Origin of the sequence: Psychrobacter sp. NPDC077938 (assembly GCF_044542635.1) — a bacterium.
In the GTDB taxonomy this organism is placed as follows: Bacteria; Pseudomonadota; Gammaproteobacteria; order Pseudomonadales; family Moraxellaceae; genus Psychrobacter.
This window is the reverse complement of record NZ_JBITUW010000008.1, coordinates 1-57,671: the sequence shown is the minus strand read 5'-3', so window position 1 is coordinate 57,671 and position 57,671 is coordinate 1. Positions and strand designations below refer to the sequence as shown.

At 43.2% G+C, this 57,671-nt stretch carries 49 protein-coding genes (1 of these 49 running past the window's edge); 22 read left to right on the top strand and 27 right to left on the bottom strand.

Going from position 1 to position 57,671, the window contains the following annotated elements:
• Positions 1-161, bottom strand: the beginning of a protein-coding gene (locus tag ACIGBM_RS12665) for a NarK family nitrate/nitrite MFS transporter (protein WP_397477987.1). 1,348 nt of this gene lie to the left of the window's left edge; only the first 161 of its 1,509 coding nucleotides appear in the window; it begins with the start codon at positions 159-161; the stop codon falls past the left edge of the window.
• Positions 162-800: 639 nt separating this feature from the next.
• Here ACIGBM_RS12665 and nirB point away from each other — a divergent pair.
• Both nirB and nirD read left to right on the top strand, forming a co-directional pair.
• Entirely contained in the window at positions 801-3,401 is a 2,601-nt protein-coding gene (gene nirB / locus ACIGBM_RS12660; RefSeq protein WP_397477986.1) for a nitrite reductase large subunit NirB, read from the top strand.
• A 137-nt stretch (positions 3,402-3,538) separates the two neighbouring features.
• Entirely contained in the window at positions 3,539-3,889 is a 351-nt protein-coding gene (gene nirD / locus ACIGBM_RS12655; protein WP_101204537.1) for a nitrite reductase small subunit NirD, read from the top strand.
• Positions 3,890-4,207: 318 nt separating this feature from the next.
• Here the strand turns inward: nirD and ACIGBM_RS12650 are convergent, their stop codons facing one another.
• The 3 genes from ACIGBM_RS12650 to ACIGBM_RS12640 form a co-directional block, all read right to left on the bottom strand.
• On the bottom strand, positions 4,208-5,716 hold the full coding sequence (locus tag ACIGBM_RS12650; RefSeq protein WP_397477985.1) for a carboxylesterase/lipase family protein: 1,509 nt from the start codon (positions 5,714-5,716) through the stop codon (positions 4,208-4,210).
• A gap of 273 nt (positions 5,717-5,989) precedes the next feature.
• Positions 5,990-6,817: a DODA-type extradiol aromatic ring-opening family dioxygenase gene (locus tag ACIGBM_RS12645; protein ID WP_397477984.1), complete on the bottom strand. Its 828-nt coding sequence runs from the start codon at positions 6,815-6,817 to the stop codon at positions 5,990-5,992.
• Positions 6,818-6,905: 88 nt separating this feature from the next.
• Entirely contained in the window at positions 6,906-7,352 is a 447-nt protein-coding gene (locus ACIGBM_RS12640; protein ID WP_397477983.1) for a DoxX family protein, read from the bottom strand.
• Positions 7,353-7,513: 161 nt separating this feature from the next.
• Between ACIGBM_RS12640 and ACIGBM_RS12635 the strand changes: the two genes are divergently transcribed.
• Complete coding sequence (locus ACIGBM_RS12635) at positions 7,514-8,422, top strand: LysR substrate-binding domain-containing protein (protein ID WP_397477982.1); 909 nt, start codon at positions 7,514-7,516, stop codon at positions 8,420-8,422.
• A gap of 87 nt (positions 8,423-8,509) precedes the next feature.
• Here the strand turns inward: ACIGBM_RS12635 and ACIGBM_RS12630 are convergent, their stop codons facing one another.
• On the bottom strand, positions 8,510-9,223 hold the full coding sequence (locus ACIGBM_RS12630; RefSeq protein ID WP_397477981.1) for a DUF6977 family protein: 714 nt from the start codon (positions 9,221-9,223) through the stop codon (positions 8,510-8,512).
• 433 nt (positions 9,224-9,656) lie between these two features.
• Here ACIGBM_RS12630 and ACIGBM_RS12625 point away from each other — a divergent pair, with 433 nt between their 5' ends.
• Both ACIGBM_RS12625 and cueR read left to right on the top strand, forming a co-directional pair.
• The gene (locus ACIGBM_RS12625; RefSeq protein ID WP_397477980.1) at positions 9,657-12,119 is read left to right on the top strand and encodes a heavy metal translocating P-type ATPase; all 2,463 of its coding nucleotides are present in this window, start codon (positions 9,657-9,659) and stop codon (positions 12,117-12,119) included.
• A 106-nt stretch (positions 12,120-12,225) separates the two neighbouring features.
• Complete coding sequence (gene cueR / locus ACIGBM_RS12620) at positions 12,226-12,618, top strand: Cu(I)-responsive transcriptional regulator (RefSeq protein WP_397477979.1); 393 nt, start codon at positions 12,226-12,228, stop codon at positions 12,616-12,618.
• 173 nt (positions 12,619-12,791) lie between these two features.
• Here cueR and ACIGBM_RS12615 read toward each other — a convergent pair whose 3' ends face one another.
• The 11 genes from ACIGBM_RS12615 to ACIGBM_RS12565 all read right to left on the bottom strand — a co-directional run bounded on the left by ACIGBM_RS12615 (position 12,792) and on the right by ACIGBM_RS12565 (position 22,074).
• Positions 12,792-13,106 carry a hypothetical protein gene (locus ACIGBM_RS12615; RefSeq protein ID WP_397477978.1) on the bottom strand — a complete coding sequence of 105 codons (315 nt, stop codon included), beginning with the start codon at positions 13,104-13,106 and terminating at the stop codon, positions 12,792-12,794.
• Between the two features lie 2 nt (positions 13,107-13,108).
• On the bottom strand, positions 13,109-13,519 hold the full coding sequence (locus ACIGBM_RS12610) for a hypothetical protein (RefSeq protein WP_397477977.1): 411 nt from the start codon (positions 13,517-13,519) through the stop codon (positions 13,109-13,111).
• Complete coding sequence (locus ACIGBM_RS12605) at positions 13,506-14,219, bottom strand: HNH endonuclease (protein ID WP_397477976.1); 714 nt, start codon at positions 14,217-14,219, stop codon at positions 13,506-13,508. Before ACIGBM_RS12605 ends, ACIGBM_RS12610 begins: the two co-directional genes overlap by 14 nt.
• A 521-nt stretch (positions 14,220-14,740) precedes the next feature.
• Positions 14,741-15,163 (bottom strand): acetyl-CoA carboxylase biotin carboxyl carrier protein, encoded by a 423-nt coding sequence (locus ACIGBM_RS12600; protein WP_397477975.1) that lies wholly within the window; start codon positions 15,161-15,163, stop codon positions 14,741-14,743.
• Positions 15,164-15,186: 23 nt separating this feature from the next.
• Positions 15,187-16,374 carry an NRAMP family divalent metal transporter gene (locus ACIGBM_RS12595; protein ID WP_201572342.1) on the bottom strand — a complete coding sequence of 396 codons (1,188 nt, stop codon included), beginning with the start codon at positions 16,372-16,374 and terminating at the stop codon, positions 15,187-15,189.
• 226 nt (positions 16,375-16,600) lie between these two features.
• Positions 16,601-17,338, bottom strand: coding sequence for a 5-oxoprolinase subunit PxpA (pxpA, locus tag ACIGBM_RS12590; RefSeq protein WP_397477974.1), 738 nt, complete (start codon positions 17,336-17,338; stop codon positions 16,601-16,603).
• Positions 17,328-18,251 carry a biotin-dependent carboxyltransferase family protein gene (locus ACIGBM_RS12585; RefSeq protein ID WP_397477973.1) on the bottom strand — a complete coding sequence of 308 codons (924 nt, stop codon included), beginning with the start codon at positions 18,249-18,251 and terminating at the stop codon, positions 17,328-17,330. The genes pxpA and ACIGBM_RS12585 overlap by 11 nt, the downstream gene beginning before the upstream one ends.
• A gap of 53 nt (positions 18,252-18,304) precedes the next feature.
• Entirely contained in the window at positions 18,305-18,958 is a 654-nt protein-coding gene (gene pxpB / locus ACIGBM_RS12580; protein WP_397477972.1) for a 5-oxoprolinase subunit PxpB, read from the bottom strand.
• A gap of 203 nt (positions 18,959-19,161) precedes the next feature.
• Positions 19,162-20,508: an acetyl-CoA carboxylase biotin carboxylase subunit gene (gene accC / locus ACIGBM_RS12575; RefSeq protein WP_397477971.1), complete on the bottom strand. Its 1,347-nt coding sequence runs from the start codon at positions 20,506-20,508 to the stop codon at positions 19,162-19,164.
• A gap of 79 nt (positions 20,509-20,587) precedes the next feature.
• Positions 20,588-21,100 carry an acetyl-CoA carboxylase biotin carboxyl carrier protein gene (accB, locus tag ACIGBM_RS12570; protein ID WP_397477970.1) on the bottom strand — a complete coding sequence of 171 codons (513 nt, stop codon included), beginning with the start codon at positions 21,098-21,100 and terminating at the stop codon, positions 20,588-20,590.
• 182 nt (positions 21,101-21,282) lie between these two features.
• Positions 21,283-22,074 (bottom strand): putative hydro-lyase, encoded by a 792-nt coding sequence (locus ACIGBM_RS12565; protein WP_296210462.1) that lies wholly within the window; start codon positions 22,072-22,074, stop codon positions 21,283-21,285.
• A 223-nt stretch (positions 22,075-22,297) separates the two neighbouring features.
• Between ACIGBM_RS12565 and ACIGBM_RS12560 the strand changes: the two genes are divergently transcribed.
• Complete coding sequence (locus ACIGBM_RS12560) at positions 22,298-23,071, top strand: IclR family transcriptional regulator (protein ID WP_057760000.1); 774 nt, start codon at positions 22,298-22,300, stop codon at positions 23,069-23,071.
• Positions 23,072-23,170: 99 nt separating this feature from the next.
• Here ACIGBM_RS12560 and ACIGBM_RS12555 read toward each other — a convergent pair whose 3' ends face one another.
• Positions 23,171-24,082, bottom strand: coding sequence for a LysR family transcriptional regulator (locus ACIGBM_RS12555; RefSeq protein ID WP_397477969.1), 912 nt, complete (start codon positions 24,080-24,082; stop codon positions 23,171-23,173).
• A 464-nt stretch (positions 24,083-24,546) separates the two neighbouring features.
• Between ACIGBM_RS12555 and ACIGBM_RS12550 the strand changes: the two genes are divergently transcribed.
• From ACIGBM_RS12550 to ACIGBM_RS12530, 5 genes are all read left to right on the top strand, one after another.
• Positions 24,547-25,224 carry a glutathione S-transferase family protein gene (locus tag ACIGBM_RS12550; protein WP_397477968.1) on the top strand — a complete coding sequence of 226 codons (678 nt, stop codon included), beginning with the start codon at positions 24,547-24,549 and terminating at the stop codon, positions 25,222-25,224.
• A gap of 128 nt (positions 25,225-25,352) precedes the next feature.
• Positions 25,353-26,480, top strand: a complete 1,128-nt coding sequence (locus ACIGBM_RS12545; RefSeq protein ID WP_397477967.1) for a zinc-binding dehydrogenase — start codon at positions 25,353-25,355, stop codon at positions 26,478-26,480.
• Between the two features lie 331 nt (positions 26,481-26,811).
• On the top strand, positions 26,812-27,312 hold the full coding sequence (locus ACIGBM_RS12540; protein ID WP_397477966.1) for an META domain-containing protein: 501 nt from the start codon (positions 26,812-26,814) through the stop codon (positions 27,310-27,312).
• Positions 27,313-27,496: 184 nt separating this feature from the next.
• The gene (locus tag ACIGBM_RS12535; RefSeq protein WP_397477965.1) at positions 27,497-28,168 is read left to right on the top strand and encodes a DUF4377 domain-containing protein; all 672 of its coding nucleotides are present in this window, start codon (positions 27,497-27,499) and stop codon (positions 28,166-28,168) included.
• Positions 28,169-28,352: 184 nt separating this feature from the next.
• Positions 28,353-29,273: a homocysteine S-methyltransferase family protein gene (locus ACIGBM_RS12530; protein WP_397477964.1), complete on the top strand. Its 921-nt coding sequence runs from the start codon at positions 28,353-28,355 to the stop codon at positions 29,271-29,273.
• Positions 29,274-29,498: 225 nt separating this feature from the next.
• Here ACIGBM_RS12530 and ACIGBM_RS12525 read toward each other — a convergent pair whose 3' ends face one another.
• Both ACIGBM_RS12525 and ACIGBM_RS12520 read right to left on the bottom strand, forming a co-directional pair.
• A complete protein-coding gene (locus ACIGBM_RS12525; protein ID WP_397477963.1) occupies positions 29,499-30,377 on the bottom strand; it encodes a DMT family transporter in 879 nt (292 codons plus the stop codon).
• Between the two features lie 129 nt (positions 30,378-30,506).
• The gene (locus tag ACIGBM_RS12520) at positions 30,507-31,223 is read right to left on the bottom strand and encodes an SDR family oxidoreductase (RefSeq protein WP_397477962.1); all 717 of its coding nucleotides are present in this window, start codon (positions 31,221-31,223) and stop codon (positions 30,507-30,509) included.
• Between the two features lie 112 nt (positions 31,224-31,335).
• Here ACIGBM_RS12520 and ACIGBM_RS12515 point away from each other — a divergent pair, with 112 nt between their 5' ends.
• The 5 genes from ACIGBM_RS12515 (at position 31,336) to ACIGBM_RS12495 (ending at position 38,059) form a co-directional block, all read left to right on the top strand.
• Positions 31,336-32,211 (top strand): LysR substrate-binding domain-containing protein, encoded by an 876-nt coding sequence (locus tag ACIGBM_RS12515; protein ID WP_298810911.1) that lies wholly within the window; start codon positions 31,336-31,338, stop codon positions 32,209-32,211.
• A 480-nt stretch (positions 32,212-32,691) separates the two neighbouring features.
• Positions 32,692-34,203 (top strand): glycosyltransferase family 2 protein, encoded by a 1,512-nt coding sequence (locus ACIGBM_RS12510; protein ID WP_397477961.1) that lies wholly within the window; start codon positions 32,692-32,694, stop codon positions 34,201-34,203.
• Positions 34,204-34,393: 190 nt separating this feature from the next.
• Positions 34,394-35,698 carry a glycosyltransferase gene (locus ACIGBM_RS12505; RefSeq protein ID WP_397477960.1) on the top strand — a complete coding sequence of 435 codons (1,305 nt, stop codon included), beginning with the start codon at positions 34,394-34,396 and terminating at the stop codon, positions 35,696-35,698.
• Complete coding sequence (locus ACIGBM_RS12500) at positions 35,698-37,017, top strand: hypothetical protein (RefSeq protein WP_397477959.1); 1,320 nt, start codon at positions 35,698-35,700, stop codon at positions 37,015-37,017. The genes ACIGBM_RS12505 and ACIGBM_RS12500 overlap by 1 nt, the downstream gene beginning before the upstream one ends.
• Before the next feature lie 46 nt (positions 37,018-37,063).
• Positions 37,064-38,059, top strand: coding sequence for a glycosyltransferase family 2 protein (locus tag ACIGBM_RS12495; protein ID WP_397477958.1), 996 nt, complete (start codon positions 37,064-37,066; stop codon positions 38,057-38,059).
• Between the two features lie 47 nt (positions 38,060-38,106).
• On the opposite strand, the gene ACIGBM_RS12490 is transcribed toward ACIGBM_RS12495, so the two are convergent.
• A complete protein-coding gene (locus tag ACIGBM_RS12490) occupies positions 38,107-38,934 on the bottom strand; it encodes a hypothetical protein (RefSeq protein ID WP_397477957.1) in 828 nt (275 codons plus the stop codon).
• A gap of 646 nt (positions 38,935-39,580) precedes the next feature.
• Between ACIGBM_RS12490 and ACIGBM_RS12485 the strand changes: the two genes are divergently transcribed.
• On the top strand, positions 39,581-39,880 hold the full coding sequence (locus ACIGBM_RS12485) for a hypothetical protein (RefSeq protein WP_290179020.1): 300 nt from the start codon (positions 39,581-39,583) through the stop codon (positions 39,878-39,880).
• Positions 39,881-39,927: 47 nt separating this feature from the next.
• Here the strand turns inward: ACIGBM_RS12485 and ACIGBM_RS12480 are convergent, their stop codons facing one another.
• A complete protein-coding gene (locus ACIGBM_RS12480) occupies positions 39,928-40,575 on the bottom strand; it encodes a glutathione S-transferase (RefSeq protein ID WP_397477956.1) in 648 nt (215 codons plus the stop codon).
• A 104-nt stretch (positions 40,576-40,679) separates the two neighbouring features.
• On the bottom strand, positions 40,680-42,212 hold the full coding sequence (locus ACIGBM_RS12475; protein WP_397477955.1) for a phosphatase PAP2 family protein: 1,533 nt from the start codon (positions 42,210-42,212) through the stop codon (positions 40,680-40,682).
• A 256-nt stretch (positions 42,213-42,468) separates the two neighbouring features.
• On the opposite strand from ACIGBM_RS12475, the gene ACIGBM_RS12470 reads away from it, so the two are divergent.
• The gene (locus ACIGBM_RS12470) at positions 42,469-43,485 is read left to right on the top strand and encodes a bile acid:sodium symporter family protein (RefSeq protein ID WP_397477954.1); all 1,017 of its coding nucleotides are present in this window, start codon (positions 42,469-42,471) and stop codon (positions 43,483-43,485) included.
• Positions 43,486-43,749: 264 nt separating this feature from the next.
• Here ACIGBM_RS12470 and ACIGBM_RS12465 read toward each other — a convergent pair whose 3' ends face one another.
• The 4 genes from ACIGBM_RS12465 to ACIGBM_RS12450 are packed head-to-tail and all read right to left on the bottom strand — an operon-like array spanning position 43,750 to position 47,744.
• On the bottom strand, positions 43,750-44,562 hold the full coding sequence (locus tag ACIGBM_RS12465; protein ID WP_397477953.1) for an SDR family oxidoreductase: 813 nt from the start codon (positions 44,560-44,562) through the stop codon (positions 43,750-43,752).
• 23 nt (positions 44,563-44,585) lie between these two features.
• Positions 44,586-45,551, bottom strand: coding sequence for an SDR family oxidoreductase (locus ACIGBM_RS12460; protein WP_397477952.1), 966 nt, complete (start codon positions 45,549-45,551; stop codon positions 44,586-44,588).
• Positions 45,544-46,431, bottom strand: a complete 888-nt coding sequence (locus ACIGBM_RS12455; protein ID WP_397477951.1) for a bile acid:sodium symporter family protein — start codon at positions 46,429-46,431, stop codon at positions 45,544-45,546. The genes ACIGBM_RS12460 and ACIGBM_RS12455 overlap by 8 nt, the downstream gene beginning before the upstream one ends.
• Positions 46,428-47,744: a flavin-containing monooxygenase gene (locus ACIGBM_RS12450; protein WP_397477950.1), complete on the bottom strand. Its 1,317-nt coding sequence runs from the start codon at positions 47,742-47,744 to the stop codon at positions 46,428-46,430. Before ACIGBM_RS12450 ends, ACIGBM_RS12455 begins: the two co-directional genes overlap by 4 nt.
• A gap of 396 nt (positions 47,745-48,140) precedes the next feature.
• Here ACIGBM_RS12450 and ACIGBM_RS12445 point away from each other — a divergent pair, with 396 nt between their 5' ends.
• Together ACIGBM_RS12445 and ACIGBM_RS12440 are read left to right on the top strand one after the other, a co-directional pair.
• Complete coding sequence (locus ACIGBM_RS12445) at positions 48,141-50,450, top strand: TonB-dependent receptor (protein ID WP_397477949.1); 2,310 nt, start codon at positions 48,141-48,143, stop codon at positions 50,448-50,450.
• Between the two features lie 96 nt (positions 50,451-50,546).
• Positions 50,547-52,310 carry a multidrug ABC transporter permease/ATP-binding protein gene (locus ACIGBM_RS12440; RefSeq protein WP_397477948.1) on the top strand — a complete coding sequence of 588 codons (1,764 nt, stop codon included), beginning with the start codon at positions 50,547-50,549 and terminating at the stop codon, positions 52,308-52,310.
• Between the two features lie 201 nt (positions 52,311-52,511).
• Here the strand turns inward: ACIGBM_RS12440 and ACIGBM_RS12435 are convergent, their stop codons facing one another.
• On the bottom strand, positions 52,512-54,017 hold the full coding sequence (locus ACIGBM_RS12435) for a PepSY-associated TM helix domain-containing protein (RefSeq protein WP_397477947.1): 1,506 nt from the start codon (positions 54,015-54,017) through the stop codon (positions 52,512-52,514).
• Between the two features lie 433 nt (positions 54,018-54,450).
• Between ACIGBM_RS12435 and ACIGBM_RS12430 the strand changes: the two genes are divergently transcribed.
• Both ACIGBM_RS12430 and ACIGBM_RS12425 read left to right on the top strand, forming a co-directional pair.
• Complete coding sequence (locus ACIGBM_RS12430) at positions 54,451-56,631, top strand: TonB-dependent siderophore receptor (RefSeq protein WP_397477946.1); 2,181 nt, start codon at positions 54,451-54,453, stop codon at positions 56,629-56,631.
• 108 nt (positions 56,632-56,739) lie between these two features.
• The gene (locus ACIGBM_RS12425; RefSeq protein WP_397477945.1) at positions 56,740-57,486 is read left to right on the top strand and encodes a siderophore-interacting protein; all 747 of its coding nucleotides are present in this window, start codon (positions 56,740-56,742) and stop codon (positions 57,484-57,486) included.
• Positions 57,487-57,671: the final 185 nt, after the last annotated feature.

The window sequence follows — 57,671 nt, the reverse complement described above, 5'->3', positions numbered from 1 at the left end:
AGCGTTTCTCCAATCGCTGATAAAAATGGTGCATGGTTAAACCATACAAAAAAGGTAAGGAAAAATGCCATCCAACCTAAATGAAGGATTTTATTTTTACCCGTAAATGACAAAACGTTAAGCTTGTCTTTACTAGATGCAACGGGGGCTGATGATGACATAGGCAACTTCCTCAAATGATTAACTTCAGGGTTCTGACAACGTACTAAAGGTACTAAGTGTTCAAAAAATGCAGTATTCAAATATGATAAGTAGCAATGTTTCAAGCAGTGCAATGGTTATGCCAGTTATCCGTGTACGCTGCCAAATCCATATAAAGACCAACGCTTATTGAGGCTCTAAGCGCCTTTACTGGCGGGTCTATAACCATCACCACACCTGACGCTTATGCTAATAAAGCATTAACACAGCAGATTTAAAACACTCCATCAGCCTCCCTTATAAACAGCAATAACATCCAACTTGGGGCACAGCAGTAACTATTTTGGTGCATTAGCTTCTGGTATCTCAGTCGGTGACAACGGCGACCATCCTATTTTTGGTAAGTCATAGCGCTGATCATGCTGACGTAAAAACCTTTGTACATAAGTGACTCGAACCGATACGGCATACCTTTATGTCTGATGGCAACACGCAAAAACCTAGCTAATCAAAGTGCCATGGCATGATTATTGAATGCTCTGTAATAGTAGGTATTAAATGCTGTTTATCAGCTGTTGTTGAGGGACGGAGCCGTTTATAGCGAGATAAAAAATAAACGATGACCGTACCCAACCAGCCCCATTACTAAGGACAGACGCATGAGTAGCACTGCATTGAGCACAGAAAGTAAAGGTAATTTGGTGGTGATTGGCAACGGTATGGTCGGTCATCACTTTATTGAACGAGCAATTGAACAAGGGCTACACCAGCAATTTGACATTCATGTGTTTGCTGAAGAAGACCGCCCTGCTTATGACCGTGTTTATTTGTCGAGCTACTTTGAACATAAAGATGCCAGTAAGCTAAACCTAGTAGATTTAACAGCCTATGAATTATCAAAAGTTAATTTGCATTTGAATCAATGCATTGTAGATATCGATTCGGCCAGTCAGCGTATTACTACTGAGGCAGGCGAGATTATTGAGTACTCTGAGTTGGTACTAGCGACGGGCTCATACCCTTTTGTGCCGCCTATCCCAGGCCGTGAGCATCCGCATTGCCACGTATACCGTACCATTGCGGATTTAGATGAGATTCTAGCGATTGCTGAGCTGCCCACTGTCAAAAAAGGCGTGGTGGTTGGTGGTGGTCTACTGGGACTTGAGGCCGCAAAAGCGCTCGTGACGCTAGGGCTGGATACCTATGTGGTCGAGTTTGCGCCGCAATTGATGGGCGTTCAGCTTGATGCCGCTGGCGGTGAGATTTTAAAGCGAAAAATAGAAGCACTTGGTGTCAAAGTGCTGACGGGGAAAAACACCAAAGAGATTCTATCCAATACTGCACCCAACTCTGATGACACCAGCGGTGATGGTCAATATTTAACCATGCAGTTTACAGATGGCACCTCTCTAACGACCGATATGATTGTGTTTAGCGCTGGTATTAGACCGCAAGACGGTCTCATTAAAAACAACCCCGAATGCGGTATCGAAATGGGCGGGCGTGGTGGCATCTTGATCAATGAGCAATGTCGCACCAATGTAGATCATGTTTATGCCGTGGGCGAATGCGCAGTATGGGACAACAAAGTATTTGGTCTGGTGGCTCCCGGTTACAACATGGCCAGTATCTGTGCCGCGCAAATCGCTGGTGATAGCAAGCAGATATTTACGGGTGCTGACATGAGCACCAAGTTAAAACTGATGGGTGTGGATGTAGGCAGTATTGGCGACGCACATGGCTCAAGTGAAGGCAGCTTAAGCTACCTGTATCAGAACCCTGCTGAGGGAATTTATAAAAAACTGGTCACCACACCAGATAACAAGCGATTGCTTGGCGCTGTATTGGTAGGCGACACCGAAGACTATAACAACCTATTGCAATTATATTTAAATGACATTGACCTACCCGCACACCCAGAAAGCCTGATATTACCCAATGTCGAAAAACCCGTGATGGGCATCGACAATCTGCCAGATACCGCCACGATTTGTTCTTGTTATAACGTGACCAAAGGTGCTATCTGTTCCGCCGTCGAAAACGGCGCATACTCCGTCAGCGATGTAAAAACCATGACCAGTGCTGGTAGTGGCTGTGGCGGCTGTGCCCCTATGGTCAAAGATACGGTCAGCTACCAACTCACCGCCATGGGCTTTGAAGTAAACAATGACTTGTGTGAGCACTTTGCGTACTCTCGTCAGGATTTATATAGTCTGATTCGTGTGCACGGCATCAAAACCTTTGATGAATTACTGACTGAACATGGTAGCGGTCATGGCTGTGAGATATGTAAACCAACGGTCGCCTCTATTTTGGCATCGTGCTGGAATGATTACGTACTCAAAACCGAGCTAACACCACTACAGGACAGTAACGATTACTACTTAGGTAATATCCAAAAAGACGGCACTTATTCCGTCGTACCTCGTGTGCCGGGCGGTGAAATTACTGCAGACAAGCTCATCGTACTGGGTCAAGTGGCGAAGCAGTTTAATTTATACACCAAAATCACTGGTGGAATGCGGGTCGATCTGTTTGGCGCACGCATGGAGCAATTGCCTGATATTTGGACGCAACTGGTGCAAGCAGGCTTTGAGACTGGTCATGCCTATGGTAAATCTTTACGTACCGTGAAATCTTGTATCGGTAATAACTGGTGCCGCTACGGCGTCGATGACAGCATTGGCCTCGCCTTGAGATTAGAGGATCGTTATAAAGGCGTGCGCTCACCGCACAAAATCAAGATGGGTGTGTCAGGCTGTATGCGCGAATGTGCGGAAGCACAAAGTAAAGACTTTGGCATGATTGCGACTGAAAATGGCTGGAATCTATTTGTCTGTGGTAATGGTGGTATCACCCCACGTCATGGCGAGCTGTTCGCCACCGATCTGGACACCGAAACCATGGTCAAATATATCGACCGCATCATCATGTTCTATATCAAAACAGCGGACAAGCTACAGCGTACCTCAAAGTGGCGTGAAAGCTTAGATGGCGGGCTGGATTATTTGAAGGCTGTCATTATTGAAGACAGTTTGGGCATAGCAGATGAGCTCGAAGCGCAAATGCAATTGTTGGTCGACAATTACGTGTGTGAGTGGGCAGCAACGATTAACGACACCGAAAAACTCAAGCGTTTCCGTCATTTTGTAAACAGTGAGAAAGGCGATGATAATGTCGTTTTCGTGACTGATCGTGAACAGATTCGCCCAGCGACTGATGCGGAAAAAGCAACCATCAACCTGGTTGAATTGGCCTAGCCAAGGAGGAGTGCCTTGTTAGTTATCACAAAAAGCAAGGCGCTGTTTTTTGACTCATGTTTTCGTGACTTGCAGCTTGTCACTCATGATTTACCACTCATACAGAGCAATATTATCATCACTAAGGATACCGCCTCATGAACCAACAGACTATTTGTACACTTGACGATATCATTCCTGAAACCGGTGTCTGCGCCCTGATAGATGGCAAACAAATTGCTATTTTTCGCACCAAAGAGAACGATTTATTTGCTCTTGATAACTACGATCCATTCAGTCAAGCCAATGTACTGTCACGGGGGTTGATTGGTGGCACCACGATTACAGATGATACAGGAACAGCAAAAGAAGTGCTTTATGTGGCCTCGCCCATCTATAAACAACGCTTTAACCTAGCTACTGGTCAGTGTTTAGATGATGAGAGTATTGTGCTCAATACTTATAAATTCAAACTTGATGGAAATAATGTGGTGGCAAACTACGAATAATAAGCGACGTTATCTCTAATTTGATATGCCATTAATAATTGCTGTATTAATCTAAAACATCCTTTGAGTCTGAGATTCAAAGGATATTTTATTTTTGATAATCATGCTGAAATACCACGCATTAAACGTTTCAACACATTCAACCAAACTGAAAGGCTGATATTTGCGTTTTTAGTTTGGTTAAAAGTAGACTTTATGTCTTATGTCAATCCTCATGCACCCACGGCTATCATATACGGCTGTTATGAAAGCGCGGGCTACGTATAGATCTTTATGCACGTGAGTTGCGCTTCAGGCTATATGATTGAAACCATCGTTTTAGAACGAATAATTTTTCCATAATACTCTAACGTCTCGCTCAGGGTCTTTAACAATTTTAGAATCAGTATCAAATACCATCGTTGCTCGATCTGCTAGTCGATAGTTATCCCATGGTGCTTGTCCAGAACGAGCAAACTCGATCCAGTTTTGATGCATGGTATCGGCAAGCTTTTGCGATGGTTGATCGCCAATAAAGCTTTTGGCTTGCTCACTATCAAGAGCGTTAAAGGTAAAAGGCACATCCACAAAATGCGCGGCGCCTAACTTTCCATCAAAGGCTGGTGAAAACCACGAAAAGTTATAATGCCAGACTTTATTGCCGTTGTTAACCAAGTGCTCAGCAATATGGACTGCAGGCATCCGAAAGGTATAATCAGACTGAATGTCAGCAAAGCTATCGCCAATAGATTTTTTATTCTTAATTGGCGCGTAAACATCACGCGATGCACCATTCAAAGATAAATCACTCAACAACTGAGATCTTTGTGTTGCAGGGATTTGATCGATCGCACCGCCTGGAACATAATACAGTCTGGCTTCTTGATCCGTACTACCCACGATAACGGGAATGGCTGGATCTGTATTGTTCGCCAAATCTCTCATAGGTGACTCTTTGATGACATCTCCATCAGCAACAGGCAAAAACGCTGTGCCGCCCCAAGACATCATGCCCCACTGGTCTCGATTCTTTATAGTGTTGCCGATATCAATAACTTCAGTGACTAACGTTTCAAGAGGGATTTGAGAGATATCGCTTATCGTTGCTGATACACCCAGCTCTTTGGCAAAAGTTTGGCTAACTCGATCTGCTTGCTCCATGGTCATGAATTGCATTGGTGGGCTTTGCATTATTGCTTGTTGAAAGAGACCTTTTGCCTTATCTGTACCCAACAGTATGGCGACGCTTTCAGCACCTGCTGATTGACCGAACAAAGTAACGTTCTCTGGATTACCACCAAAATTGGCAATGTTTTTCTGTACCCATTGTAATGCCGCAATTTGATCGAGAATACCTCTATTATCTGGCGCACCATCTAAATGCATAAACCCATCAACACCAACTCGATAATTCACAGTGACGACAATCGCGTCGTTTTTTGCAAAGCTAGTACCGTTGTACGCCTCTTCTCCTGCATCTGCCCGAATAAAAGCGCCGCCAGGTATCCAAACCATCACAGGTAGCTGCTTATTTGATTGTAGAGCAGCCGTTGGCGCCCATATATTTAAGGTAAGGTCGCCTGCAGCACCGACAAGCTCAACCGTCTGCTCTCTTCCTGGCTGCGGAACTGGCGCTGTTTTTTTTGTGGCGTCCAAGACTCCTTCCCACTTTTCATACGCCTGAGGAGCTTTAAACCTACGCGCTTTTGTAAAAGGATCATGAGCATAAGGAATACCATAAAATGACGTGACGTCGGCATTCACTTTACCTTGAACGTCGCCTTGATGAACAGAAACCGTCATCTGTTGTCCTTCTATATCGTTATTCGCTGCAAATGAAGACGCCATATTAAAGCTCAAAATTAAGACTGTCGCTTTGCAAAACCTTTTTACCATATGGTTCAAAGCCATCATTATGATTCCTTTTTTTGTTTACTTGTCTTTCTTATGAGAGTGGTAAAAGTGGGTACCCAACCTGAAGCTTACTGTTCCTTAGAATAATACCGTGCTCTGGTCAAAATTTTTATAAGATAAACGTAAGGGTTTTATAACGTTATGGTGAGCTCATATACGTCTAGAAAATTCAGACTAACGATTTGAGATGAAATGAAAAAGTAATATCTAGCCAAACTGAAAGGCAGACAACTGCGTTTTTAGCACTTGCTGGGAGTAAATCTTGTGCCCTTTGTCACGTCCTGCTGCACCTACCGCTATCATAAGCGGCAACAAATGCTCCTCTGCCCCTAGTGGATGTGAGTCAAGCGCGTGAGGAGCATTTTTCCAATTAGCCAAGGCCGCGAGTCGTTTATCCGAATCTGCTGATTCTACAGTATTCGTTAGCCATTCATCAAAACGCTCTGATGGTTCAGTAAAACTGGTATCGCCATAACCGCGCATGTTATGAAAGCTCATGCCGCTACCGACGATTAGCACACCCTCTGTACGTAATGACGCCAATGCCTGACCAGCAGCCAAATGCGCTTGTGGGTCTAAATCATGACGCAAGGATAGTTGGATCACTGGAATATCCGCCTCAGGGAACATTAGCTTAAGCGGTATAAATACCCCATGATCAAAACCGCGCTCCGCATCTTGTTTATTACCTACCCTTGCCTTTGTCAGTAGACTACTGACTTGCTCTGCCAATGCTGGCGCGCCTGAGGCTGGATAAGTCAAACTATAAGTATGTTCAGGAAAGCCATAATAATCATAAATGAGATCAGGTTGCTTGCCAGCGGTGATACTAAATTCAGCCGTCTGCCAATGCGCACTAATGATTAAGATAGCCTTTGGTCGCTCAGGCAAACGAGCAGAAATGCTCTTTAAAAACGTTGCCATCTCATGCCACGTATCCGCTGGTTGCCAATTCATAAAAAAACAAGGCCCTGCACCATGCGGTATAAACAGTACAGGCTGGCTAACTGACTCATTAGATAGAAGTGTTGTCATGGCTTTCCCCTTGTTGCTTGTCTTAAATGGCTATTTTCAAATGGCTTTATTCACTAAAATTGAATAAAACTATTTACAATGATGAAACCTAGCCTAATTTTTCTGATAATACCTTATCCATACTGAAGGAACCGCCACCTTGTATAGCTAGGGCAAGCGTAGCTACCATCAAGGTTAGCGCGTATTCATAACCGCCATTATCAGCGAATAGCCCATTGCTAATATGGACAGAAAAAATAGCCACCAACATGGTAAAAGCTGCGGCTAAAGCAGCTGGTCTAGTTAGTAGACCTAATACCAGAGCCAGACCACCGAAGAACTCAGCACCGCCTGCTAGTATCGCCATCAAATAACCCGGCTCCATACCCATACTGTTCAACCATTGAGCCGTACCTGCTAGCCCATTACCACCAAACCATCCAAATAGTTTTTGGGCGCCATGGGCGGCTAAAATCAGGCCAACGGGTACACGAAGAACTAAGGCCGCCAATCCAGCTTTTGATGTCAAAATAGTATTTAATAGTGATGATTTCATTGATGCTTACTCCATAACGTATGATTAGAATAAATAGTGTCGAAAATGATATAGGTACACTTTACTATCAACGCTATAAAAGAGTAAGCTCAGTTATATTGAATAATTATCAACATACTGTTTATAGTGGATTTGATATCAAGAGAAATATAGGGACAGATATGGATAGAATCGATGCCATGCGCGCTTTCGTCGCGGTAGTGACAGAAGGCAGCTTTAGTAAGGCGGCAATTACGATGCAGCTCTCGCCGCAGCTAGTAAGCAAGTATGTGGCAAAGCTAGAGGAGGAACTACATACTCGCCTGCTCAACCGCACTACACGCAAAGTCAGCCTGACAGAAGCTGGCAGTCAATACTTTACACACGCGCAGCAGGTTTTATTGAGTATTGATGAGATGGCATCGCAGTTAGGCGGCTTACAGCAGCATCCCAAAGGCGTCTTGCGAATCAGTGCGCCCGTCTCCTTTGCCTTAAAGCATATGGCAAAACTCATCACTGATTTTCAGGCGCGCTATCCATCAGTTACCGTTGATCTGCAGTTGAGTGATCGAAAAGTAGATATCGTTGAAGAAGGGTTTGATATTGCCCTGCGTATCGGACAGCTCCAAAGCTCATCGCTTATCGCCAAGCAGATTGCTCCGATTCGCGTGGTGTTATGCGCCTCGCCCGAGTACCTAAACACTCATGGCACCCCTAAGCAGCTTGAGGATTTAGAGTCGCATCGCTATTTGCATTATAGCTATATGAATGTAGAAACTAAGGGTCAAATCTACAAATACCTAAAGACCAAACAATTCAAAGAACGTAGCGTTTTCCATAGTAATAATGGTGACGTACTCGTTGAAGCAGCTATTGCAGGCGGAGGATTGATATTACAGCCAACTTTTATTGCTAGCGAAGCATTAAGTACTGGCAAGTTGGTTGTAGTGTTGCCAGAATATGAACCTAGCCCTTTAGGGTTGTATGCCGTCTATGCCCATAGAAAACTACTACCTCACAAAGTCAGATGCTTTATCGATTTTATGACCGACTACTATGGCACGCCGCCGTATTGGGATGAGAATATATAGCTTTAAACATAGAGACATAAAAAAGCCACGATACATAATGTATCGTGACTTTCGGCTCAAGCAAACTTAAGCAAGCTGATTTGACGATCAGATCCAACCTTCTTCTAATAGGTGCTCAGTATTGCTGATTTTAAAATTATTGCATAAATCGTAGAATGCCATTGGCTCTTCAACATTATCGAGCAACTCTCGTTTATGCAGTGCCACAAACAGCGCCAACGCATACGCTGCACTATGGACAGACTTTTTAGGATTAAAGGTAATATCAGTAAATCCCTGATATTGAATTACTTCCTCATGCAGCTGAGGGTTTTGCTTAAGCGCATTCACGTACAGCCAATCATAAAATGTCGTTAACGGCTCTACACCCCATTCCATACCAAAGTAATTGTAGCCAATGAGCTCACCTGAGGTTGTAAGTCGCTCATCTTTGCGTGCTTGTCTTGGCGGCGCGGTAAGCAAATCCGTGTAAGGACCACCATCTTCAAAAACCATACTGGCTTGAAAAGCATTTTCGACACTATACGGATTGCCATCATGCTCATCGGTAATTTTTAAGCTAAACGGACTTAGCGGAAAACTCAGCTTATTACCAGATTTGCTGGACAGCTCTAATACTTGCTTAAATCCATACTTTTTACGAATGACTTGTTGTAGGTCATTGATGGATTTTTTCTTTTGTCTGGTCGCAAATCCCACATGTCGCTCAAACATAACCATATCCGTTTTTACCAAATTGTCACTGTTGACTTTGGGCATGAATACGGGTCTTTGTTCTATCGTATTTGGTACTTCTTCCATAGTGATGTGCCTTAATATCAATGGTCTTGTATAAATGTTTTGTGTTAACGGTGCTGATATCACCTGCTGTTGACGGCGTACTCTGTCATTGCTAGCCATGTTTATTATTGGTATTTTATTCGCTAGCAGCCAAATACAGTGAATTGATCGAGAGTTATCGAGAGTTATCTAACCCTATCAGCGCTCGCTGGGCAGTTTATCTTATTATCAGCCATTTATCCTGCCCTATTTTAGAATTAATGCCGCTATACCTTCAACAATAAACCTTAATTGAGCTATTTTGAACTTAACAACAAATACAAGACGCTACTATAAACGGGTTTAAAAGTATTTAAAAAAATACGCTTGACCTTACCATGATGTCAACCTATATGCTGTCGCTATAGATTTGAAAATAAGATTAAAAATATAGTTAAAAACGACAGAGGTTGTTATGAAAACAAAAAATACTAAAGCCCCTACTTATCATGAAGTGCTGAGCATTGAAGGCATGAGTTGCGCCTCGTGTGTTGGGCGTATCGAAAAACAATTAAAAAATATTGAGCACGTTGAAAACGCCGAGGTAAATCTTGCCACTGAACAGGCGACTGTTTATTCATCTCAGCCTTTAGATGTCGCCCAGTTAAACAAAGCGGTAGAGCGCGCAGGCTATAAGGTGACTGAAACCAAGCCTATCGAGCTATCTATAGAAGGCATGAGCTGTGCCTCTTGCGTTGGACGAGTAGAAAAATCCTTGGCAAAAGTCGCTGGCGTGCAACAAGTCACAGTAAACCTTGCGACTGAACGCGCTTGGATTAAAGGCGATGCTCAAATACAAACGAGCGACTTAATTGAGGCCGTTAAAAAAGCGGGCTACGAGGCCAAACTGGTAGAACAAGATCAAAGTGATCGACAAGATAAGAAAGCCTCGGAGCAAAATCAGCTTAAACGAGATTTGGGACTTTCTGCGCTGTTGTCACTGCCTGTATTCATTTTAGCAATGGGCTCGCATATGATTCCCGCCTTTCATATGTGGGTGGTGAATAACCTCGGCACTCAGCAAAGTTGGCTGATACAGTTTGTTTTGACCACATTGGTACTACTCTTTCCAGGCCGACGCTTTTATCAAAAAGGCGTGCCAGCCTTATTGCGTTTTGCGCCAGATATGAATTCGCTAGTGGCGATTGGTACCATCGCAGCGTATGGCTTTTCTCTCATAGCGACCTTTATCCCGCAAGCGTTACCTGAAGGCACGGTGCACGTCTATTACGAAGCCGCTGCTATGATTGTGAGCTTGATATTATTAGGTCGTTATTTTGAAGCAAAGGCTAAAGGTCGTACTTCTGGGGCCATTCAGCACTTAGTAGGTATGCAGGCAAAGACCGCTCGTGTACACCAAGATAGTAAAGTCATTGAAGTCCCTGTAGAAGATGTCACTGCACAAATGATCGTTGAGATTCGTCCAGGCGAGCGTGTGCCTATCGATGGCGAGGTGGTTGACGGTCACAGTTATATTGATGAATCTATGATTACTGGTGAACCTGTCCCTGTGAAAAAACAAACAGGCGATCAAGTGGTCGGCGGTACTATCAATCAAAACGGTACCGTGAATATTAGAGCAACGGCGATTGGTGAAGATTCTGTGTTGGCACAAATCATCCGTATGGTAGAACAAGCCCAAGGCTCTAAATTACCGATTCAAGCATTGGTGGATAAAGTCACCATGTGGTTTGTACCAGCGGTGATGTTTTTATCAGCATTGACCTTTATAGTTTGGTTGATTTTTGGCCCTGACCCTGCCTTAACCTTTGGCTTAATCAATGCGGTTGCCGTCCTCATTGTAGCCTGCCCTTGTGCAATGGGATTGGCCACCCCGACTTCTATTATGGTCGGTACGGGTCGCGGTGCAGAATTGGGTGTGCTATTTCGTAAAGGTGAAGCGCTACAAATGCTTCAGGACGTGAGCGTGGTGGCCGTTGATAAAACAGGCACATTGACTAAAGGCAAACCTACCTTAACGGACTTTCAAGTCCAACAAGGGTTTGAGAAAGAACAAGTCCTACGCGTGGTGGCATCGGTTGAAGCAAAATCTGAGCATCCCATTGCCTTAGCCATTGTACAAGCTGCAGAACAACAGAATATTCAACTGCTACCTATCACTGACTTTGAGGCGATGACAGGTCTAGGCATTCAAGCAAACGTGGCAGGCCAAGTGATTCATATTGGCGCGGATCGTTATATGCAGCAATTGGGGCTTGAGGTTGCGCCTTTTGAACAAGATGCGCTACGTTTGGGGCAAGAAGGTAAAACCCCACTCTATGTATCTATTGACCAGCAGTTGGCCGCTATCATCGCCGTTGCCGATCCTATTAAAGAGACGACTCATGCCGCCATCGCCGCACTACATCAGTTAGGCTTAAAAGTAGCCATGATTACAGGCGATAATCGCCATACCGCCCAAGCGATTGCCGCAAAATTAAATATTGATCAGGTAGTAGCAGAAGTGTTACCCGAAGGCAAGGTAGATGCGATACGCCAGTTGCAAGACCAATATGGCCGAGTGGCATTTGTTGGTGACGGTATTAATGATGCCCCTGCATTGGCTCAATCTGATGTTGGACTGGCCATTGGTACAGGCACAGACGTGGCGATTGAGGCGGCTGAAGTGGTGCTAATGTCAGGTAGTCTGCAAGGTGTGCCTACTGCGATTGCCTTGAGTAAAGCCACCATCAGTAATATCAGACAAAATCTGGCTTGGGCGTTTATTTATAATGTTGCTTTGATTCCGATTGCCGCAGGTGTCTTGTATCCCGCATTTGGCATCCTGCTCTCACCCATTTTTGCGGCAGGCGCCATGGCACTGTCTTCTGTTTTCGTATTGGGTAATGCGTTACGCCTCAAGTACTTTAAAGTATAGTCAGCGAACTACTAAACCGCTACAGAGTGAATGTAGAATCGTAAAGAATATCCATATAGGGTTTAAACATTAATGCTTAAACCCTTTCTAGGTTAGGAGGAGAAATATGAATATTGGTCAAGCATCAAAGCAATCAGGCATCTCTACCAAAATGATTCGCTACTATGAGCAGATTGGCTTGCTAGAAACCGTAAATCGCTCGAACTCAGGTTATCGCTTATATTCTAAAGACGATATAGACGATTTATGCTTTTTAAGACATTCTCGTGACTTGGGATTCTCATCCAAGCAAATGAAAGAGTTACTGTATCTGCGCAAAAATGCCAATCGTCAAAGTGCAGATGTTAAGCAACTGACACAAGAGCATATTGAAACGTTAAACCAAAAAATCGCTCAATTGCAAGAGATGGTCGACTCGCTACAGAACTCTTTTGATCATTGCGCAGGCGATGATAATGCAGAGTGCGCTATTTTAGAAGATCTTGGGCAGGGTCAATAAAAAATACCTTCGCATATCAGACATGCCGGCATCGAATATTACTGGTAATAGAGTCATTAACGAGTACTTCTCAACTTAGAAGACGTTAAAACGTCAGGTTATGTTGTTTTGCACAACTAAAATAGAAGTAAAGATTAATACAGCCTCAGTGCCAGAAGTGGACAGTAGCGATCTTAGCCATTTGTTATATTTTTATACCCACGTACTTTTTGAAATAACTCTGTTAACACCAGTTTGTTAGGTTTTTTTACAAATTCAGCAAGTAATATTGCTTTAGACTTCTGAATAAAATTGAATTCTGATTCTGCCACACAAGAAAGAATAGAAATATCCGCGCCCTCTACTTCATGAACTATAGACTTTTTCAATGCGATAACTTCTAGGCAAGAATTATAGTCAGTTGAAATATGAGTAATTAAGATATCTATGTCTCTATATTTACTGGTGCCATTAAAATATGAGCCATAACCATATACAGATATTGTCAATTTCAAAGCCAACCATTTTCTTCAAATCGTTCACGCTCGTACTCTGTAAGATAAGTCCAATATTCCCTTCTGTTTATAGCAGCCATAAATCCAGCTATATCAAACACACCAACCTGATCAGCCATACAACTACGTTTAACATCTAGTGAATAACCACACCAGTTAGAACTAATAACTACAGCTTGTAATTGCCCATAGTTTTCACATGACTCTACATATTCAGCAGTATCAAAGGAGTAACACTCACAGATAAATACTTTCAATATTCGACCATCAGTTAGCTCAAGGTTATAAACACTAGGATTAATACACTCAATTGAGTTTACCTTTGAATGCTCACGCATACGTTGTTCGAAAAAATTATAGTTTCCGTAATAGCTCATCCACGGAAAATTGTCGTTATGGGCGGGCATCTTCTTCTCCAAAAACTAACTCTTCAAAATCTGTAGGAAAACGTAAAACTGCTTGATATGGAATTTCATCATTGACCCATACTTCATAACTTTTTACGTGCGTTATAAATTTACTAATAATCCGTTGCTCCCCCCTAGAAAATAACTCTCTATTTTCCTGTAATAATTTCACCACTTCACGATTATTTGGAATGATTGTAGAAAGCCGAGCAGAGGTCCAAAGAGCGTGAACTTGATCGTTATTAGGATTTCTTCGCGCATTATCAGACAATGGACCATATTGCTCCCATGCTTGATGATTTTCAGACATGTAAATAGATATCTTATCTTTTAACTGAACCGTATTCTCAAATTTTTCTACTCCGAGTCTATTTGAAATAAAACTCTCGTGCTTATTTTTCATTTCATGGAGTAGACCTACGGGGTATTCAGCTTCATTTTCTTCTTTGTCAATCAATGTGTGATGAGTAGGACATAGAAGTATTAAGTTCTCATAACTATCACGTTCAGTATGTGATTGTGATTGGTCATATCTATTTGAGCCTGGCTTGTTTCCTTTTATATGAGCCATTTCTCCCAGCGTGTAGGGGGCAATCCCTGCAGCCTGTTCTACGGAAAGTTTTTCAGTGCAATTTGCAAAGGAACATCTTCCTGCTGCATTTGACCATAGTAATTTTATCGATTTATTTGTAATAGCCAATTGGCCTCCTGCGAGCTACAACTAAAAATATAACAATTGAACCGTGCGTATTTCTGCCGATACAACACTAATTTTCTATTCTATATACTTTTAAAAAATTACTTAAGGTATTGCTATAACCAAATTTTCTATTAACTTCAAGCCAAATGGAACAATATACGCGCTTTACTCATTTCCTTGAATATGTAACTAATAGTTTAACTATTAAATTAGCTATTGTATTTGGTCAATTTCAATGTCTGATTATTACTCTAATCCGACTAATAACTTAACTAAAGTATAAACAATTTTGTTCCTTTTTATGAATCCATTTTTCAGTAATTCCATCATAATATAACTGAACAACTCTATCTAAACGAAAAAATCTTGGATCAAGAGAATATTTAGTGCAGATAATATCGAGATATTGACTAGCTATTTGAAGATACGCCCTCATACCCAGCACATAAAAAACCCTTTAAGCGACAGATGACGCTTAAAGGGTTTATATTTTGATTTAACCAACACTACGTTAACGGTCTTTAACGACGGGCTAACTCAAAAATAGGCTGTCCGTATTCAACACCCTGTCCACTTTCAACCAAGACAGCCGTGACCACACCTTCTTTATTACTAATCACTGGCTGCAAACGGGTCAACTCATCAATGAAGCAAATGGTCTGACCTTTTTGAATATGGTCGCCTTCTTTGATCAAGTTGTCTGTTGCATCGTCTTCACTTAAGTATACCTGCCCTACATAGGTGGCACCTACTTGCAAGACATTACTACCCTGCTGTTCAGGCTCATGAGTAGGCGTGGCCTCTATAGGACTAGCGCTCACATTATTCTGCGCACCTAGATTGTTAACCACCCTAATAGACTGCCCGTTGTCTGCAATCGTGACTTCTTGCAGCTGACTGCTTTCAATCAGTTTGACCACACGTGTTATTTGCTCTATATCCATAATACATTCCTTAACTTAATTTTTTAACTCATGCCCAGATATTTAGCAATGGTCATGACACTTAGGATACTCATCACGATGGCGATTAACCAACCAAATGCCGCAATCCAAATCGGATGCTTATAATTGCCAACGATATTTTTTCTGTAGGCGGCAATCAGGATAATGACCATGGCGATAGGTAACACTAAGCCATTTAACGTACCAACCAATACCAATACTTGAGCCGGTTTACCGATAGTGGCAAACACTAACGTTGAGATAACGATGAAACCAATAATGAAGTAGCGTTTATAAGTCTCAATGAACGGATGGAAGTTCGTCATAAAAGACACAGAGGTATAAGCAGCGCCAATCACCGAGGTCACAGAAGCCGCCCAAATCACCATACCAAAAATAACTTTACCTGCATTTCCTAAAATGTATTGAAACGGCGACATGGCTGGGTTGGCGGGATCCAATGCAAAGCCTTGAGATACCACGCCTAATACGGCAAGGAATAAAAATACGCGAATCACAGAGGCAATCAAAATACCAGATACCGAGCTTCTGGTCACTGATTTTAAATTCTCTTCTCCGCTGACGCCTGCTTCTAATAAGCGATGCGCACCTGAAAAAGTAATATAACCACCAACCGTACCGCCGACTAGCGTCACGATAGCCACTGCATCAATCTTGTCAGGCATGATCGTTTTGCTGACGGCTTCTGCTAATGGCGGATCAGATTTAAAGACCACATAAATGACCAATACAATCAGGATAAAGCCCATTAACTGAGCGAATTTATCCATCATAGGCCCCGTTTCTCGGCCTAAAAATATGGCGACGGCAATCACACCACTAATCAGGGCGCCTGTGATGGGCGACATATTGAACATGGACTGCATGCCAAGTCCGGCACCGCCAATATTACCAATATTAAAAGCCAGACCACCCGCAATGATTAAGAACGCGAGCAAGTAACCGACACCAGGGAACACCAAGTTGGCGATTTCCTGCGCGCGTTTTTTGGAGACTGCGACTACTCGCCAAACGTTAAGCTGGACGCCGATGTCCATAACAATAGATATTAAGATAACAAAGCCGAAACTTGCCATTAGGCTTTCGGTGAATGTGGCCGTTTGGGTCAAAAACCCTGGCCCTACTGCTGATGTGGCCATCAGGAAGGCCGCGCCTAAAATGGCGGTATTATGTTTTTTTATGGTGCTCATAAACATCCTTGTTCTATATGGGATTATTTAATCAAATGATTAGGGCGTGTCCTCATTTTAAAAATGGTGGTAAAAGTGAGATAAATTGCAGTCAAACAAGGAAAATAGCGCAGATAATATCGAGATATTAGTCAGCTATTTGACGCTGTTTGGCAAGATTTAGCCATTTTTAACCCATTTAGATGACCATCGATTGAATTGAGGACATGCCCTAGCGTGCGGATATTTAATGGGCAGATATAGTGATACCTTTGAGCTCTAGTTGTTTCTTTATTTCTTGCGCAAATAAAATAGCGTGTTCGCCATCACCATGTAGGCAGATACTTTGCGCTTCTACTGGTACGGTTTGACCGCAGACACTGGTGACTGTCCCTTCAGTGACCATTTGTAATACATGTTTAACGGCCTCGTCTGTGTCGGTGATTAAGGCATTGTCTTTAGTGCGGGAGACCAATGAGCCGTCTTTTTCATAGTTCCTATCGGCAAACACTTCTGATATCGAGGCTAAACCCTGCTTTTTGGCTGCTTTAACCAAATAGCCGCCGGACAAACCCATGACTTTTAGATTTGGATCAAATCGTTTGATTTCACTCACTAAAATATCTGATAAATTTTCATCGATTGCGGCTTGGTTGTACAACGCACCATGCGGTTTTACATAGTCCAAAGTCACGCCGACTAAGTCACAAAGCGCTTTGGTTGCGCCCAATTGATATACCAATAACGCACGGTAATCGGCTTCACTTAACGGCTGATGAATACGACCAAAGTTTTCTCTATCGTTTAGACCAGGATGCGCGCCTACGCTCACGTTGTTTGCTTTTGCCAATTGCAGCGTTGCTAGCATCTCGCTATAAGACCCAGCGTGCAAGCCGCAGCAGACATTGGCTGAGCTGACTATCGTCAATAACTTATCGTCTTGCCCGCAGCCTTCAGCCACATCAGCATTTAAATCAATTTTCATTGGCATACTCCTTTATTTGATCGATGTAATGTTGTCTTTTCTGTTGTTCACGCAGTGCCTGCTCTAACGACACAACGACGAACTGACAGGCTTTGCCAAATCTAATCTGTGCCATCAGACCTATGTCTGCTTGAATCACGGTTGCGATTTTAGGATAGCCACCCGTCGTCTGCCCATCTGCCATTAGGACAATCGGTTGTCCTTGTGGTGGCACCTGAATCATCCCAATATCAACGCCATGTGAGCTCATTTCTACTGGCTTACTAAACTCAAGCGCTGTAGCTCCCTCAAGGCGGTAACCCATACGGTTGCTACTGCTTTGTAGTTTCCATAGCTGGGTCTCAAACGCTTGTTGAGACGACTCAGTGAAGCAATCATATTCACTGCTTTTTATCACTCGAATAACCTCGGTTGGGGCAAGGCGAGCTACCCCAATCACAGGTAGGCTGGATTCAGTTTTCACCTTTAAGCTGTCATCGGCTTTTAAATATCTGCCTTTAAATCCGCCAAACCCTGCTTTGAGATTGGTGCTGACTGACTGTAACACTGGCTCGATATCAAAGCCGCCATGCACACATAGATAGGTATACATGCCTTGTAGCGGGCGCAAAAGTTTGAGCGTTTGCCCAGCTGTTGCATTGATACGCCAATAACAAGGAATGCGTTTGTCATCTAGATAGGCCTCGTATAAAGCACCCGTTAAGCAAAAGCTGACGCTTTCTTCAAACTGTATGGTTAGCTCACCGAGCGCTATTTCAATAGCAGGTTCGTTGACTTCGTTTTTCATCAAAGCATTGCCAGCTTGTAGCGCCCAGTTGTCCATCACGCCATTTCTACCCACACCCATACTGCGGTAACCCAGTCGTCCCGAATCTTGAATACTGGCAAGGGCACTTGCGGTTAAAATTTTCATTGATACCACCTGTTTTTTTGTCTTTTTGATTCATGCATTTTTTTATTTATCGCTTATTGATGAATATCAATCGCTTTAAATGTCAAAGTATCGCCTGCGTTAAGCAACGTCGGAGAAGACTTGGTTAAATCAAATAAAGCAGTATCCGTCTGGCCGAGTAACTGCCAACCGCCTGGAGACTCAAAAGGGTATACCCCTGTCTGCTCGCCGCCTATACCCACTGAGCCTGCGGGTACTTGAGTTCTAGGGATGGCGTGTCTTGGGAAATACAGCGACTCAGACAAGCCGCCAAGATAAGGAAATCCTGGCTGAAAACCGATAAAGTAAACGGTATAAGTGGCTTTAGTATGTAGCTCAACAACGGCTTCGACCGAGAGATTTAGCTCATTCGCCATGGCCGCTAGATCAGGGCCATATTTTCCACCGTAATGTACTGGTATCTCGACGTGCTTGCCATGGATGGTTTTTGAAGGGATGTCATTGAGCAAATCTGACAGCTTATCTTTAAAGGTAGTAAGCTCAGCCCAAGTTAATGGCACGATGAATACACTGAGCGTATTCATACCAATCACCACTTCGATGACTTCTGGCATTTTCTGGATGCTGTCTGATAAAGCCCAGCACTTTTGTTGTTTTTCTAAGGTGATCGGTTTAGGGAAAAAAAACGCGAGATTGGTTTCACTGCATAGTTGCCATTGTAGTTCCATTAGCACGTGCTCCATTATTTTTATCTACTACAGTCAAATCATCTATAAATTGGATACGGTGTCAGGCTCGCTTAGTCTACGACTTGTAGTACTTTCACTCGCCTTCCTTGTATCCAAATTATATTGAACCGACTATATTCTGATTCTGACGCTTCTGACGCTAATGTCAGATTTGGTTTTCATTTTTGCAGACAAGAACTGATTTATATATTGTCTTGTATCCACTGTTCTAGATAATGGATGCTCATTTGACCTTCACAAAACACCTTATCCTCAAAGAGTCGCTGATGCAGACCAATATTGGTATCAATACCGGTGATTTGCGCTTCTGATAATGCCGCACGCATTTTTTCTATCGCTTTTTCTCTTGAACGATCTTGTACACATATCTTGGCAATCAAACTGTCATAAGATGGCGGCACGGTGTAGTTCGACTCAGCATGGCTATCCACTCTGATACCAAACCCTGCTGGCATGTGGCAGTAGTCTATGCGTCCAGCATTTGGCAAAAATGTCTGCGCGTTTTCAGCATTAATACGGCACTCAAAAGCGTGTCCGGTAATGGCGATATCACTTTGCTTGTATGCTAACGTGAGTCCGGCAGCCACTCTGATTTGTTCTTGCACAATATCAACACCCGTCACCATCTCAGTGATGGTGTGCTCAACTTGCACACGGGTGTTCATCTCGATAAAGAAGAACTCGCCGTTTTCATATAAAAACTCAAATGTGCCTGCACCTCTATACTGCATTTGCTCACAAGCCGTGACACAGGCTTGGCCGATTTTCTGACGTTGCTCTTCAGTAATACCGGGTGCTGGCGCTTCTTCAATGACTTTTTGATGACGACGCTGCATAGAGCAATCACGCTCGCCTAAATAAATCGCATTGCCGTGAGTATCGGACATGACTTGCACTTCGATATGACGCGGTGCTTGTAGGTATTTTTCAAGATAGACAATGGAACTACCAAAATTGGCTTTGGCCTCTGTTTGTGTCATAGAGATAGCGGAGAGTAAGTCGGCTTCTTTTTCGACCACACGCATCCCGCGCCCACCGCCGCCGCTTGCTGCTTTGATAATGACTGGATAACCAACGTCACTGGCAATCTTGATAACTTGCTCTGAATCAGCAGGCAATGCACCATCAGAACCAGGCACACAGGGCACGCCCGCCATCGTCATTTGTTTTTTGGCTTCAACCTTGTCGCCCATGTTTCTGATATTGTGAGCCGTTGGGCCAATAAAGGTGAGACCTGAGTCTTCAACCAAAGCGGCAAAGTCTGAGTTTTCAGACAAAAAGCCATAGCCTGGATGGATGGCTTGCGCATTGGTGATTTTTGCAGCAGAAACTAGCGCTCTTTGATTGAGGTAGCTGTGTGTGGCATTGGCAGGCCCGATGCATACTGCTTCATCGGCTAGGCGCACGGGTAACGAGTCTTTGTCTGATTCAGAATGGGCAATGACTGATTGGATGCCTAGCTGTTTGCAAGCTCGGATAATACGTAGAGCAATCTCGCCGCGATTGGCAATTAAGATTTTTGTGAACATGTTTATTCCCTTAAAAATATAGTGTCAAATACAGTGTTTGTGCAGCGTCTATACAATATTGAGCGGCTATTGAGTGGCTTTAACTGTTTGGCTCTATAACAAATAAGGGCTGGGCGTACTCTACGACATCACCTTCATCAACCAAAATCTCTTTAAGCGTACACGCAGTTTCTGCTTTGACCTCATACATCATTTTCATGGCTTCAATGATGCATAGTGTCTGCCCTACTTCCACCTTATCTCCTACCTGAAAAAACACTTCTGCTGTCGGCTCAGAGCGACGATAAAACGTACCTAGCATAGGCGCTATTATTTGGGATTTCTCCACCTCTGTAGTCACCGTTTCATCACTACGATCACTGTCTACATTGGTATTATTATCCGTACTGTTTTGAGTGGTTTCGGTTTGAGACTCTGAATGAGACACCCTTGGGTTGGGAGTATGAGCGATATGATTGCCGCTACTTTGGTTGCCGTCAGATTGGCAAACGATAGAAATACGTGCATCACCATCAGTGAGTTCTAAAGATTTTATATCGGCGCATTCTGCAAGTTTGATCAGTTTTTCCAGATCCGTAAAATTGATATTCATATGATTGGCTATTCCATTAGAGTGAAAGTGAACAATTATTTTTTATAAAAAATTCGTACCTAGTGATGTATGTAAAGTGTGATTGTTGAACGATATGTGACAATTTATTGATTGGCTTATTAAAATAATAGTTTGAAATTAATTATCTCTATGCGTATTAAAAGCACTTTTGTCATCAGAAATTATAGAACTGCCAAGTCTTCATCTCTTGGGTCGCAGATAAACATATGTCCTGGTGAATGCGTTATCATCAGCTCTGGCTTACTAGTCATAGCGATACTTTGCGGCGTCACACCGCAAGCCCAAAATACAGGGACTTCGCCTTCTTTTATGATGGATGCATCACCAAAATCAGGCACATGAATGTCGGTTATACCGATGACACTAGGGTCTCCGATATGAATAGGCGCGCCATGTACTTGCGGAAATCGAGAGGTGGCTTGGACGGCTCTAGTGATTAATGGATAAGGTATTGGCCGCATGCTAACCACCATTTTCCCATGAAACTGTCCTGCAGGCTCAGTTTCTATGTTTGTGATATACATTGGCACATTGTGATTGTCTTCAATATGTCTAATAGGAATAGACGCATTTAGCATGGCAGACTCAAAGGAAAAACTGCATCCTAAAAGAAAGCAGACCAAATCCTCTCTCCAGTAGTCTTTTAGATCTGACACCTCAGCCACTAATTCGCCAAATTTGTATATCCGATACTTTGGGACATCAGACCTCAAGTCTGCGCCTTTTGCCATGAGACGTGGCTCTGCACTACCGACATCTGTTACATCTAAAATAGGACAAGACTTTGGGTTTCTTTGTGCAAACAATAAAAAATCATAGGCCAAATTTTTGGGCACTATGACTAGGTTTGCTTGTATATGACCTTTACACATGCCGGAAGTCGGCTTGTTAAGTTCATTGTTACTGATTAACGCTCTGACCTCTGTCGGCGTCATATTTGCTAAATCTAACATTATTACAACCTCTTACGCTTTATTATTTTTAGCAGATAAAAGTTTATGATTTGTTTTATATTGGTATGGTTATTTATAATTTTATTTCATATATCGAGAACTATGATTATCGTTATGTAACTTATCAGAACACCTTCGATATGACAAGATATGAATACAGAAATATGTGATGAACATGATGAGTGATCTTCTTGAACGCACAGTTAAGGATGCAAATTGAACTATGAATAATGTCAAAAAAAAGGGCTCAAGCGTCGAGCGAGTTTTGCAAATCGTAGAAGTATTGGCCAAATCTGCTAAGCCTATGGGCGTTATTGATTTAGCAGAAACATTGGACATTCCTGTACCTAGTATGTACCGATTGTTAAATCAGCTACAACCGCTTCAATTTGTCCAATTAGATTTGCATGGAAAAGTAACCTGCGGAAAAAGAACGCATGACTTAGCTTTAAACCTATGGAAAAACAGTCCTTTTAAAGCAGAAAGATTGGCGATATTACAACAGCTTTCAGCCAAAATTGGTGAGTCGGTAGGGATTGCGGTGTTGCAAGACTTAGAAGTGGTGTATATCGATCGTGTGATATCTGACTGGCCTGTCCAAATACAGTTACCTACCGGAACCAATATACCTATCTGGGCCTGTGCCAGTGGCAAATTATTGTTGACGCAGTTGGCAGATAATAAGTGCGAGCGTATTGTAGAAAAACTATCGTTACAGGCGCTCACGACCCATACTCAGACTGACAAAAAACAACTCATGACGTCCATTGCTGAAGTACGTAAGACACAGGTAGGGACAGATAATGAAGAGTTTATTCCTGGTATGGTCGCCTGTGCTGTCCCGATTCCGAATGGTGAGCAGCCCGCATTTGCTACGGTATTTACTCATAGTCCTACCGTCAGAAAATCTTTGGATGAGCTACTGAGCTATGTGCCTGTCATGAAAGAAGCTGCCAATGAGCTATCTGTTATTTTCAATCAGGAATATAATGAGTAGCCTGTCATAACATGCTATAACGATTGTATCTCAAGCCTCTTAGGTGTCGATACGAATATGAATGTAATGAGGTTGTAGATAGCACACACTTCCCTTACATCAACGCTCATTTCCTACTTTTATCCTCTCAACCAAGAAATCGACGGCGGCTTTTACCTTAGGCACTAGATAGCGCTGCTTTTGATACAGCAGATATACGGCCATATCAGCATGCTGCGTGATTGCTAATGGATGCTCAAATTTAATCTCTTGCAATGCGCCTGACTCAAGATATGAGGATAGTGCCCACCGAGTGGACATCAAAATCCCTTCACCATCACAAGCCTTTTTTGCTAGCCATGGTCCATTGTTTGAAATTGCCACTGCTGGTCCTGAGACATCATGCCACTGATCGTCCACATAGCAGAGCCAGGGCGTTGGCCCGTTTGGTGCTTTGAAATACAGGCCTTTATGTTCTTTTAACGCCATTACATGGTTAGGTGTACCATGTTTTTCTAAATAACTGGGAGACGCAACTGGAATAAACCCATTGTCCATTAGCCTAATGGCAAGCACTCGCTCATTGGGTGCATAACCACCGCGAATCGCAATGTCTACATCGTCACGTCCTAGTGCTGATAGCTCATCGCTGAGACTGACATCCAATACAATCTCTGGGTATAACTTACCAAGATCATCTAACAACGGCAGTAGTATCCTTTCACCAAAGCCCACCATCGAGCTGATGCGTAAGCGCCCCATTGGCGTCGTTTGATAACTGCGTACGGTTTCTTTGCTTTGCTCGAGCTGATCCAATACTTGCTGCATATCGTCGTAATAGACTTGCCCTACTTCGGTCAATTTAACGATTCGGGTCGAACGCTTTAATAATGTCGCGCCCAAACTCTTTTCTAAATCAGACACCCGTCTAGATAGTGAGGATGGCGGCACATTGAATGCATTTGCCGCCTTAGTAAAACTGCCCGTTTCTACGACTTTACTGAAATACTTGATGGCACGTAATTGATCCAACTGACCTCTCCATTTAGATGAATATGTGAGCATTTTCGCTTTATTATTGTCTTAAAGGCAATAGTGATTCACGTTATTCCTTATATATAACCACATTAAAACCAGTAATAATGTGTTTAACTTAGGGCGTGCTTGATATTCGACCATGGCACTGACAGAGACTATTTTTTAGACAGTTCGACGTTAAAAATAGTAAGTTTAGTCATTCTAAGCGTCTATGTTTTAACAATGAAGTGGCAAAAAATAGTCCTGTCTCCTTCTGTTTATATTGGAGCTGATGCTAAAACTGCCCCATACTGTGTTGTAAATCTAGTTAAGGCACGAGCATTACCGTCGTTTTACGCCTTGTCTGGAACCGTTTTAGCAATCAGCAGTGCCTATTTGTGAATATCAAACACGCCCTAAACGTTGCAATGAAAACACGATTAAAAATAACTTTTACGTCAACAATGGAAGAATGACTTATGATTACTTTGCACGGCTTTCCTGCAAGCAACTATTACAACATAGTAAAACACGCTCTTTTATATAAGGGTATCCCATTCCAAGAGGACCTTTTGTACGCTGGTAGTGATGATCTACTAACCGTTAGTCCAGTGGGTAAAGTACCTGCGATCACCATGCCTGACGGTTTTAATCTGTCAGAATCTAACGTGATTTGTGACTTCCTTGAAGAAACATATCCTGAAAAGCCGCTATATCCTACCGATGCAGCAGAACGCGCGACTGTACGTCAGATTATGAAAATAGCAGAGCTTTACTTTGAGCTACCAAGCCGCCGTCTAATTCCATATGTATTTTCTGACGTACAAGCACCTAACGCAGTCAAAGAGGAAGTCCGTCAAGTATTGGGCCGCGGTATTATTGCCATGAATCGCTTATGTCAATTTTCGCCTTGGATTGCAGGCGAGCAATTCACCATGGCTGACATCTATGTGCATCACGTCAACACTATTGTCAATGCTTTTGGCGCGACTCAGCTTGAGTGGGATGTACTGGCAGAAGTGGACGGCATGAAAGAATGGAACAAAGCCATGAGTGAAACCGAGATTGCAAAAAGTGTTCAGGCAGACAGTCAAGCAAACATGCCTGAGTTTATGCAACACGTTAAAGCTCTAATCCAAGCCGCAAACGCTAAATAACCTGTGGCAATGTGGCTACTAAAAATGAGTCACATTAAGAAAATTACTAAAGCTCAATAACCTAAAGAACGACCAATACCGTAAAGCGATTGGTCTAAAAAATCTAACTATTTGCAGGAGCAAATCTTATGACCGATAAAAATAAACAACTGGTTTCAACCATCAGTGATGACAACAAATTAACCCTGTCTTTAAAAGACATCGAGATGCCGCAACCCGGTGCTGACGAAGTTGTCGTTCGCATGGAAGCCATGCCATTGAACCCCTCTGATTTTGGTGTGATGTTCAGCGCCGCTGATATGTCAACCGCTGTACAATCAGGCACTGATGACAGCCCGATCATTACCGCTGATGTGCCTGCGAAATTCATGCCATCACTCAAAACGCGGGTAAATAAAGACACGCCTGTCGGTAACGAAGGCGCTGGTACAGTCGTCGCAGCAGGCTCATCAGAAGCCGCACAAGCACTCATGGGCAAAATGGTTGCGGTGATTGGTGGCGGTACATATCGTCAATACCACTGTGTCAATGTAAGAAGTTGCATAGAAATGCAAGACGGCACGACAGCTACCGAGGCCGCATCGTCTTTTGTAAACCCGCTCACCTCACTGGCAATGGTCGAAACCATGCGCGCTGAAGGTCACAAAGCCATCGTACATGCAGCAGCCGCTTCTAGCCTTGGCCAAATGCTAAACCGTATCTGTATGGCAGACGGTGTTGATTTGGTGAATATCGTACGTAAAGATTCGCAAGAAAAGCTATTGCGCGATATGGGCGCAAAGTATGTGGTGAACTCAAGCAGCGAGACGTTCCTTGCCGATTTGACCGCCGCGATTACTGAAACAGGCGCTACGATTTCTTTTGACCCTATCGGTGGCGGTAAGCTCACCAGCGATATTCTAAATTGTATGGAAGCAGCTATTACTCGTGACGTAGAAGAATACAGCGTCTATGGCTCAAATACCTTTAAACAAGCTTATATTTATGGTGCCTTAGACCGTGGTCCGATCACCTTAAACCGTAACTTTGGTTTTGCGTGGGGTGTGAATGGTTTCTTATTGTTCAATGCACTTGGTAAGCTTGGTAGTGAAACGGTTCAGTCCATGCGCAAACGCGTGGCAGAAGAAATCACCACTACCTTTGCGAGCAGCTATACGCATGAAGTGACCCTAGAAGAAGCGCTACAATTAAAATCAATCGCCGCTTATGGCAAACAGGCGACTGGAGAGAAGTACTTGATCAAGCCTCAAGCTTAATAATGTCTAGAAAGCTGTTATAACTTAAGATATAGCAACTTCCTCATAGACTGATTTTTGATAAAAAAAGCAGATACTAATAACGGTATCTGCTTTTTTTGTACTTAATTATTACTGAATGATGTAAGTAAAAGGCGGTAACTTAGCCTTTTTAAATACTGACTCTGTGAACATTGTCTTTTCGAGTATCGCCTTTTTGAAGACTCCTTATTTGAAAATCAAAGCGTCCTTGTAGTTATATGACTTCTTTGTGATAATTAAAATCCAGACACGCTAACTTTTAAATAAAAATATTAGACATTTTAAACTATCTACTTTTTGAGAGATGACTATGAAAAATATAATGAAAATAATGATGGCCTCCACGCTTGTTATGAGTGCACTTGCTACTGGCTGCCAAACAACGACTAGTGTTACCAAACCAACCGTACAGCCAATCACAGTAGAGACGTTAGAGGCGAACAATTGGCGCCTTATAGATGCCAAGCTTAATAATGGAGACTTGGTTGAAGCGTTATTTTTTGATCCATCAAGACCATTAACGCTGGACTTTATGACTGTTGAAGGCCGCAATATGGTAAGCCTTATGAATACCTGCAACAATATGAGCGCAGGATACAGTGTGACGAATGGCGAGGTAGAACTGAGCGCAATCAGAAGCACTAGAATGGCCTGCCCTGAATATTTAGCAAAGTTTGATAGTGCTGCTGCCACAACAGTACAAGGCAAATACAGCTTTGGTAAAAATAGCGATAACAACCCTGTGCTAGTCATTAAGAATGACAATCAAACGGCTCACTTCAAAGCCGTTCCTAAAACAAAAACACCTTAAGGACTGTTACGTAGCTCTATCTTAAATTTATGAATAATGCCTCACTATGAATCAGCGAGGCATTATTTGTATCAACAAACTGCTAGCCTCAGCATCAAAACAATAACAGTAACAAAAATCGCTCTAGGCAGTTTCATCGAGCATTAAAAATAAATATATAAATCAACCATAATAAGGATATGTCATGTCGTTTATTAAATTTTGCACTTTGGCACTCATTGCCACATCCTCTCTAACTGCGTGTAGCAGTCATAACCAAGTTAACTCGAATGATAAAACGAGTACTAGCCAGATTGAAGACCGTAACTCATTCATAAACACCTTAAAGCCAAGCAGTGCTGAAGCGATAATCGGTCAAGTAACAGGTATTACTTCACAAGACAGAAATCAGCAAAAAGTCACTATCGTAGCCCAAGATGAAAAGTCCTATACCGCATCTATTAGCAAAACCAATTTTGGTCAGCAGAATGCTTATCAAATGCAAAAATTGGCGATGGGTGACTATATAGAAATTAAAGGTGACGTAGAATTAACAGACGATCAATCAAAGCCAGATGGTGAGCATCAGCTCACTGTACGTGCCATGCCATATGTATTACGCAAAATCATTGTCGCTGACCATCAAGTAGACTGCGTAGGCGTTGCGCCACAATCCTGCCTTTTAACAAAGCCAGCTGACCAAGTCGATAGTCAAGTAGATTGGCAGTATCGATATAGTGGTATAGAGGGTTTTGATTATGAGCCTGATTATGAATATACCTTGCTTATAAAAAATACAGCTGTTGCTAGACCACCTGCTGATGCATCGTCAGTGCAGAGCAAACTGATACAAGTCATTGAAAAGAAAAGAACCTAGCCTTAGTGATAGAGATATAACTCTTCTAAACAGACAAGCAACCACACGATTAATTGTTAACATTATTCAACCTGTGGTTGCATCTGACGTTTATTACGCCTAGTATTTCGCTCCTTTAAATAATTCTATTTTTAATAATAGCACCTCTACAGGTTTGTTTACTCACAATAAAGAAGGATTCGTTATGCCAATAAATACAACCACAATTATTGATGGTGGCATGGGACGAGAACTGGCGAAGCGTGGTGCACCGTTTCGTCAACCTGAATGGTCAGCACTGGCAATGATAGAAGCGCCAGAGATCGTTCGTGATGTACACCGTGCCTATATCAAGAGCGGCGCGGCTGTCATTACGACAAACAGTTACGCGCTAGTACCCTTTCATATCGGCGAGGAGCGTTTTGTGGCGCAAGCACAAGATTTGGCAGCAGCGTCAGGTGAAATGGCACGTGCAGCAGTGACGCTGGAAGGCGCAGCAACCAAAGTAGCTGGCTCTATCCCGCCACTGTTTGGCTCCTACCGTGCAGATTTGTTTGATGCTGACCACGTAGAAGATATCGCCACCCCACTGATCAAAGGTCTAAATCCGTATGTCGATTTTTGGCTCGCTGAGACTCAGAGTCTAATCGCCGAGTCTATCGCTGTTCGTGAGCTACTTAATACGCTAGATACGGACAATAAACCGCTATGGGTCGCTTTTACCTTAGAAGACAGTATGGATATCGATGTACCACGTCTGCGTTCAGGAGAAACCGTCGAGGAAGCCGTGGCAACGATGGCTGCTCTCGATGTCGAGGCAATACTCTTTAACTGCTGCCAACCTGATGTCATCGAACAAGCACTAGATGTCGCACAGACTGTCCTGCAAGCAAAACAAGCGCAGCATATCGAACTTGGCGCTTATGCCAATGCCTTTCCGCCGCAACCAAAAAATGCCGCGGCAAATGATACGCTTAATGAAGTACGTGATGATTTGACCCCGCCTGCCTATCTGCTCTGGGCACAAAAGTGGCAAGCACAGGGCGCTTCATTAATCGGTGGCTGCTGCGGTATTGGCCCTGAGCATATTCAGGAATTAAGCCAACATTTCACTGCTACTGCTTAGACATAGGCTGATCTGAATATAGAAAAATGTAAGATAATTAGAATATTGAGTTCATCATGCTGACGACCATCAAATATTACTTGATGGTCGGCATGTTGCTGGTCATGGAGCTAGTGCTGTAAGCGTATCGAAAATTCTAGTAGCAATTGCAGGCTTGAATGAAATCATTGACTAGCTTGTCATAAATATGCGTATTGCATTCTTAACAGCCTACCCATCCTACCGCTAACCTGAAAACTGTCTACCCGTTTGTATCAGTAGGACACCACTTAAAATCAGTACTAACGCTATAATTTCTAAACTGGTGATATCCTCTCCGATTACCGCGCCAATAATCACAGCAACGACTGGGGCAATATAAGTAGCACCAGCAGCCCGCACTGAACCTAACGTCTCGATAATAAAATAATAAATCAAAAAAGCAGCGCCAGTACCCAAAGCACCCAGACCAAGTATTGTTCCCCATATTGCCCTAGTATCTGTCGACAGCTGCGTTATACCATCGAAATCGATGAGTATCGAAAGCGTTATGACGGCTAACCCCACTTGCCAAGTGGCTAACGCCAGTGGCGGCAACCTCAAAGGAGACAGATAGCGCCGCGCATATACAAAAGACGCACCCACACTCAAAGATCCTGCCAACATCCACAAAACGCCAACGAGAGAGACACCAGTAGCGCCTTGCCATGGTCGCGCACTTAATGCGATACCAGCAAATCCTAGCGCAAGTCCAATCGCCATTTGCTTGGTCGGACGCTCATCAGGTAAGAACAGCGCCGCGCCCAAAAAGGTAAATATAGGGATTGAGCCACTTAATAGACCTGCAATGCTACTGGGCAATAGCGCCGTACCTGCGACAAATCCATAATAGTAAAAAGACGTTGCGAGCACTGACATCACTATAAAGTGTGGCAAATGCTGTAACTGCGCCCGAGTAATTACTTTGCTGTGCCAAGCAACGGCAACCAATGGCAAAAACCCAAATAGCAGGCGTAAAAATACGGTTTGTGAGGGGCTGATTAGAGCCGTCGCCCATTTCATAAAAATAAAATTCGACCCCCAGATGATACCGAGGAGCACCAGTGCAGCGTATGCTCGAAACATAACATTGGCCTTAACAAATAGATGAGCTGCTTTTTTCAAGCAGCTAGCGTCGATAGTGTTTTATTGCTTGTATTAACAGTCTGGTATTAACTATCTTGTATCAATAATAGGCTTGTACTGACTGACTCGTTACACAGAGCGAATGATGCCACCATCAACCCGTATATTCTGACCAGTGATATATCCAGAAGCTTCAGATAATAAAAAAGCAATCGTTGAGGCGACTTCTTCAGAGGTACCATAACGTCCTATCGGCACACTCTCACGTCGCTCATCGACTTCAGGTAAGCTATCAATCCAACCAGGCAAGACATTATTAATACGCACACCTTTTGCTGCATAGTCATCTGAGAAAATCTTGGTAAAAGCGCCAAGGCTGGCACGAAAAGCCGTTGACGTAGGAAAAAGCGCAGTCGGCTGCGTTACCCAAGAGGTAGATATATTGACGATAGCACCGCTACCCTGTGCGACCATGATTGGCGTGACCAAACGAATTGCACGTACCGCACTAAGAAAGTAAACCTCTAGCCCTTTATGCCAATCCTCATCAGTGATGTCTAAAATAGGTGCGCGCGGGCCGTGACCAGCAGAGTTTACAAGCGCATCAATACGTCCCCACTGTTGCATCGCCGAATCGACCAAGCGCTGTACATCTTCATTAATAAGGTTGGAGCCAGTAACACCAATGCCGCTCAGCTCCTTTGCTAAAGCCTCACCTTTCCCAGAGGAAGACAAAATAGCGACATGATAACCATCTGCTGCAAGTTTACGAGCAGCGGCAGCACCCATGCCTGACCCACCTGCTGTGATAAGCGCTACTTTTTTTGTCGTTATAATATTATTCATCTGTCTTTCTCCATTAGTTATCGTTTCATTTATCATAACCAATAAAATCAGATTCCTAACATCATAATAAAAGATGCTAGACTGTAGAAAATCTACAGTCTAGGAAAACAAAGTGCCAAACAGCCATCGTACATTGCCACCGCTCAATGCCTTACGTGCATTTGAGGCTGCTGGGCGTCATCTTAATTTTCGGGCGGCGGCGGATGAGCTGTTTGTGACACAAGGCGCGGTCGCTCAGCAGGTAAGAATGCTAGAGGAGCATATCGGCTTTCCTTTGTTTCAAAGACTACCAAGAGGCGTGGCGCTCACCAGCCAAGGTTCTGTTTACTTTGCAGAAGTTACTCGAGCTTTTAAGATTTTGGATAAAGCAACAGCTCAGCTACTCAGAGAACCTAAGACTGTCACTATCAGCGTGACGCCGACTTTTGCCACTAAGCTATTACTGCCGCGCTTATCTGCTTTGACTGCTGCGGTCCCTGATGTCGAGTTGCGTACTGTAGCGACCGAGTCCGTTGCAGATTTTGACCGTGATCAGGTAGATATCGCGGTACGCCTGACACGCCCACCATTCCCTGCGGCATTTGATACTCAGCTACTGTTTAAACAAACGCTTGTAGCCGTGGCCAGCCCTCACTTAATGGCCAATAGAGAACTGCCCATATCACTTGAAGTGCTACAAGAGATGCCATTGCTCCATGACTCACATCATCATTGGCCACGATTTTTTGGTACCACAGATAAGCTAGCTGGCGCTGTATTTAATCAAACCGCTTTGGCTTTAGATGCAGCGCTAGCGGGTCAAGGTGTTGCGATTGCTTGTCAGGCTTTTGTACAAGCGGATTTGAATGCAGGAAGATTGGTTCAGGTAAGTGAGTCAACGCTAACAGTCGATCTAGATTATTATCTCGTTCGCAAAAAGAGTTCGTCATCAACACCGACTGTCGACGCTGTCTGGAACTGGTGTATCACTCATTTAGCACTGGCTTGATTTAGTCAGGGATAGCTAAGCATTAAGCTAAACGTCAATATAAATAATCTAATCTCAAACTTATTAACGTAATTAGCTTCTGAGGCTAACTACGATTTTAGTCGTGCTTTTCTATCCCACTACAGCCGTTCTTCAGCATAACGATGCAGACCTTCCTACTTTCTTATCCTCATCTTTTTTCCTCGTTTTATCTTTTTACTAACTACCCTAACTCAGAAGTAAAGTACAGCTACCTATCCCCTTCTCAATCAAAAAACGCCCTATTTTTACGCGATTAAAATACTAAGTTTTTATGTCACATTACGTACAACTTACACAGTTAATTTATCACAAACAATTATCGGCTAAATCATTACTTAATTTTGTATTAGTATGCATTGGTATTCATTAAATGACTGAGGATACAAGTACTTACATTACCTATAAGCATACTCTTCTTTATATAAATTTTAACTTGTTGTATATGCCTAAGGACCAGACATGACTGCTAACACACAAGAAGCTTTGACTAGCGCAGCACTCAGTTTTCAATTGATGACGCGAGCTGAGCCTCCAGAGTTGGTTATTGCCACGATAAAGTCGTTATTAGCAGTAAAAGAAGTACACGATGAGATTTTGATTATTGATAATAATAATAAAGAGACGTCGTTATATGAGCCGTTGGCAGCATTTTGCCAAAGCTTAAACGCTGAGCTGAATGTCCATTTTTATCATATTGATCGTGTCGAAGGATTCAAAGCGGGTGCTTTAAACTTGGCACTTGGGTTGATGAGTCCAGACTGTAGTCACATTGTGGTGGTCGATAGTGATTACCAAGCATTACCACATGCTAGAGCCTTTATTACGCGGGCTATCGCTCAATATCCTGAACATACCCTACTGCAGTTTCCGCAGTTTTATCGTAATGAAGGACAGCTAGATACGCATAGCGAGTTGAATCACTATTTTAATCATCATCTGTATCGCTCTTTTAATCGCAATCGTGCCTTATCAACGGGTACTTACGCAGTCATTCGACGCTCAGATCTTTTGAGTATAGGAGGCTGGTCAGGCGCCTCTATCACTGAAGATGCTCAGATGGGCGTGCTTATGCATCGACAAGGTTTTCGCAGTCAGTTTGTGCCAGAAGTTATTGCCACAGGCTTACTACCTAACACGCTAGATGACCTGATATGTCAACGCCGACGCTGGATCTACGGCAATATGCAAGTGCTCACGGATTACTTCTCAGTCCCGCACAACTCTCCAGTTCAGTATGTCTCACAATCCAAAAGTATGAGTGAACGTTTAGCATATATACGCGCTCATCTGTCTCAGCTGAGTGCTTGGGTAAATTTCACAGGGTTTTTTATCCTTTTGCATATCTGCTCATTACTGGTGATGGTTGATATGCTCTTAGTAAATAACGCTGACGTATCGATGCTTGCCCCTCTATATGTGGTTTATGCAGGCTATGCGTTTTTTATCCTTAGACGGTTGTGGGCTTATTGCCGTGATCAATCGCCTCTCAATCAACAAGTAGATGACAACCATCAGCCACGTTTTGGCAGAAAGATACGAGCATGGTTGATGCACTTAAACTTTTGGGAAATTGGCGCCTTGTCATGGCTGCCGGTGCTGTGGGGACGAGAGAAACCTTTTGTCTGTACACCTAAACAGAACTATATCCAAAATCGTCAGTCATTATTTCTTAAGAATATAGCGGCGTTACCAAAACTGCTATTGGTGCTAAATATCATTACAGTCCTAGTTGTAGCACCGTTTTCACCGCTCTACTCACCAGTACTATTTATATGTGCAGCGGCAGTTTGTATTCTCAAACTAAGCGCAGCCAAGGTCGCAATAGATAATTTCTCTGATGCTCGGGCAGACATACCAAGTATGAGTAAGGTTCTGAGACAGACTTTAAAAGTAGCCCATGAAAAGAAGACGACTATCACGACATCTTATGCGACGTCTTTATTTAAAGATAAAAAAACCATCGATTCGTAAAAATCAGTACTTATAAAACTAGTGCTTATAAAGATAGCGATTCGTAAAAACTTGCGATTTATATAAGCCAATTTTGAAACAAGGTCATTCTATTGTCTTTTATCGTTTCTATACTAGGTTCCCTATATACCACTCTACTAACCAAAACGCTTATAGCCATGATGCTTATAACTATAAAGGTCTTAAAAACATGATTAGGTCTTCGAATTCACCGCTACGTATTGCCATTATTGCGCATTCACTGTATCCCATTGCCCAGCCTTACGCGGGTGGTCTAGAAATGATTACCCAACTGATTTGTGACGAGCTAGTGGCGCAAGGTCATGAGGTATTGCTTTACGCTCATAAAGATAGCGAGACGAAAGCAACATTGGTGCCTTTATTGACTCGTCATGAGTTTAACAAGATGGTCTATGATAATGAGCATGAAACGGTCGCCATGGGCCGTGAAGAGATGTACCAATATCTTACCTATCAGATAGCATTACGAGATATTATCGAACGTGATGAGCGCGGTGAGATTGATATCGTACATAATCACAGTCTGCATCACATTCCGATGATGACAGGCCAAGCATTTGGCGAAAGGTTTTTTACCACTTTTCATACGCCTATTTTTCCACAGTTACGTTTGGCGCTTTTAACACTGCGCTCTGGTACAACCACTCAATTCACAGCGATTAGTAAGCACCAACAGCAGTTATTCGCTGAGTTTGTCCCTTCACAAGTGGTGTATAACGGCATCGATGTCGAATCCTTTATTGCCAATACAGAATCGCTTGGCAATACTGATGGTAGCGATGACGAGGTATATTTTTGGTATGGGCGTATCTGCCCTGAGAAAGGCACTCATTTAGCCATGCGGTACTGTATGGAAGCTGGGAAGAAACTTATCATAGCAGGACCTAAAAGCAACGAAGACTACTTTAATCAAAAAGTAGCTCCTTTGTTATTTAAAGACAGTAAGAGTGGCGATGACAAACTATTCAGTTACGTAGGTCATGTCACCAAGGACGAGATTAACAATTACTTATGCCAAGCAACTGCCATGTTATTTACCAGTACTTGGGACGAGCCATACGGATTGACCTTGGCTGAGAGTCTGGCATGTGGCACACCAGTCATTGGTTTCGATGCTGGAGCCAGTGCCGAAATTATTACTCCAGAGACAGGAGTCATCGTACCTAAAAAAGATAAAGCCGCCTTTATCAATGGTTTTGCTACGATTAAAAATATATCACGCCAAGCTTGCCGTGACCGCGCCTTACAGTTTTGTTCAGTGTCAGCCATGGTAGACGGCTATCTGGAACTTTACCGAGCAGCGTTAAAAAATAGAACTGTATTAATAGAAAACAATTCAGAAAGTTATATCAACAGTATCAACAATTATGAGCCGTCTGATTTAACAAAAGACTCCCTTCAGTGTTTTAATCAGGCCATTCAAGCACCAGTTGAAACTGATAATGATCTTGTTAGCTTTTCTGAGGGATCGTAATGATGCGTATTGGATATTATGCTCATCATCACGGCTCAGGACATTGCCGACAGGCAGACAAACTGGCTGCATTGCTACCTAATGATGCAAGAGCGCAATTAACGGTATTTACGAGCTTAGATATAAATAGCTATCGTTTTACCGCTATTGATGAACAACAAATCATACGTTTGAATGCGGAAGATGAACGCCCCGATGATATATTAGCAGGTCGTGCAGGACAGTACTGGCAACCAGCCAGCTTACACTACTCGCCCGTAGGCAATAGTGACATTCAAAAACGCAGTCACCAAATACTAGACACTATCTTTCAATGTAAGATTGATCTGATGATTATCGATGTCAGCGTCGAGGTGGCCATGCTCTGCCGTGCGGCAAGCATTCCTTATCTTTACGTTAGGCTTCCTGGTATTCGCGACGATGCGCCACATATAGGTGCTTTTGCTGGCGCGCTTGCCTTACTAGCACCTTATCCTAAAGCGTTGGAATCTGCACATACATCTGAGTGGGTCTGTGATAAAACGCTCTATCTTGACTTTATCTACTCTCAAAAAACTGAGTCATACACTTATGAGAGCTTTATAGATATCTTGGCAAAATTAAGCATTGATAGCGAAATTTCTGCTCCTGAATCTACAAGCCTACCATCACCTAAAAAGGCACAATTAACAGATAAGTCCGGAGCTACAATACCTATTATTACCGTTATCAAAGGCTATGGTGGACACAAAGCGATTGACGAAAAATTACCAGAGTTGCGCTCACTGCTACCCGATGCATTAATTGTCTCTCTCGGGCCTATAGACGATGACAAACGATGTTATGTCGATATCTCAGCTGAGATAGATGACGTCACACCATTTATTTGTCATAGCGATTATCTAATGATGGCCTGTGGCCTAAACGCTGTCGCGCAAGCATATCATTATGATACGCCGCTCATAGTGGTGCCTGATGACAGACCTCATAATGAACAAGCCGTCATGTCTGAAGCGTTAGTTACTCAAAATAAAGCGCTAAATTGGCAGCAGTTTAAAACCTTAATGAGCATCGATGATGGTCAACCTGAATCTATTGCCCAAATAATTCATGGCCAAAGCAAACAACACCCCACTACCTCAGTTGATAGCATTAAAAAAAATAATATTGAAGAAAATAACATTGAGGAAGGTAGCAGTGAGGAAACCAACGCAGCTACGCTAACAGTTGCTCAAGCGTTTATGCATAGCACCACTGATTATCCTACTACTAAGCGTTGGTTTGAAAACTGGTTACTCCCTCGACTCAACTTAACACCCGAATCAACAATTAAAGACTGACTTATTAAAAATAACTGGCAACACGATAGCGAGGTAAAGATAAGCAATGACCATTCAGCCAACGAGTAATGCTAGTACGACTTCTGATACTGTACCGATGACTGTCATTACGACTTGCTATGGTCGTAATCGTCATCTCTACAACCTGCTCAGCAGTCTAGAAAATAGTAGTGTGAAGCCAGCCGAAGTCATTATCGTCAACGACGACGCCGATCCCAATCGGTTAGCTGAATTCTCATCAAATATCGTGAAGTTACCAACTACGGTCAAATCAGCTGTAAATGATGGTGGTGATACCAACACTGCAGAGTTTGATATCGGACATAATCGCAATCTTGGAGCGTTGCAGTCAACTCACGATATGCTGATTTTTTTGGATGTTGATTGTATCGTAGCGCCTACGTTTATTGAGCAAATGTATGAGAAGCTTTTGCAATATCCTAATGCGCTTTTGATGGGTCAACCACGCTATCTAACGCGACCTTTATCACTAGAAGAAAATACGCAATTAAAAATCAATCATCTGCCCTTTTCTCTTTTAGACGAGCTGTCTGTCTATAACCCTTATCGTTATAATTTTGATGAAGCTGACTCATATCCTACTGAAACAGAGCAAACAGCCATCAAACAAACTGATGATTACGGTGCATTTTGGAGCCTATGCTTCGCTATCAATCGCCAGACTTTTGATAAAATTGGTGGTTTTGACACCCAATATACAGGTTATGGTGCAGAGGATACCGATTTTGCTTTTACAGCATGCCGATTGGGTATCGACTTTTACCTCACTGCTGATATTGCTTACCATCAGCAGCACAGTGTCTACCGGCCACCTCTTAATCATTTGAATAGTATCATTGTCAATGCCAATCGCTTCTATCAAAAATGGCACTGTTGGCCCATGGCAGGATGGTTGTCACAGTTTTCCGATATGGATCTGATTGATTGGACTGAAGAACAGTCATCACTGATAGCCGTACGACGAGAGCCTAAAGACAAAGAGGTAGAGCTTTCTCATTGTCCCGACGCTCCTTATGTTTAACTATTTTTAGCAATTTCTAGCTAAACATAGCTTAGTGAATCAATATTCTAGTACCGATGAATAGTCACTCCTGTAGGTGGTCGACTCGTTTCCTGACGTTCAAAACCCCAATTATGTCCATGCCAAAAGTGAGCAGTTTTATCATTGTCATTGAAGCCGATCATTACTATCTCCAATGGTGGTTTTGTCTTTTGAATATGGTGTAAGTATGCTCGAGCTGCCAGCATCAGCCGATACAATAGAAAACCTGATGAGGGGGCTGACGAATGAATATCAGTAAAGTATGGATAATCAGCAACGACTTTGTGATGCTCTGATAGCACACTGTGGTAGATAGGGCTTGACCATAGTTTTTGCATGTTCGAAGGAACATCTAAGATACGTTGAGCAGTGATAGGATCATCATTGGGGCTTGGGTCATCAGCTAATGTTGGAAACTGATAAGGCTGGTTGCTCGTCAGTACCCCTAATGGCGCGACCTCTCTCATTTGCTCCATTACTGATATATGATTGCTTCTAGGCGGTAGGCCAAAATGCAGCTTACTATCACCAATCTGCCGAAAAAACAGCAACTTAGGTAATGAACTAGCTAACTGATGGCTGGCAAAAAAATCATCATGAATAAAGTGATTAAATAACACCAAGACATCATCGGGCTGTAACAACATCTCAAGCTGAGCCGTGGTGACAGCAGGATTATTTGCAATTAGCACGACTCGTTTAGCTTGCTCTAGTGCAGTTTGTATAATGACTGGTAGTGTTAAGAAAGCAGATTGCGCTGTGCTTATATCATCAAATATATATCCGCTATTCTCTGACAGTGAGATACTCTGTTTAAGTGTTGGTTTTTTTGTATTGAACTCTTTATTAGACATAGCAACCTTAGTTAATGTAAATTTTTGATTGCTACTTTAGCATTATTAGCGATTTTTATAGAAAAAGCTTTACCTCTATTATACTCGGATAAAGCCTTATCTTAATAAAAGTCTGCCACTTCTTACTTATTCAACTCAAAAATCATATTTTGCCATTATTTCAATTTTCTGACCTACCAGAATGAGATAGTCGCAACATTTCATAGTAGATAAGTACTATTCGTTGGCACTTCTTCTAAATCATATAGAAAACCTTTCTATATCACTGATACTCTAATTGAGTCATTCCTAGATGACGATTCTTTTATTTAGTAGATGATATATCATCAGCTATCTATCTCAGCTCATTGCCGTAACAACATCTTCCATTTATCTCACAATTAATCAGTAAGGAAACATAGGTTGATCTTCAGTAAGTATCATCTCTAGAGTGTTGCTAGTCTTCCGACCCTTAGCAAAAAGCTCCTAAGATTGTATTAATGGTTCAGTATCGGCTAGAAAAAGTCACCTTTCTTTAACTTTCATAAAAGTACGTAACGCTATAACTCGCTATTATCTACTTATTCAATAGATCGACGTTCAATTCAGATACCTTTGACCATTAAACAAACATGCTTATTTATAATCAGCCTAAAAGGACCTTACTATGAAAAACTTCAACATGAAAAAAATCGCTATCAGCTCACTATTGGCTGTATCTACTTGTTTTGCTATGATCGGTCCAGCGAATGCGGCCCAACAAGTTGTCGTGGTCAAAGACAAACATCAGACAAAACAAGCGGTCGTCGTTAAAGCAAAGCCCAAAGCGAAACAAGTGGTCATGGTTAAAGCAAAACCTAAGGCCAAGCAAGTTGTCGTAGCGAAAGCGAAACCTAAAGCCAAAAAAGTAATCGTCGTTAAAGACAAACATCCAGCACAAAAAGTGGTCGTTGTGAAATCGAGATAGACCAAGCAAGACCGATACCCTATACAGCTTATATAGAACCAACTATATTAAGCAGGGAACACCACTACCTCATCGTCTTCCTGCCATGGCTGAAACTTAGTCATGGCTTGTACAAATAACGGGTGTTCCAACCAGTGTTGTAGCCACAGCTGTAGCTTAGGATAAGGCAATTCATAAAAGACATCACGATCTACATGGGCAAATTGACGAACGAACGGCATGATACCGATATCAGCAACCGTCACGCTATTGCCTAGTAGATACGTATTCTTGGTCAATAACGCTTCTAAATCCTGCAGAAAAATTTCACCCTGTTGTCGATATTCTATTTGAGTCATCTCAGGGTGACGATCGGCATATTTGTAGCGATCGAGCCACTGTTTAAACTCATTGTCGTTTTGTGCTATCAGTGCATTAGCCTGAGATACAACGTTTCCATCCAGCAGTCCCTGAGGATCGTTTTGCTCAAGCGCCCACATCATAATCTCTGCACTCTCTTCAATGACGGATCCATCTGAAAGCTGTAACACAGGAACCGTGCCTTTTGGACTAATCGCTAGCATCTGTTCTGGCTTATTCTTTAGCGTGATTTCTCGTAGCTCTACTGGCAAATCAGCGAATATTAGACCGAGACGAGCGCGCATAGCATAAGGACAGCGACGAAAAGAATATAAGCGAGGCAACGAGGTGTTCATAGATTCCTCCATAGTTGAATAGGAATTAAGCAATAGGTAAAAAGCAAACAAACAAAAATTAGCAGACGCAAACCTACTGACATTAATAGTTATTAAGGCGCTGTTTAATAGGTGACAGACTTATAATTGGCCATAGTTTCTACTAATGACTGTGGTAGATAAGCATCTTTCAGGTGCGCGTGCGGATAATGCTGCTCAATCCATGATTGATAGTTATAGACAGTTAGCGTACCACAATATAATAAATATAAAACCTGCACGCCGATGCTACGTGACAACCCCATTACGCAATGAAAATTAATAAGTGTGATGAGGCTAACCTTTACCTGACTATTTTCTACCTGACTACCCTCTACCAAATTCTCATTATTAGCGGTTATCGGTTGTGTCTCTGCTGATTGTATCAACGCTTCAATTTGTTGAAATAGATCAATGTAGTCTTGGAGCAATACATCATTTAATGGCTGCAAATCCAACAAAGGTAAATACAAGTAATGAACTGTCGTACTCACGCTGCTATTAGCAGCTATTTTAAGATTATGAGCGTGGCTAGATATCTCAGCAGCCAAATCAACAACAATAATTTGATAGCGAACTGTAGGCCGATTGCTTTCTGGCGAACTCGGCAATTCTAATGAGCTGGAGCCAAATAACCAATACGTTAAATAACTACTTAGATCCGTCTGCATCAAGCGAGCTGAAGCAACAACTTTGACCTTGTCATTAATAGCATACGGCGTGAGTGGATACTTTTGACTTTTGGAGAAAACTTTAAAATACCACTGCCCTAAAAGTGACATGCCATTGTAAATAATAATGATTGGCGCAAACTTCATCCAAGTATATACCGTGAGTCGACCGCTACTGGATTTTTGAAACCAGCGTGTATCCCGCATTTGCTTGACCTGTTGATAGGCACAAGCCAACATCGTAAAACTAATCAGCCAATATGCAGCAATGATGATAGCTAAAGTTTCTATAGACTCAGACGCTATCATACTCATATTAGCAAAGTAAAACCCTGCTATCGCTATCAATAAGAATCCTATTACTCCTAGTGTCAGATGCTTGATTACCAGTGCATTACGGATTCGATTTGAGAGTATCAGCACCAACACTGCCAACACTGCTCCGCCGAACATATCTAGCAAATGGTGTTGATACGTCAACACTGTCGACAGGGCAATCAATGTACATATGCCAGTCAGCAATAATCGATAAGCCGCTAAAATCCATCTCTTTTTAGACGCTACAACATCCCATAATGATACGCCAAGCAACATGGCATAACTGACATGCAATGATGGGAGCTGATTGAATGGCTTGTCCACCAATTGCAAAAACTGATAGCCAAATTGCGTCCAATCGTCAGGTATCGAACGATTGTATGAGAAACGAGCAGGATAAAAATAGAAAATTAAACAGGCAAAAATGGTCGTCAAAATTAAGCGGTAGGTCAATAGAGATAATTGCGTGGACGTCCGCACTAAGAAAAAACTAGCCACAAATAAAATCAATGACCAGCTATAAGGAACAATCATAGCGGGAATGAAAGGAACCATGCTGTCAAATGGCGTGGCAAGATTATGAATTTGCGATGGGTAGAGTGTATATAAAGATACGCTATAGGCAGTCATCAAATTATAAAGCAAATAAAATATCGATAACGCAAGACCTAGGTGTTTGAATCTAGTTAAATTTGATGGAGTTTGCAACACCTAGTACCTCGTTTGGCTATTGAATAAACATTTCAAAAAACTTTGGCAATATAATCATAGTTAAAGTTGTCATAATAGCAACTTATTGTTGTCTAAAAACTGCCCAAACCCATTGGAAATACAGTGATTTTGAACTTATACTTGACTATTTTCTGGACTTAGAAGGATTTGAGAAATGCAGTTTTTGAGGATGATAAGTCAGCAGTTGAGTCGATTTACGGCATTGGTTATTATTTTAGCGGCCGCAGTGACATTTATAGAGCCTGCGACTTTTTCTTGGGTGACAGGTGATACCCAAGTCATCGTTCTGGGTGTCATTATGCTCGCAATGGGTATGACACTAGGTAAAGAAGACTATAAGGTGTTGGCCCAGCGCCCGCTTGATATTTTTATCGGTTCAATTATCCAATATACCATTATGCCGATATTAGCGATTAGCGTGGCTAGATTGTTTGATTTATCGCCTGGGCTGACACTGGGTCTAGTATTGGTTGGGACTTGTCCTGGTGGTGTGTCTTCAAACATTATGAGCTACCTTGCCAAAGGTGATGTGGCGTTTTCGGTAGGTATGACCACCGTATCGACCATCATTGCACCGTTAGTGACGCCACTTTGGCTCAATTATTTGGTTGGTCAATCTGTAGAAATGGATGGCTGGGGTATGTTCCGCTTTATGCTATTAGTGACATTGTTGCCAGTCGCTATCGGCTCTATGTTAAACATACTATTTCAAAACAAACACTGGTTTAATGATGTACGTGCGGTGATGCCAGGCGTGGCTGTATTAGCTTTCGCCGCTATCGTCGGTGGCGTTGCCGCTGTATTTGGTGATCAGTTCTTGCAGTCAGGGCTAGTCGTTATCTTGGCCATTGCGGTACACAATATCGTCGGCTATGTATTGGGCTACTACTCAGGTGCCTTATTTGGTATGAGCAAACCCAAAAAACGCACCATATCTATCGAGGTTGGCGTACAAAATGCAGGTCTGGCCACGGGCTTAAGCACTAAGTTTTTCCCTGGTAATGCAGAGTCCGCCATCGCTGCCGCCGTTGCTTGTATTTGGCACTCTGTTTCTGGCTCTATATTGGCCAATATCTTTGCTTGGTGGGATAAGCGTCAGGAGGTGAAAAATCCTACCGTCATCGAGACTCAAGAGACCATGGAGCTTGGTAAACCAATCAGAAATCATTAGTACTAATAAAGATAATACTGAGCTAGGTAATATTGAACTAGCTCATAAAGGTAAAACGCTATGAGTTAAAACACTATGCTAGATTATTGTTTCTAGCATAGCGCTTTCTCATAAAGCACCTTCTAATACAGAGTCTTTCAACATAGATTTTTTTAACATAGTGGCTTCTAATATAGCGCTCTTCAGCATAGTATTTTTAGCATAGCACTATCGATAATTTGCATGAACTACTAGCCTCTCTTCTAGGTTCTCACTTAACGTAGTCTACCGCAACTCACTTCCAAAACGTTTACGCACCTGACGCAAGTACAAAGCTGGTGCAATACGCCACAGTAAGCTGCCAAAGCGTGAGAGAGGGTCCGGCAATATCCAACGTTTGCGCCGCTGCAAACCTTGATCGATCTGTTCGGCCATCCATTCAGAACTACGAATATTACCGATCATTGAGCGTGGATGCTTTGCGATACTACCATCACGGCCGAGCGCGTGGTTCTCGATAGGTGTATCAAGAAAGCTGGGATAGACCATAAGAATATGTATCCCCTCAGACTCTAGCTCCAAGCGCAATACTTCAAAGAACTGGGTCAGCGCACCCTTTGCCGCACAATACGCTGCCCGTCCAGGAACGGGCATCCAGCCAGCCATTGAGCCGATACAGATAATTTGACCTTTAGATTCTCGTAACATCGGTAACGCAGCCATGGTTAGCTCCACTGCCCCTTGCCAATCTACCGCCATTACTTTGCGAAACACCGCAGGATCAGTCTGATGTGCTGGTGATCGATGGGTAATTCCAGCATTGTTCACCAATAGATCAAGACGGCCAAAGCGCTCGCTAACTTGCTCAAGAAGCGCAGCAATATCATCAATTTGAGTAATATTAGTGACGACTGTCATGACTCTAGCAGAGTCCTCTAACTCACGAGCGCGGGCAATCAGCGCTTGCTCATCTATATCAGCGAGTACTAAGTGATGTCCAGCAGCATACCAGTACTGTGCCATTGCCCAACCAAGTCCTGATGCAGCACCAGTGATTAAAGTAACATTTATTGATGATATTGATGATATTGATGACATTGATGGCATCGATGATTATCTCCCTATTTGGGTTTACGCAACCCATTGCATTCGATGAAGTACTCGAAGGTTTCGGCAGACGTTTTTTCTAAACAATAACCAAACTCTTCTTTGAGTCGCCTGTTACTCAGTACTGGGCGATAACGCAAAAAATTAACCTGCTCTGGCCCTGTTGGCTTACCGCTCCACTTTGCCACCTGTAAGCCAGCTTTAACCAAACCCACTGGCAGGGTCAATAACGGTTTATTAAGTCGGTTTGCGATATCCTTCATCGTTAGCGCGCCATCGCCTGCCATGTTGTAGATGCCAGTTTTGTCCTCGCAAATACCTATTTCCATAGCGCCGATCACGTCTTGATCCCAAATAAACACAAAGGGCGACTCACTGCCTTTGAGCGCAAGCACACGCGGTGCCATAAACAGACTGGTAATTTGATTGCGCGTATCAGCGCCTAGTACGGTGCCAGGTCGAAAGATCAGCTGCTGTAGTTGCGGATGCTGCTCGCGAAAATCTGCAAGCATTTCCTCGACCTGTCTTTTGTGATCCGAGTAAGCAAACTCAGGGTTACCACGTAGGGCATCTTGCTCATCAATCCATTCAGGATTGTCAGCGTGATAGCCGTAGGCAGCACCCGAGCTGGTGAGCGTTATATGTGTAATATTTGCTTTGATGCAGCAATCAAGTACGTTGCGCGTGCCATTGACATCGATATCATAGTCACGAGCACGATCTTTTGATGCTTGTAAGATAGAGGCGAGATGCACGACATGAGTGATACCCTCTTCTTTTAGTAGCGCTGCCAAACGCTCATCACGCACATCTAATACGTGAATTGGAAAGTCTAGGTCATCACGCTTGCGAATATCTGTGCCGACGACATGATAATGAGCAGCCAGACGATTGCCCAGTTGATGGCCGATGTAACCTGCGGCACCAGTGATTAATATACGTTTATTCACTATGCTTTTATTTATTACGCTTTTATTCATAGGGTATCCGTGCCCAAATTTGTGAAAGTGTCAGTCCTGACACCAAATGCCATACGCCCCAGAACGCCGTGATCAGCATCATGCCACCTGCCTCTGGGAAAAAAGTAAATAAAATAACCAGTCCTAGCCCTGAGTTTTGTATTCCTACTTCTAAAGTCACCGCGCGCCGATCCGCGACTGGCAACTTGAGCACCAGCCCCATGCCATAACCTAACGAAAGCGCCAATAAATTATGGCCAACGACCAACCAAAAGAAGCTATGAAAACGCTCTAAAAATAGCGCAAAATTGCTATAAAAAGCGATTGCCACAAAAGCCATCAGCACGAGTAGGGAGAAAATACGTAATGGCTTTTGAATACGTACGACCAGATCAGGTAAGCGTCGCCCTGTTACCATCCCTAGCACTAAAGGTAACGCTAACACTAATAGAACCAGTAACAGAATACTGCTAGGATCCATCGTTATCTTTGTCAGATACTCACGCGTGTGTGGGTTAAGCCAACCGTAAAAGGCAAAATTGACTGGTGTTAATATAGCTGCAGCGAGGCTTGATACCGCAGTCATACTGACTGACACCGCGACATTACCGCGTGCCAGCCAAGTCATAATGTTAGAAAAACTACCACCTGGGCAAGAAGCGACCAGAATCATTCCTAGCGCCAACTCAGGATCGATATTCAACGCCCACGTAAACAGACACGTGGCTAGGGGCAGTAGAAAGAACTGAGCGAACAGACCCGCTATCGGCGCAATGGGAGACAAAACGATACGCTTAAAATCTTCGAGACGTAAACTCAATGACACGCCAAACATCATTAGCGCCAAGATCAGATTGAGCAGAATTAAGCTCCGTGGCTCAAACGCCACTGCCGCTATCATATTTCTGATGCCAATACAGGCTGCTCTGTTTCGAGCTCAGCGATATGCTTGGACAACGTCTCTAAGTATTCATCTTTATTCACGTAATATGCCATACGCGCAAGCTTAATATAATCATAGCCACCATCGAGCGTTTTGCCAGTACGCTGACGTTTCACTTTATTGAACTGTTTAACGGCTGCTGTATTTTGCTGACGCTGCTGAATATATAGTGCAACGAGCCGCGCTTGTTGATTTCGACCCTCCCAACCTAATCCTGCTGCCTCAACCATACCCATCATAAATAAATTATCATGCTCAGGATGAAAGACATTCATATAAAGCTGCGGAGCGTCATGATTGGCAGGCCAATTAAGCTGCGCGCGCTCAATAAATGGATAATCAAGCAAGTATCCGGTGGCCATTAAAATCAAATCATAATCATGACTTTCACCATCACTAAAGCTCACCGTATGACCATCGATGCGGCGAATATCACGGCGCGCCTTAATATCGCCATGACCCAAATGATGTAATACCAATGAATTGACCACAGGATGTGATTCGTACATGCGATAGTTTGGGTTTGGCAGTCCATAATCAGAAGGTTTACCGATGACCATACGAATCATCGCCGCATCCATACGCTGCTTAACTGGGCGCGGTAACTTTAGTCTTCCGCCTAGTGTGTCAATGGGTTGACCCTTGATAAATTTGGGCAGAAAGTAATAACCGCGGCGCAGACTGATATCTACTGATTTGGCATGATGTACCGCGTCAACAGCGATATCAGCGCCCGAGTTACCACAGCCAACGATCAACACACGTTTGTCATTAAACACTGACGGGCTACGATATTCGGAAGAATGCATCAACGTGCCTGCAAACGTACCTGGCAAACTTGGTATATTAGGGGTATGTAAAGTACCATTTGCCATGAGTACACCATCAAACAGTCGCGATTGCTTTTGACCATTACACTCACTGACTAAGCGCCAGCCGTCGCTTTCAGGCACCATGCTGACCACGCGCGTGGAGAATTCATAATGTGACTTTAGATTGAACGTATCCGAAAAATCGCGGAAGTACTGACGGAGCTGGGTATGATGAGGATACGCCGCGACTGAGTCACTCATAGGAAACTCTTTGAACTCCGTCATACGCTTGGACGAAATCAAATGGGCACTTTCATACATGGTACTATGCGGATTGTCGATATCCCATAGGCCCCCTACATCTGTATGTAGCTCAAAGCCGACAAAAGGAATATTGAATTTTTGCAAATTTCGGGCTGCAGCGAGCCCCATTGGACCTGCTCCAATTACTGCGTACATAAGCGCCACCTTAGAAATCCATTTCAATGATATAAATCAGTCAATTCCGTTTGACTGCACCTCTGGTGGGCAATACCAGCGTACTCCATGCCCGTGATAAAACAATAGCATACATTGATACATGAACTGGCTCAAATGAATAAATTGTCCATACAGGCTACTTATAACAGGTAAACCCATCCTCTGCTTTGTACTTCTTTTTTGCTCTCTCTATACAGCCTACTCTTCACCAGATGTAAAAGCACTGCCCTATTTATAGACGATGCTATTAGCACCTTATTAAACGACATCCGTACTTTATTCAAACCTAGTATATTTAAAATTGACTCAGTAATTCATTGTAATAGAAATGATTATCATTATAATAACGATTTAAATTACATGCTGGAAATATTCATGCAACTGTCTCGCTTATCTGCTGCTTTGTTTCGTCTTAACTCTCTGAATGTGTCTGGCGCTTCTCTTCGATTAGCGTCCATACCTTCACGCCTAGTATCGACGAAATCGCTACCTCTAAAAACACTATGTTCAGTCATCATACTAACCACAAGTCACTCGGCATGGGCGCTAGTAGATGATGTAGATGCTCAAACCACTCCTAATGTGGTACTTGATACTATCGTAGTCACCAGCAGTGCTGATGCGTCAGCAGATGGGCTACCTAGCGCATATGAAGGTGGACAGGTGGCGACCGGCAGCCGAGTCGGACTCTTGGGCAATCAAGACATCATGGACACGCCGTTCTCTACCACCTCATATACCAATGAATATATCGCCAATCAGCAAGCGCAAAGTGTGGGCGATCTACTCAAAAAAGATCCTACTGTTCGTGTGGCAAGAGGTTTCGGTAACTTTCAAGAAGCATATTTTATGCGTGGGTTTGTGACCACCTCAGATGACACGATGTTCAATGGTCTATACGGCATCTTACCAAGACAGTATATTGCAACTGAATTGTTCGAGCGCGTCGAGGTCCAGCGCGGTGCCTCAGCGATGCTAAATGGCGCGGCACCGAGTGGTGGTAACGCAGGCGGTACTATCAACCTGTTACCCAAACGAGCGGATAATGAGCCACTACGTCAGCTAACGCTTGGTTATGGTCAAGGCGACCAAGGTAAGGTCGCAGTAGATGTCAGTGATCGCTTCGGTAGCGATGATGCGATTGGTGTTCGTTTTAATGCTGCTTATCAAGATGGTGACAGCGCTATCGATGATGAGTCGTCGACCTTGGGTTTGGCTGCCCTTGGTTTAGACTATAGAGGAGATCAATATCGTCTATCGGCTGATTTAGGCTGGCAAGACAACAAACTATCAGAGACTCGTCCTAGTGTGACGCTTGCCGGTCTCTCTCATGTACCAAAAGCACCAGACGGCTCAAAAAACTGGGCGCAGCCTTGGAGTTATTCAAACGAGGAGGATGTCTTTGGTACGATTCGCGGAGAATATGATTTTAATGACAATATTACTGGTTATGGTGCCTACGGTATCAGACATGGTGATGAGGACAACTCGTTAGCCAACCTTACAGTATCTGACGCAGATGGCACTGGCTCAACCTATCGCTTTGATAACGTTCGAGAAGATAAAGTTCAGAGTGCTGAGCTTGGTCTGCGTGGTCAATGGCAAACAGGTAAGATTGATCACAACTGGGTACTAGCCGCCGATCTTTATGATCAAGAAGAAAAAGGCGCTTACGCTTTTGACTTTGGTAACCAACTCGCGACCAATTTGTACAGCCCGACAGATTATGACAATGCGTGGTCAGATACCGCTTTCTTTGGCGGAAGTTTTGATGATCCTAAGCGAACGAGTGAAACTCAATTACAGAGTTTTGCGTTTGCAGACACGTTCTCACTGTTCAACGATAAGCTAAAAACTACGGTAGGCGTACGTCATCAGAATATCAAAACGACCAGCTACGACTACAATACCCAAGCCAAAACAGCTGACTATGATGAAAGCGCATGGACACCAAGCGTTGGTATCGTTTATCAGCCAACGATGGACTGGTCTGTATATGGTAATTATATCGAAAGTCTTGCCAAAGGTGCCGCTGCACCATTGGTTGATAATTCTGGCAATGCCATAACCAATGCAGGACAAAACCTAGATCCCTATGTAAGCAAACAAACTGAGCTGGGCGTGAAATACGACAATGGTGTGATTGGTAGCAGTTTTGCCATATTCCATACTGATGAGCCACGAGCTTATATCGATGACAATAATACGTTTACCGCGACTGGCGAGAACCGTCATCAAGGTGCTGAGCTGACTGTCTTTGGTAGCCCAAGTGAAAACATGCGCCTCAATGCTGGTGTTACTTACTTAAGTGCTAAGCAAAAAGACACTGGTGATAGTGCATTAGATGGCAATAGCGTTATTGGCCTGCCTACTTTACAGAGCAATGTCAACCTAGAGTATGATTTAGCCGCAGTTGAAGGACTGACATTAACGGGCGATGTTATCCATACAGGCTCTCGTTATTCGGATAATGCCAATACCTTAAAAGTTGATGGTTATACTACCTTAGACCTTGGTGCACGCTATCGCACTATGCTGGCAGGACAAGACGTTACTCTAAAAGGTATGGTGACCAATGTCACGGGTGAAGACTACTGGCAGTCTGTAGGTGGTTTACCAGGCTATGGCTATCTAAATGCGGGCGAGCCAACGGCCTTAAAAGTATCGGCAACGTTCGACTTTTAAGCTTTATTAGTAGGCTTTATTAGGTTCTATAAAGGGGATTAGGCGCGACCTACTCCCTTTTCTACTATCAGAAATTTATTTTATTACTGAGTTACTATGTCTTCTCATACCACAGCGTCCTCTCGTACGACCGCTTCTTTATATCATATGATTTGGGCGAATTATCGTCTGCCTTTTCTCAAAGTCATTCTGCTAAATCTGATCAATGCCGCTGTCAGTGTCGGTATTATTGCCTATATCAATCACACGTTTATCAGTCAGCCAGTATTTGATACTTTATCTTGGCTTAGCTTGGGGCAGTTTTCACTGCTAGTGTTGTTACTGCTAGTGACAACATTTTTATCGCAATATGCCTTAACGCGATTGGGACATCGATTTGTCTATGAGCTTAGAACCAAATTGGTCAAACAAATCATCGATACCACCGTTCCTCAAATAGATCATTTGGGTAGTGCACGCTTACTTGCCAGCTTGTCTTCAGATATTCAATCAATTACCGTTGCTTTTGTCCGTATGCCAGAGCTGGTACAAGGTATTATTTTATCTGTTGGCGTTGGGCTATATCTGGGCTGGTTATCGTTGCCATTATTGTTCATTGTCATGTTTTGGATTGTGATGACGATTTGGATCAGTACCATATTGGTCAAGCATGTCTATACGCATTTGACCGAGTTGAGAGAGATTAATGACGCGTTATATCAGGACTATCAATCGATAATAGAAGGTCGCAAAGAGCTAGCACTTAACCAACACCGAGCAGAAAAACTGTATACAGATGACTTCTTAGCTCATGCCAAATCGTACGAGAAGACCGTAACCAAGTCTGATACTTTTCATTTATCAGCGGTGAACTGGTCCAATATTATGATGTTCGCATCGATTGGTATCGTGTTTGCAGTAGCTAATTATCTTGATATACCCATGGGAGTTGCCACTACTTTTTCTTTGACGATTTTGTTTATGCAGTCGCCGCTCCTACATGCGGTTGGTGCTTACCCAACATTGCAGACCGCCCAAGTTGCGCTAGAAAAGATACAGTCTTTAGAATTGGCCGAGCATCAGCCGAGCTTTGCGACAGATACTGTTGCACAGGACTGGCAGTCCATAACTCTGAATAATATCAATTATCGCTATGTAGGCAGTAGTAGTCATGCACCAGAAACGGCGGTTAATGATAGTGCTCAAAATAGCGATAACAGTGATAACAATCAAAACCCTGCCAATAACATCTTAAAATCCGTCAATTTAACTTTGCGACGAGGTGACGTGGTTTTCTTAATCGGTGCGAATGGTAGCGGTAAATCCACCCTTGCCAAAATCATTACTGGTATCTTTACCCCTACCACAGGAACGGTACAAGTCGATGGACAAAGCGTTGATTCAGAGAACAATGCCGATTTTAGACAGCTGTTTTCTGCAATTTTTAGCGACCAGCATTTGTTTAAGCAACTGATTGGAGATCAAGGCAATGAGCCTGATGCTGACCTAGTGTCTGACTGGCTGCATAAGCTCAATCTACAAGAAAAAGTAAGTGTGTCTGACCATAAACTCTCTACAGATAAGCTGTCGCAAGGTCAGAGAAAACGCTTGGCAATGCTAATCGCTGTCGCCGAACAAAAAGACATATTACTGCTCGATGAGTGGGCAGCCGACCAAGACCCTGCCTTTCGCCGCGTGTTTTACCAAACGCTCATCCCTGAGCTAAAAGCCATGGGTAAGACACTGTTTATCATCAGTCATGATGACGGTTATTTTGAGCATGCTGATCGATTATTACTGATGAAAGAAGGCCGTCTCATTGAGCTAAATGCCGAAGAGCGACAGCGTGCCAGCAAAGATGCCATTGCTATGCTTAAGTAAGCAATGCTTTAACTACTAGCATGGACCGGACTATTTCAATCCCATAAAACGTTTGATCAACTTTAAGCTAAGTAGCAGTTAATCTGAGCAGTTTTTGAAATAATTCGTTCTTAAAATAGGCAATTTTTAAGCAAAAAAAGGAGCGCCTTACTATAAGGCGCTCTTTTACTATATTGAGAACAACGATATCTTACCGTTCGCTTATTTTAACCATTTCTGTAAAAACCCAACTCGAGAAATCACAAAGAAGTCTAATAGTGCGATAGCTATAATCGCGATAATAGCAGTCGGGAATATGATAGCCACAACTAATAAAGGAATGGCAAACGGCCACCAGACGGAAATATTTAAGCCGCGAGCTGGTGGGTTTAATCCCGCGCTATCACTCGCATGACGAGGGCGACGCTGCCACCACATGATATAGCCACTGACACAAATAGCGATTACTGCTAGGCAAAATAGTACATTAGCCAATACGCTCCACCATCCAAGCGTACCCATATGCAGCGCGATACCGGCCGCCATAAACTTACCAAACGCATTATAGTCGTCAAAATGAATATCAGCTAAGACATTACCCGAATAACGGTCGATATGTACCGTACGATCTGCTGTCGGACTTTTCATATCATAGCTCATTGAATCTTGGCTAATGGTCCAGACGCCCGTACTACCTTGTGGTAGGTTCAATTGATAACGCCCTTCAAAACCGATTTCACGAGCGTAGCGATCCACCGTATCAATCATAATCGGTATATTGGCAGCGATACCATCTTTACCCATAGTCGTGCCTGACACAGGCATTGGCGTCAGCTCAAGCACCCAAGGAACTTCTTTGGTGTCGCCCGAGTTTAGAGCACTGCCATGTGTGGGTGCTTCAGTATTCGCTTCAGGCGCTGACGCACCATGTACATGCGGCGCTGGTGTAGACTCTTGCATAGCAGCATGCTGACTGTGATCAATCGATACGGGAACAGGCGCAACGCCCCACTTACCCGCAGGAAACTGGCTCCATGCTTGCACCACTCTTTCGCCCCATACACCTGCCCATGCCATGCCTGATATACAGAAAAACAGTAGCAGCACAGATATCCAACTACCCAATGTCGCATGAATCGTACGGATAAAAGAGCGCTTTTTCTTATTGGTTACCCTTTCATTAGGTATCAGCATCGCTTTGACTGATTTACGTTTTTGCCACCACAGATACCAACCAGACAAAATCATCAAAATGGTCAATGATGCCGCCGTTTCTAACAAGTAATCACCAACTTTACCAATCAGCAAATCACTGTGAATATCGTTAAACGTACTATAAAGACCGCTACTGGTAGGCACACTTTGGACGATATCAGCCGTATAAGGGTTGACTGCCACCATATTGCTTTGGTCGTCTGATTTTATCTGAAATAAAGCCACCGTATCGGTATCACGAGGGGCGATATATTTAATCAGCGTGCTATCAGGCAAGGTGCTCAGCGCGTTTTTTGCTTGAGTAGAGACAGGTGCTTGAACCGTAGACTCTGGCACGACAACCGTTAAGCGGTCGTTGTCACGTCCTACTGTGTTGGACATAAACAGCATACCGAGCGCCGTTATCGCCAAAACAACTAAAAAGGGAGCAACAAAAATGCCTGCATAAAAATGCCAACGCCACACTGTGAAATAGCGCTGGTTATTGGTGGATTGGTTGGAGGGTTTGTCCATAAATGTGACCTTAAACAATCTTTGGTTGCTCAATGAACAACGTAAACCTATCGATAATAATGGTATATCTGCTTGCAAGACCAATCTTAAAGAGTCTCAAAGCAATCTAGAATAAAGCCGTACAGTGACTGCAATACAGCGATGTAAAAAATCTACTGTAAATAATTGTATTTAGAATGCTGCTGCATAATACGAGAAAAGTCTGACAAAAACCATCGTTTAAAACACATCGTTCAAAACAGCAAGTCTGCGTGACTCTATTCGCAATACTCTGTCTTTAGCCTCTTACTAATGGTGCAAATACTTCTCAAAACTGTCTCGTTGTAATTTTTTAATGATAATAATTATCATTAGTGTTATTATTAGCGTCGTTGTAAATTTGCTTTAACTGTCACAAATAATATCTAATCATTTTAGTCCAAGAGGAAATCTGATGCGGTCTCATCTAACCAATAACGTCATTCGCAAAAAATATCTCACCACAGCAGTACAAATTGGCCTGATCATGGGTATGAGTCACGCCGCTTACGCTGTAGAGACGACAAACAATACTGAAAACGATGAGGCTGCTACACCATCAGCCACCTTAGATGCTATTACCGTCTACTCAGATGGCTATCGTAGTACTGGCACCAAAACTGCATTGGACCCAAACGATGCGCCAATGAGCTATACCAGAATCGATCAAGACCTGTTGCAAAAGCGTCAGGCAGATAGCGTCAATGCTGCATTACGTTATGAGCCAGGCGTAAGCTCTGAAAGCCGCGGTACGGTATCTGTCTTTGATGAGTACAATATCCGCGGATTTAAAACCTATTCAAACTTTTATGACGGACTAAGACTGCCCTACGATGGCGCTTGGAACCTAATGCCACAAGTCGATGTCTATGCGACTGAAGCGGTCGAAGTCGTGAAAGGTCCCGCCTCTTCCCTTTATGGCTATGCAGCACCCGGTGGCATGGTGAACCAAATAGCCAAAGCCCCTAAGAACATTCAAGAAAACGAAGTACAGCTACGACTCGGCAATCAAAACCTAAAAGAAGTGGCCGTCGATAGCACGGGGCCTATCACGGACACCTTGAACTATCGCCTAGTCGCGCTAAAACGCCAAAAAGATGGTCAAATGCAAACCACAGAAGAAGAGCGATTGCTGATTAATCCATCGCTTGAATGGCAGGCAACTGATGATGTTTCTGTACTTGCTAATCTGTTTTATCAAGACGATCCAGAGATGGTACCATCTACCCCATTGCCTGCTGTCGGCACCGTCTATAATGCAAGCTATGGCAAGCTTGACAGTGATGCCTATGCAGGCGATGAATGGAATAAGTTTAGTAAAGAAGTATTTATGCCAAGCGTCACCGTAAACTGGGACATCAATGACCAGTTAACTTTTAAACATATCATGCGCTATACCGATGCCGAGGCGCAGCAACGCAATATGTATAACAGTGGAGGGTTTGTAGAGGGCAGTGACACGATTCTCAATCGCGTGGCTTATACCACGGATGAGAGCATGAATAACTGGACCACGGACAACCAGCTTGCCTATAAATTCAATACAGCTAACACCTCACACAATCTACTGTTCGGTGTTGAGTATCAAGAGACAGATAGCAGCGCGACTTACTATGATGCTGGGGCAGATGGCACGCCAAATCTTGATTTATCTAATCCAGATTACTCACAAATCAATGCTGACACTCTGCCATTAGATGCTTATCGTCAAGAGGAAGATATCGAACAAAGCCAGCTTGGTTTTTATGTACAAGATGAAATGAAGTGGAAAGACTGGACCGTAGTGGCAGGCTTACGTCACGATAATTTTGACAGTATCACTGAGCAAACCAAAGCCACTGAAGGCGTCATCTATAGCGACAAAACCATTGACAATGATGCGTCAGAAACCAGTGGTCGTTTCGCTGCTATTTATGACTTTGGTAATGGTCTCTCCCCTTATGCCAGCTACTCGCAGTCATTCCAGCCTGTGGTCGGTAGTAACTTTATTACCAATGAACCATTTAAGCCAACCACTGCCGATCAAGTAGAAGCTGGGGTGAAGTACTTATCAAAAGATCGTGCCACTCAAGGAACGCTTGCCGTATTTGATATCACACAAAAAAACGTCGTAGTAGCGGATGAAATCAACTACAGAAGCCAAACGCAAACTGGTGAAATTGAATCAAAAGGCTTTGAGATGTCAGGCAGTCGCATGCTCAATGACTGGGTAGATCTCGCGGCAAGCTATAGCTATACCGATGCTGAGATCACAGAAGATGAGTTCAACCCTGATGTAGTCGGCAATACCCCTGCTCAAACTGCCAAACACAAAGCCACGCTATGGGCAGACTACTATGCTACGGACAAACTCACTCTAAATGCTGGCATTCGCTACGAAGACGGCATGCAGATTGACAAACAAAACTCAGATGAACTGCCAAGTGTGACGCTGGTAGATGTCGGCGGCAGCTATCAGATCAACCCTATGCTGGCTGTGGGTGCTAGTATCAACAATCTGTTTGATAAGACCTATGTTGGTGCTTGTTATGACATCAATAACTGCTGGATGGGACCTGAACGTCAAATGTCAGTCAGCCTAAAAGCCAATTTTTAATCAAATTTACAAGCAGCGGGTTGGTGCTATTAGTAAGCCAACCCCTAACCCCTAACCCCTGACCCCTAACCCCTGACCCCTGACCCGCTGTTAGAAGGAAAGCACAATATGGCAAAACCTACTCCAAGAGTACTAGAAGTTATTGGCACTAGATACATTACGCCAAATATGTGCCGTGTCACGCTTGGCGGTGCTGGCATGGTTGATTTTCCTATCGATCAAGAAAGTGCTTATATCAAACTGATATTCCCTCAAGATGCAGGTAGCCGCCCACTGATGCGTACTTATACGGTGAGCGTGCAACGTGATGACGCAATAGATATTGATTTTGCTTTACATGAGACGGAAGGACCTGCATCGGCATGGGCACGAAATGTGCAAGTCGGCGATCAAATTCTGATAGGTGGTCCAGGGCCAAAAAAACTCATTAACAATGAAGCAGATTGGTTTTTATTAGTCGGCGATATGACCGCGCTACCAGCGATTATGGTCAACTTAGCCCAGTTGCCTACTGATGCTCGTGGTTACGCAGTACTTGAGGTAACGACTGAGGCAGATCGTCAGACACTCAAAAAACCAGAGAACGTCGAGATACATTGGGTGATTAATGCGCATCCAAATGCAGATGATAGCCCTTTACTGGACTGTGTTAAATCTTTGAACTGGCTTGATGGTCGACCTGCTGTTTGGGCAGCGTGTGAATTTCATAGTATGCGAGCACTGCGCCAGTACTTCAAAGTTGAGCGCGCGATACCAAAGACGCATTTATATGTTTCTAGCTACTGGAAAGTCGATAGCACAGAGGATCAGCATAAAATCGTCAAAAGTCAGGATGCGCAAACGGAAGATCAGTAGTTACGTATTTCGAAACAAAAAAGGTGGAGCTAATATTAGCCCCACCTTTTTTTATCAATCATCACTTATCATGCTTCAACCACCTTCCCCTCTTTAACCCGACTAATCGTCAGCCCCGTGAACCCAAACAGCAATGTCAGCAGCAATGACAAATAACAGAAGAATGCATAAGGTAGATAGTCTAA

Excerpts from the sequence above, each read along its gene's own strand:
- ACIGBM_RS12595 (WP_201572342.1), bottom strand. The coding sequence starts at position 16,374 with ATGAGCACCATAAAAAAACATAATACCGCCATTTTAGGCGCGGCCTTC.
- ACIGBM_RS12630 (WP_397477981.1), bottom strand. The coding sequence starts at position 9,223 with ATGGAAGAAGTACCAAATACGATAGAACAAAGACCCGTATTCATGCCC.
- accC (WP_397477971.1), bottom strand. The coding sequence starts at position 20,508 with ATGTTCACAAAAATCTTAATTGCCAATCGCGGCGAGATTGCTCTACGT.
- cueR (WP_397477979.1), top strand. The coding sequence starts at position 12,226 with ATGAATATTGGTCAAGCATCAAAGCAATCAGGCATCTCTACCAAAATG.
- ACIGBM_RS12530 (WP_397477964.1), top strand. The coding sequence starts at position 28,353 with ATGCCAATAAATACAACCACAATTATTGATGGTGGCATGGGACGAGAA.
- pxpA (WP_397477974.1), bottom strand. The coding sequence starts at position 17,338 with ATGAAAATTGATTTAAATGCTGATGTGGCTGAAGGCTGCGGGCAAGAC.
- ACIGBM_RS12565 (WP_296210462.1), bottom strand. The coding sequence starts at position 22,074 with ATGTTAGATTTAGCAAATATGACGCCGACAGAGGTCAGAGCGTTAATC.
- ACIGBM_RS12435 (WP_397477947.1), bottom strand. The coding sequence starts at position 54,017 with ATGGACAAACCCTCCAACCAATCCACCAATAACCAGCGCTATTTCACA.
- ACIGBM_RS12525 (WP_397477963.1), bottom strand. The coding sequence starts at position 30,377 with ATGTTTCGAGCATACGCTGCACTGGTGCTCCTCGGTATCATCTGGGGG.
- ACIGBM_RS12550 (WP_397477968.1), top strand. The coding sequence starts at position 24,547 with ATGATTACTTTGCACGGCTTTCCTGCAAGCAACTATTACAACATAGTA.
- ACIGBM_RS12460 (WP_397477952.1), bottom strand. The coding sequence starts at position 45,551 with ATGAATAAAAGCGTAATAAATAAAAGCATAGTGAATAAACGTATATTA.
- ACIGBM_RS12450 (WP_397477950.1), bottom strand. The coding sequence starts at position 47,744 with ATGTACGCAGTAATTGGAGCAGGTCCAATGGGGCTCGCTGCAGCCCGA.
- ACIGBM_RS12535 (WP_397477965.1), top strand. The coding sequence starts at position 27,497 with ATGTCGTTTATTAAATTTTGCACTTTGGCACTCATTGCCACATCCTCT.
- ACIGBM_RS12635 (WP_397477982.1), top strand. The coding sequence starts at position 7,514 with ATGGATAGAATCGATGCCATGCGCGCTTTCGTCGCGGTAGTGACAGAA.
- ACIGBM_RS12445 (WP_397477949.1), top strand. The coding sequence starts at position 48,141 with ATGCAACTGTCTCGCTTATCTGCTGCTTTGTTTCGTCTTAACTCTCTG.
- ACIGBM_RS12465 (WP_397477953.1), bottom strand. The coding sequence starts at position 44,562 with ATGTCATCAATATCATCAATATCATCAATAAATGTTACTTTAATCACT.
- ACIGBM_RS12430 (WP_397477946.1), top strand. The coding sequence starts at position 54,451 with ATGCGGTCTCATCTAACCAATAACGTCATTCGCAAAAAATATCTCACC.
- ACIGBM_RS12425 (WP_397477945.1), top strand. The coding sequence starts at position 56,740 with ATGGCAAAACCTACTCCAAGAGTACTAGAAGTTATTGGCACTAGATAC.
- ACIGBM_RS12640 (WP_397477983.1), bottom strand. The coding sequence starts at position 7,352 with ATGAAATCATCACTATTAAATACTATTTTGACATCAAAAGCTGGATTG.
- ACIGBM_RS12485 (WP_290179020.1), top strand. The coding sequence starts at position 39,581 with ATGAAAAACTTCAACATGAAAAAAATCGCTATCAGCTCACTATTGGCT.
- nirB (WP_397477986.1), top strand. The coding sequence starts at position 801 with ATGAGTAGCACTGCATTGAGCACAGAAAGTAAAGGTAATTTGGTGGTG.
- ACIGBM_RS12585 (WP_397477973.1), bottom strand. The coding sequence starts at position 18,251 with ATGAAAATTTTAACCGCAAGTGCCCTTGCCAGTATTCAAGATTCGGGA.
- accB (WP_397477970.1), bottom strand. The coding sequence starts at position 21,100 with ATGAATATCAATTTTACGGATCTGGAAAAACTGATCAAACTTGCAGAA.
- ACIGBM_RS12505 (WP_397477960.1), top strand. The coding sequence starts at position 34,394 with ATGATTAGGTCTTCGAATTCACCGCTACGTATTGCCATTATTGCGCAT.
- ACIGBM_RS12440 (WP_397477948.1), top strand. The coding sequence starts at position 50,547 with ATGTCTTCTCATACCACAGCGTCCTCTCGTACGACCGCTTCTTTATAT.
- ACIGBM_RS12500 (WP_397477959.1), top strand. The coding sequence starts at position 35,698 with ATGATGCGTATTGGATATTATGCTCATCATCACGGCTCAGGACATTGC.
- ACIGBM_RS12540 (WP_397477966.1), top strand. The coding sequence starts at position 26,812 with ATGAAAAATATAATGAAAATAATGATGGCCTCCACGCTTGTTATGAGT.
- ACIGBM_RS12625 (WP_397477980.1), top strand. The coding sequence starts at position 9,657 with ATGAAAACAAAAAATACTAAAGCCCCTACTTATCATGAAGTGCTGAGC.
- ACIGBM_RS12510 (WP_397477961.1), top strand. The coding sequence starts at position 32,692 with ATGACTGCTAACACACAAGAAGCTTTGACTAGCGCAGCACTCAGTTTT.
- ACIGBM_RS12610 (WP_397477977.1), bottom strand. The coding sequence starts at position 13,519 with ATGCCCGCCCATAACGACAATTTTCCGTGGATGAGCTATTACGGAAAC.
- pxpB (WP_397477972.1), bottom strand. The coding sequence starts at position 18,958 with ATGGAACTACAATGGCAACTATGCAGTGAAACCAATCTCGCGTTTTTT.
- ACIGBM_RS12520 (WP_397477962.1), bottom strand. The coding sequence starts at position 31,223 with ATGAATAATATTATAACGACAAAAAAAGTAGCGCTTATCACAGCAGGT.
- nirD (WP_101204537.1), top strand. The coding sequence starts at position 3,539 with ATGAACCAACAGACTATTTGTACACTTGACGATATCATTCCTGAAACC.
- ACIGBM_RS12475 (WP_397477955.1), bottom strand. The coding sequence starts at position 42,212 with ATGACTGCCTATAGCGTATCTTTATATACACTCTACCCATCGCAAATT.
- ACIGBM_RS12560 (WP_057760000.1), top strand. The coding sequence starts at position 22,298 with ATGAATAATGTCAAAAAAAAGGGCTCAAGCGTCGAGCGAGTTTTGCAA.
- ACIGBM_RS12480 (WP_397477956.1), bottom strand. The coding sequence starts at position 40,575 with ATGAACACCTCGTTGCCTCGCTTATATTCTTTTCGTCGCTGTCCTTAT.
- ACIGBM_RS12645 (WP_397477984.1), bottom strand. The coding sequence starts at position 6,817 with ATGACAACACTTCTATCTAATGAGTCAGTTAGCCAGCCTGTACTGTTT.
- ACIGBM_RS12490 (WP_397477957.1), bottom strand. The coding sequence starts at position 38,934 with ATGTCTAATAAAGAGTTCAATACAAAAAAACCAACACTTAAACAGAGT.
- ACIGBM_RS12600 (WP_397477975.1), bottom strand. The coding sequence starts at position 15,163 with ATGGATATAGAGCAAATAACACGTGTGGTCAAACTGATTGAAAGCAGT.
- ACIGBM_RS12470 (WP_397477954.1), top strand. The coding sequence starts at position 42,469 with ATGCAGTTTTTGAGGATGATAAGTCAGCAGTTGAGTCGATTTACGGCA.
- ACIGBM_RS12495 (WP_397477958.1), top strand. The coding sequence starts at position 37,064 with ATGACCATTCAGCCAACGAGTAATGCTAGTACGACTTCTGATACTGTA.
- ACIGBM_RS12650 (WP_397477985.1), bottom strand. The coding sequence starts at position 5,716 with ATGGCGTCTTCATTTGCAGCGAATAACGATATAGAAGGACAACAGATG.
- ACIGBM_RS12455 (WP_397477951.1), bottom strand. The coding sequence starts at position 46,431 with ATGATAGCGGCAGTGGCGTTTGAGCCACGGAGCTTAATTCTGCTCAAT.
- ACIGBM_RS12545 (WP_397477967.1), top strand. The coding sequence starts at position 25,353 with ATGACCGATAAAAATAAACAACTGGTTTCAACCATCAGTGATGACAAC.